The organism is Actinacidiphila cocklensis (assembly GCF_907177275.1).
In the GTDB taxonomy this organism is placed as follows: domain Bacteria; phylum Actinomycetota; class Actinomycetes; order Streptomycetales; family Streptomycetaceae; genus Actinacidiphila; species Actinacidiphila cocklensis.
In genome coordinates this window covers 170,785-228,455 of record NZ_CAJSLV010000081.1, presented here as the reverse complement: position 1 = coordinate 228,455, position 57,671 = coordinate 170,785, and the positions used below count along the sequence as shown (strand labels likewise).

Sequence of the window (57,671 nt, the reverse complement as noted above, 5' to 3'; positions counted from 1 at the left end):
GATTCGGCAACCGGCCCCCCGCGCCGTATGCAGGACCTCGCCTACGGCGCCGACGTATTTCGGCATCCGCCCGTCCACCTGAGGTCACATTGCCCCGAGAACACCCCCACTGTGACGTCATCGTGGTCGGCGCCGGCCCCGTCGGCGGCGAGTGCTGGACTCCGGTGTGCGGCATGAACAGGATTCCGCACTCTTCAAGGCTCCCCGGCGGACTGCGCGGCTCTAGCGACGAGCCGACGCAACGAGGGTGTACATGACGGAGTGCTGCTGCTTGTGCCGCTGCGCACTTCCCTTGGCGACAAGGGATTCCAGGGTGTTCCGCACGACCTGCGGCGTGGGGTTGCGGTCCGGGTTCTGCTTCAGAAGCTCGTCCCGCAGCTCCTTCGCCGAGCGCGGCTCGTCGTGGTTGCCGAGCAGGTCCTGCAGGAGGTCACCGAGCAGAGGCTGGTGCGACTTCCCCTTCGTGCCCGTCTTCGCCGGGGCGGTCCTGGCCGGAGCCTCGCGCCGTGAACCGGCCGCGGCAGGGGCCTGCTTCGCCCTCGCGACGACGACCTCGTCCTGCAACTGCTCCGGCAGCCGTGACCTGTCCGCGAAGCCCTTGTAGCGCTCGGCGAGGTTGAGGATCTCTCCCAGGAGGGCCTCCTCCTGCCTCAGCACTGCGAGCCTCTCCGCCAGCTCCTGCTGCCGCCGACGGTTCTCCTCCAGATCCGAAGCGGCTTGTTCCACGTACCGCGACCGGAGCGCGGCAGCTGATCGGCTGGACAGAACCGTTCACTCCCTCGATAGATGACGTCGGCATGATACCCACGTCGAGATGTCCCTCTGCGGACGCACCGAGCGGCACCCAGGCGTGGGTCCGTAACTGAACACGTTGCACGCGACTGCTTCACGCCAGCCACACGTGCCTTCCCTGGGACACTGGTCCGGGACCGGGGAGTGTGCGTGATCCGCAGCATGTCGCGGGCGAAGTCGACCAGCTGCCGGTGTCCGTGGTTCGCGCTGGAGTCCCCGCCGTCGGTTGTTCACCCGGGCTCTGCGGCCAACCGGAGTTCGACCTGCTCGGCGTCCCGGGTGCGCCCCACCTCCCGGTAGTGAGCCGCCGCCTCGGTCCAGGCCTGCCGGGCCTGCGAGGGGTCCCCGGAGTCGGCGTACACATGGCCGAGATTGCCCAGGATGGTAGCGGCTTGCGGCACGTTGCCGAGCACCTGGTAGAGGTTCAGGGCAGACCGGTAGTGCTCAACTGCTCGCTCGTGGCCACCGGTGAGGTGTTCGATGAAGCCGAGGCTGTCGAGGGTGTTCGCCTCCCCGTCCAAGTTGCCGTGCCGGCGGTGCAGGGTCAGCGCCTCCGAACAGTGCCCGCGCGCCGCGTCGGGATGGCCGAGGTGGGCCGCGTACCAGCCGACCTGGTTGAGCGCGTACGCCTCCCAGATCGGCTGGTTGAGTCTGCGGTACAGGCGCAGCGCACAGGCCGCGTGGTGCAGTGCCTGGCGGTCATCCCGGCGGCCGTCCCAGGTCCGGGCCAGCTGCCGGTGGGTGTGCGCCTGCTCCAGCGGATCGGGATGCTCGGCGATCCGCGCGAGTGCCTGGCTCAGGTAGTTCAGCGCCTGATCGTACTGGCCCAACTCGCCGTAGGCGTGGCCGATCATTCGGCGGGCCCGGATCCAAGTCACCGGGTCGGACAGTCGATCGGCGGCGGCCAGGGCGGCCAGCCAGGCGGCCACCAGGTTGGCGTACTCGGCCTCCGACCAGGCGGTGTTCAGGACGGCGGGGGGCAGGTGCGGCTGGGTGTGCGGAGCCGGTGCCGCCAGGCGGGTCAGGGAGCAGTGCGGCAGGCCCGGGTGCTCGGCCGCGCAGTGGCATGGCAGGCACGCGGCGACGCCCGGGACGGGGGCCGGCACGGTGCCGAGGCCGGCGACGCCCGGCGCGGGAGTGTCGGGCACGGCCGGCGCCGGCACGCTGCCTTCCCGCCCCGGTTGGACGGCCAGCATTCGGAACGCCCGGTTCACCTCGGGGGCGAAGGTCCGGACGGCCCATAGGGCCGCGTTGCGCTCGTCGGTCGCGCCGTGGTCCGGGAGCGGATCCGGATCCCCGGTGTCCCTGCCGTCTCCGTCGCCGTCCGGGCGGAGACGGCCCACCCGCCGGCGCGCGGCCCGCAGCTCCCCGACGAGCTCGGCCAGCGGCCGGTCCGGTTCCGCGATGGCCTTCGCCGCGGCGATGTTGAGCGCCAGCGGCAGGCCGGCGCACAGCTCGGTCAGCCCGGCGACGGCCGGTCCCTGGCGTTCCACCCGCTCGGTGCCCAGCCGATGGCCCAGCAAGTCGTGCGCCTCGGAATCAGCCAGTGGGTCGAGGGTGATCGGCACCGCGCCGTCCAGGGCCACCAGGTCGGTCAGCCGGGTACGACTGGTCATCAGCACGACGCTGCCGGGCGAGCCGGGCAGCAGCGGCCGGACCTGGTCGGCGTCCCGGGCGTCGTCCAGCAGCACCAGCATCCGGCGGGCGGCTAGGTGCGAGCGGTACAGCGCGAGCTGCTCGCCGACGTCCAGCGGGATCTGCCGGGCCGGCACGCCCAGCGCGACCAGGAACCCGTGCACCGCGGCCGCCGGCGTGACCGGCACGTCGAACGGGTCGGCACCGCGCAGGTCGACGTACAACTGCCCGTCGGGGAAACGGTCGCCGTGCCGGTGGCCCCAGTGCACGGCCAGCGCGGTCTTGCCGGTGCCGACCGTGCCGTCGATCGCTGCGATCACGGCCCCGCCGCCGACATCAGTCTGCTCGGTCAACAATTGGTTCAGCAGCAATAGTTCATATTCACGGCCAACGAAGTGCCGAATTGAAGACGGTAATTGACGGGGGGCTACCACCGCGTCCAACTCCCGGATCGCGCCGGGCCGACGCGGGGCCAGCAGCGAAGTGTCGCCGTCCAAGATCCGTTCTTGCAGCCGGCGCAGCTCCGGGCCCGGCTCGATGCCGAGTTGGTCGACCAGCGTCCGGCGGGCGCTGTGGTAGGCGTCAAGCGCCTCGGCCCGGCGGCCGGCACCGGCCAGCGAGCGCATCAACTGAACGTGCAGACGCTCGCGCAGCGGGAAACGCGTGGTCAAGTCCTGCAGTTCGGGGATCAGGTGCTGGTGCCGGCCGAGGTGCACCTGCGCCTCGATGTGGTCCTCGACGGCCTGTAATCGCAGTTGCTCAAGGCGCGGGACTTCCCTCGCCTGGAGAAGATCTGAGGTGATGTCACTCAGCGGAGTGCCGCGCCACAGCCCCAGGGCCTCGGCGAACAGTCGGGTGGCCAGCGGCCAGGCCTGCTCGGCCGCAGCCGCCCGGGCCTGCCCGCAGAGCTGCTCGAAGCGCGACAGGTCAAGCTCGTGGACGTCCAGTTCGCACTGGTAGCCGGGGGAACCGGTATGGATCCGGGCGCTGACAGCCGGGCCCAGCGCCCGGCGCAGCCGGGCCATGTAGCTGCGCACCGTGCGTTCGGCGTCCGCGGTCGGCTGGCTGTCCCAGACGATATCCACCAGCTCGTCCACCGGGACGGTCTGGTTCGCCCGGGTCAGTAACGCGGCCAGTAAGGTCCTGAGCCGGCCGTGCGGCAGGACGATCTCGGCATGAGAGTCATCGACGATCGCTAATGGCCCCAAAAGGCATAAGAGCATGGGAAAGGCCTCCCTTTCGGACTTGTGGTCCGGGAACTTCTTCCATCGTTGCTGTCGACGCAGTGTCGTCGAACTGTCGCCGATCGCGCTGATACTAACGGCCAGGCGAATTGAGGAACATAGGTGATCCTCAGTCAGGGGCGGACCAATGTGCGGAATCGTCGGCTGGGTCGACTTCGGCGAGGACCTCAGAACGCATCGGCCGATTCTGGACCGAATGGTCGAGACAATGCGGCTGCGCGGTCCTGACGACAGCGGACTTTGGGTATCCGCTCACGCCGCCCTCGGCCACCGCCGGCTCGCCGTCATCGACATCGAGGGCGGCCGGCAGCCGATGTTGGCCGACCGGGATCGGCCCAGCGGCCCGACCGTGCTGGTCTACAGCGGCGAGGTCTACAACTTTCCCGAATTGCGTTCGGAGTTGGCCGACCTGGGCCACGTTTTCCAGACCCGCTCGGACACCGAGGTGGTGCTGCACGCCTACCGGCAGTGGGGGGCGGCCTGCGCCGAGCACCTGAACGGGATGTTCGCCTTCGCGGTCTGGGACGCCGAGCACGAGGCGCTGGTGCTGATCCGGGATCGGATGGGCGTCAAGCCGCTCTACTACTACGAGATGACGAACGGAGTGCTGTTCGCCTCCGAGCCCAAGGGCATCATGGCGAACCCGCGCTTCACCCCGCTGTTGGACGAGCAGGACCTCCCGATCCTGCTCAACGCCCGCCTCGGGCTGCCCCATGAGACGCCGCTGCGCGGCCTGAAGGAGGTGCAACCCGGGCACATCGTCCGGATCGACCGCAGCGGCGCCCGGGAACACCGCTACTGGGCGCTGGAGAGCGCCCCGCACCCGCACGACCTGGACGCCACCGTCGGCCATGTCCGCGACCTGCTGGAGGACATCGTGCGGCGTCAGCTGGTAGCCGACGTCCCGGTGTCGTCGATGCTCTCCGGCGGCCTGGACTCCACCTATGTGAGCGCCCTGGCCGCCCGCGAGTACTCTCGCACCGGCCACGACCCGCTGACTACCTACTGCGTCCAGTTCGAGGGCGACGAGGAGCACTTCAGCCCGACCGTGCTGCGCCCGGAGATCGACGCCCCCTACGCCCGCCTGGCCGCAGAGCAGTTCGGCACCGACCACGTGCCGGTGACGCTGCAAACCCGGGACCTGGTCGAGGTGCTGCCTGGTGCCCGCGCCTCGCGCGACCTGCCGAGCCTGGGGCAGTTCGACACCTCGATGTACCTGCTCTTCGCCGAGATGCGCAAGCGCTCCACGGTGGGGCTGTCCGCCGAGGCCGCCGACGAGCTGTTCGGCGGATACCCCTGGTACCACGACCCGCGCACCACTTCCTGGGACGGCTTCCCATGGCTGGGCGACGCACCCCGGCTCACCGACTGCCTGGCACCCGACGTGGCTGCCAGGATCCGGCCGGACGAGGCCGAACAGGACCGCTACCGCACCCTGTTGGCCCGGGTGCCGCGACTGCCCGGAGAGGATCCGCACAGCGCACGGATGCGCGAGGTGCTCTTCCTGAGCATGCAACGGCCGCTGCTCTACCTGCTGGACCGCAAGGACCGGATGAGCATGGCGAACGGCCTGGAGGTCCGGGTGCCCTACTGCGACCATCGGCTGGTCGAGTACGCCTGGAACATCCCGTGGCAGATGAAGATCGCCGACGGCCGGGAGAAGTCGCCGCTGCGGCTGGCCGCGCGGGGCCTCGTCCCGGAGCAGACCCTGACCCGGCCCAAAAGCGCCTACCCCGGCACCCATGACCCGTCCTACGAGGTCGACGTCATCCGCGGCATCGACAAGCTGCTCGCCGACCGGTCCTCACCGCTGTTCGGCGCGCTGGACCGGCAGCGCGTCGAGGAGCTGCGGACCCGCGCCGAGAAGACCATGACCTGGCTCAACGCGGCACACCTGCTGCTGCCGCTGCTCGAGGCCGACATCTGGATGCGGACCTACAACGTCCGGCTGGCCTGACCACCTCGACCACCACAAGCACCCGTCCGACTGGGGGTCCCGTGTACCGCACCATGCTGAAATCCAAGATCCACCGTGCCACCGTGACTCAGGCCGACCTGCACTACGTGGGCTCCCTGACCATCGACACGGACCTGATGGAGCGCGCCGACCTGCTGCCCGGCGAGCAGGTCGACGTGGTGGACATCGACAACGGCAACCGGCTCACCACCTACGTCATCCCCGGGCCGGCCGGCAGCGGCGTGATCGGGATCAACGGCGCCGCCGCCCGGCTGATCTCGCCCGGTGATCTGGTGATCATCATCAGCTACGCCTCGGTCCGCGACGACCAAGCGCGCGAACTGGCGCCGAAGGTGGTCTTCGTGGACGGGGAGAACCGGGCGCTGCACGAGGGCGATGACCCGGCCGCCGTGCCCGTGACCGCGAAGGGCACCGGACCCGCCGCTCAGGCGCCCGAAGCCGGCCTGCTGCGCGGTGACCGCGTGGTCGCCGGCTGACCGCCCCGACCACCCGCGACCAGACCCCCGAACCGAGAGGAACTGCCATGACCGGCGCCGCGACCGTCGCCCCGGCGGAGACCGTCGTCATCGAGAACGCCCTGCTGCGCTACGCCGACGACGTCACCGGCGCGCTCGAAGCCCTCGGCGCGGACCGCGACCCGCAGGCCACCGCCTTCAACCCGGGGTTCGCCCTGCCACCGGTCGACGACCGGCTGCGGAGCTACCTGTCCGCCTGCGAGCTGGCGGTTGCCGACCTCGGTCAGTACCAGGGGCGGCGGCTGCGGCTGCTGGACCTGTCACGCAACCCGCGGGCACGGACCACCAAGACCGGCCCCTCGCTGATGATCGTGGCGCGTGCCGTGGAGTTCATCCAGCGCACCGGCGAGCCGGTCCTGCTGGTCTCGCCCTCCTCCGGCAACAAGGTCACCGCGTTGCGCGACGCCGTGTTGCGCGCCTACGAGACCGGGTTGGCCACGCCCGAGCAGCTGGGCATCGTGGTGGTGGTGCCGGGCTCGTCGGCGCACAAGCTCTGGGACTCGCCGCTGGCCACAGACCCGGTGCTGCGCACCCGCAACCCGGTGGTCACGTTCGACGGGGAGGACCGGGCCGACGTCAAGGCGCTGGCCCAAGCCCTGGTGGAGCAGCACGCCGACGAGATCCTGGCGGAGTTCGGCGTGCACCTCTGGTACACGCTGGAGATCGGCAACTACCTGGTGGCCGACGTGATCCGGGCCGCGGCCGAGGAGGAGTTCCTGCCCGCCGCCGTGGGCCGGCTGCACGTGCACTCCGTCTCCAGCGCCTACGGACTGCTCGGCCACGACTTGGGGGCCCGCCGCCGGGCCGCGGCGGCCGGCGGCAAGCCGACCGCGCACTACCTGCTGGTGCAGCACCTGGACACCGCCGACATGGTGCTCAACCTGTACCACGGCTCCGCCGACCCGGCCGGCCGGCCGACGTACACGCTGGACGAGGCCAGCATGCTGTACCGGCAGGACCAGGACCCGCGGTTTCCGGCCGCCACCTTCGACCCGGCCGAGATCCTCGACCCGACCTTCTACACCCGCCGCCCGGTGACCTCGACCGAGATGAACGCGATCATCCAGCGGCAGGGCGGCGGCGGGATCGTGGTCTCGCTCCACGAGGTGCTGCAGCGTTACCCGGTGCTGCGCGGGATGCTCGGGCGGGTCGGCGTCAAGATCCCGGTCGACCCCCGTGACCTGCGGGAATGGTCGCTGGTGATGGCGCTCACCGGCATCCTGAACGCGATCGACCGGGGCCTGGTGGAGGAGACCGACATCCTGGTGCACGGCTCGGGCACCTACAGCACCAGGGACTTCGTGGCGCTGCCGCCCGACCGGCGCACCGCGGTCACCGACGTCGCGGGCCTGCTGGAGGTGACCCGCCGGGCGGTCGCCGCCGGGGCCGAAGCCGCCATCGGCACGCCGTGAGCCGGATCCTGCGGCGGTCGGCCCGCGCGTCATCCCCCGGCCAGCCCGGCCGGTTGGCCGGGCTGGTGTCCGGCCCGCTGGCCGAGGTGCAGCTCGCCACCCTGGTGCTGACCCTCGGCACCGGGGCCTGGTTCACCTGCTGGGCGGTCTTCTTCACCCGCTCGGTCGGGCTGTCCGCGACCTCGTTCGGGGCTGGGGTCACCGCGGCCGGGGTTGTCTCGCTGGTGCTCGGCAGCCCGTTGGGCTACCTGGCCGACCGGCTGGGCACCCGGGAGGTGCTGGTCTGCCTGGGCATGGTGCAGGGCCTGGCGACCCTCGGCTACCTGCTGGTCTCGGAGTTCTGGGGCTTCATGGCGGTGTCGCTCGTCGCGGTGACCGCGCAGCGCATCGCCCCGGGCATCCGGGTCGCTCTGGTGGCCGGACTGACCACCGGCGGCGACCGGCTGCAGGCGATCTCCACCAACCGGGTGATCCAGCATGTCGGGCTGACGGTGGGATCGGCGCTCGGCGCGCTGGTGCTGGTTCTGGACCGGCGGGCGGCCTACCTGGCGTTGGTGGTGCTGTACGCCGTGTTGAACCTGGCAGCCGCCATGCTGACCCTGCGGGTGGAACGGGTGCCCCCGGTGCCCCGGACCCCCGGCGGGCCCGGGATGCGGGTGCTGCGCGATCGGCCGTTCCTGCTGATCACCTCGCTCAGCGGGGTGCTGGCGCTGAACTGGGGGGTGCTGGACACCGGCCTGCCGCTGTGGGTCACCACCCATACCGAGGCGCCGCTGTGGACCATCGGGGTACTGGTCACGGGCAACACGGTGGCGATCGTCGCGTTCCAGAACCGGGTCAGCCGGGCGGCCGACAAGGTCGCCGGGGCTGCCCGACTGGGCACCTTCAGCGGTGTGGCACTGGCCGTCGCCTGCCTGCTGTTCGCTCTGAGCTACCAGCGCGGCGGCATGGTGGTGGTCGCGGTGCTGCTGCTGGCGGCAGCCGTGCACACCTTCGGCGAGCTGCTGTTCTCGGCCAGCGGCTGGGGTCTGTCGGTCGGGCTGACCCCCGACGAGGCGCACGGGGAGTACCAGAGCACGTTCGCCGCCGGCTCGGCCACCGCGCTCAGCTTCGCCCCGATGGTGATGACCACGCTGCTGGTCGGCTGGGGCGTGGCGGGCTGGCTGACGCTGGCCGGGGTGTTCCTGGCCGGCGCGCTGCCGACGGTGCCGGCCAGCCGGTGGGCGCTGCGCACCCGCCGGCAGCTGGAGGCACCGGGATGACCGGAGTGAACGGCAGGAGCGGGGGACCGGGGTGAAGGGGCTGATCGATATGACTGGTGCGGGCGGTTCGGGTGCGTCGACGGCCTGGGGCGTGCCCCTGCGGGCACGGTACGCCTGGGAGCAGAGTGACCATCCGGCGCTGCTCGGCGTGCGCGGCGCGTTGCAGCGGCACCTGGTGCCGTTGGTCTCGACGGTGTCCTCGGCCGATCCGAACGGGCCCAGTCTGGGTTACGCCGGCGTTCCGGTCGGCATCGGACGGGTCCGGCAGACCCTGGAAGCATGCCGGGAGGCCGGCGGCGCGCCGACGACCGCCGTCCGGCGGGGCCGGGTGCGGCGTGCCGACCTGTTCGGCGGCGTGCTGCCGGACGCCGATCTGGTCGCGGTGGGCTGCCACGCCGAGCAGGCGGCGGAGCTGCCGACCGAGCACGCGTTGGTGCTGCCTTTCCGCCTGCACCTGGTGGTCGGCCTGTCAGGCGGCCGGGAGCAGTGGCAGCGCGCGGTGTCCAAGCGGGAGCGGCAGTGGTTCTCCGCGCGCCGCAAGGAGCGTGTCTGGGCGTTCGACGTGGCCACCGACGAGGAGTCCTTCCGGTTCTTCTACCGTCGGATGCACGTGCCCACCATGCGTTCCCGGCACGGCGCGCGGACCCGCAGCGAGCCGGAGGCCAGCGCGCTGGAAAACCTGTTCCGATCCGGGGTGCTGGCCTTTGTCACCGTCGACGGCGAACGGGTGGCCGGCGTGCTGTGCCGCCGCTCCGCGGACGGAGCGACCATCACCGTCCGGCTGCTCGGCGTCCTCGACGGCACCGAGGAGATGTACCAGCTGGGCGCTATGAAGGCCCTTTACCACCTGCTTCTCGAATGGGCCGACGAACACGGTTACAGGAACGTCGACTTGGGCGGCATGGAGGCGTGGCTGAGCCGCGGGCTGTTCCAGTGGAAACGCCGGTTCGCGCCGCGCTTGCAGCTGGCCCCCAACCACCTCGGCGGGCTGCGGGTCTGGTTCCACGCCCGCCGCGACACCCCGGCCGTGCGCGATTTCCTGGTCGCCAACCCGGTGCTGGAGCTGGTCGGCGACCAGGAGTTCGGCGCCGTCTACTTCCACGACGACCAGCGGCCGGCCCGACTCGACCTGGCCCACGCCTGCCCGAACAGCCCCGGCTACCGCACCGTCCACCTCGACGACTTCCTGCCAGCAAGGAGCAAGCCATGAGTACCGCCGCCCCCCGCACCGGCGTGAACGCGCCTGTCGCGGCGCCCTGGCTGTCGGCCCGGTCGGAGCCCCCCGAGATCGGGCTGCCGGTCGCGCGGATCGCCGAGATCATGCGCGAGGAATTCCGGGAACTGCCGTTCCCGCCGTACCCGATGGCGCTGCAGCCGTTCGTACTGCCCCAGCCGGCCTACCGCGAGCTGATCGACGCCGCCGCCGCCCTGCTGGCGCTGATCCGCCGCTCCGCCGAGCTGGCCGGGCCCGACACCGCCGGCCGGATCGCCGCGCTGCGGCTGGACCGGGCCGACTGTCCCTACTGGACCGACGACGAGGCCTGGGAGCTGCGGCACTGCGCCGACCTGGCCCGGCCGGACGTGGTGCTCGGCCCGGACGGGCCGAAGTTCGTCGAGTTCAACGTAAGCGGGGCTTTCGGCGGCCTGCTGCACTTCCAGCTCTACCAGCGCGGCTGGCAGCGGATCCGGGAGGAGGCCGGACTGCCGGCCTTCGTCTCGGTCGGCGCCTACCCGCGGCTGGCCCGGCTGATCGAGGACACCTGCCGGGAGCTGGGCGTGCCGCCGTCGGTGGTGCTGGTCGGCACGCCGCGCGAGTGGGGCCCGAACACCCCGCTGCGGCACTTCCGGCAGCAGGCCGACCTGTTGCGCCAACACGGCATCAACGCCGTACACCTGGACTTCGAGGACCTGGTCGACGGCATCGGCCCGGCCGACGGCGGCCCACTGCGCCACCCGCTGGGCCTGGCGCAGTTCGACGTGCACGACGCCGAGCAACTCGGCTACGACATCAGCCCGGTGCGGGCGGCCCAGGCCCGCGGCTTCCGGCTGCTCCCGTCAGCGAGCTCCTGGCTCCTGCACACCAAGCGACAGTTGGGCCTGCTGTCCGAGGGCCAGCCCTGGATGACTGACCGGGAACGGGAGTTGGCCGCCCGCTACCTGCCGTGGACCCGGATCCTCGGCGACCGCGAAACGGTGTGGCGCGGCGCCTCTTACGATCTGCCGAAGCTGCTGGTGGAGCGCCCGGAGCAGTTCGTCATCAAGGGCTTCACCGGTATGTCCGGCGCGCAGGTGCACTTCGGCGGCCGCACCGAGCCAGCCGAGTGGGCCGCGCTGGTGGAGCGGGCGGTGGCCGGCGACAGCCACATCGTGCAGGAGGTCGTGCCGTCCGTGCCGATGCCGGTCGACGTGCTGGAGGAGTCCGGCGAGATCGTCCGGGTCTCGGCCAACCCGGTGATGAGCCCGTTCGTCATCGACGGGGGAGGAGCGGGCTGCTTCGGGCGGTATGTGGCCGATCACCAGCCGGGGATCGTCAGCGCGCTGTCCCGGGCCGGCCTGAGCAGCCTGGTGGCCGAGCCGTGAGGGTCGGCGTGGTGGTGCTGCCCGAGTTCAGCGGCCCGCAGGGCATCCGGATGTGGCGCCGGGTCGAAGAGCTCGGGGTCGCCCATGCCTGGACACTGGACCACCTGTCATGGCGGGGCGCGCGGGGGCGGCCCTGGTTCGACTCCTTCACGCTACTGGCCGCAGCCGCGGCCGGGACCGAGCGGATGACCCTGGGCACGCTGGTGGCCAGCCCGAACTTCCGGCACCCGGTGACCACCGCGACCCAGGCGATGGGCGTCGACCACCTGTCCGGCGGCCGGTTCGTGCTCGGGCTCGGCGCGGGGGTGGCCGGCCCGGACGCGGACGCGCTGGGCGCCAAGGAGCTCTCGGCGGCCGAACGCGCGGACCGGTTCGAGGAGTTCGTGACGATGCTGGACACACTGCTGCGCCAGCCGGTCACCACCCGGCACGGCCGCTACTTCCAGGCGGTGGACGTGCCGATGGTCCCGGGCTGCGTGCAGACGCCCCGGGTGCCGTTCGCCGTCGCCGCCACCGGCCCGCGCGGGCTGCGGCTGACCGCGGCACACGCAGACACCTGGGTGACGATCGGCGACCCGCGCCGGCCTGGCGCCGAGACCGGGCAGCAGGCGCTCAGCACGCTGCGAACCCAACTGGACCGGCTGGAGCGGGCCTGCGCCCAGGTCGGCCGGGACCCGGGCAGCCTGCGCCGGCTGGTGCACCTGGGCCGGATCTCCGCCGACCCCTGGGAGAGTCCGGACCGGCTGGCCGATCTCACCGGAGCCTGCGCGGAGTTGGGGTTCACCGACGTTGTGGTGGACCACCCGCGGCCGCACGAGCAGCGGCCGGACGCGATGGACCGGTTCCAGCGCGCGGTCGGAGCCGTCTGCGCCCAAACGATTCACACCCAGGCGAGTTGAGAGGAGACCGCTGGTATGCGTGCACAGCCGTTCGTCCTGCGGATGGCCGGATTTCCCTTTGAGTGGCTGACCGAGCTGGCCGACGCCGAGACCGCCGTCGCGGCGGACGAGGTGCTGGCGGCCGAGCGCGGGTCGACCGCCGACCGGGCGGCCGCCGCTGCCGTGGTGGACCGGGCGACGGCGGAGTACCGGGTCCGCTATGACACCGCGCTCGCCGCTGAACGGCTGACCGTGTTCGAGCGCTTCGCCCGGAACGAGTCGCTGCGCGAGGCGGTGTTCGCCCTCAACCCCGGTGCCTGCGCCCTCATCGAGCACTGGCTGGACCGGACCGATCCGGCCGCCTGGAAGTCCAAGGACCGCAACCGGGTGGACCCGCTCACCCTCTACCTGCAGCGGGTCTGCGCCAAGAACGACTCGACGGGCCACGCCGGTCCGTTCACCGTCGGCACCTTCGATCCGGAGGGTGAATCGCAGTGGGCCGAAGTCCCTCTGCGGCACCTGGCGTTTCTGTCCCGCTGGGCCGCCGAGGCGATCACGGCCTGGTACGCGGCGGACGGCGGCGCCGGTATGGTTCCGCGCCGGGCTCCCGGAGTGGCGTTCGACGGGCCTGTCGTCGACCACCTGCGGTTCGACTTCGACCAGCGTGGCCGGGTCGCCGGCATCGTCGGCCCGCGCGATCCCGATGTCCAGCTGACGGCGGAGGACCGGGAGATCCTGGTGTACTGCGACGGCACCCGGACCGTCGCGCAGATCGGCGCGACTCTCGGTCGGGACGCCGGGCCGGGCCTGCGGAGGCTGGCGGACCGCGGCCTGGTCATCCCGGGCCCGGAACTGCCCTACGGGCTGGCCGACGTGATGCCGCTGCTGACCGACCTGGCCGCAACCCAGGACTCCCCGGAACTCCGGGAATTGGTGTCCTGCTGCGCCGAGGCGATTCGGCTGCACGCCGACGGCGACCGCACCGCGCGCGCAGCGGCGCTGGAACGGCTCGGCCGGCTGTTGGAGCGGACTGTCGGCGTCTCGGCCGAGCGCGGCCATGGCGGCTTCTACCAGGACCGCTCCCCGGTCTACCAGGAGAGTGTGGGCCGCTTGGATCCGGTGGTGCTCGGCCGGCCCGTCACCGAGCGGGTGGAGCGGGCACTGCCGCTGATCACCGACGCCTTCCTGTTCCTGCCACGGCTCAGCCAGCGGCTCGAACACGATGTGCTGGCCGACTGGTTCGCCAAGCGCTTCCCGTCCGGCACCGCCTCCGTCAACGACTACCTGCGCGGCTACGCCGACGACGAAGCCAGCCTGGCGCCGGCCTTCGCCCAGGTCACCGACACCCTGGCGTCCTGGCACGACCGGCTGGCCGAGGCGGCCGGCGCGTTCGGTTCCGCTGAAGGGGGGCCCGGTGACGGTGACGAACGGAAGGCCCGCCTGGAGAAGTTCCTTGCCACCCATGCCCCCCGGATACCCGCCGTCTGCAACATCGACCTCATGCTGGCTGCTGCCCCCACTGCCGCCGGACTGGCCGAACCGGGCCGGCTGGTGGTCGGTGAGGTGCACGCCGACGAGGAACTGCTGACCCACGGCATGTTCTCGCCCTACGTCGCTGCCAAGCACCCTGACATCGCCGAACAGGTGCTGGCGTCCTATCAGGACCTCATCGGCGAAGGCGAGACAATCTGGAACGCCACCGTCCGCCACTTGGACAAGACCTTCGTCCGGTACCCCCCGCAGTGCCCGGAGATCGAGGCCGCCGACCGCTCGCCGCTGCCCGCCGAGCTGCGCCGGCACTACGCCGACCTGCTGGTGCGGCTGGACCCGGACGGTCTGCGCCTGGTGGAGCGGGCCACCAGCCGGACGGTACGGCTGATCACCGTGCCGCTGCACTGGCTCCGGCTGCAATACAACCCGATGCAGGTCTTCGGCTTCCCCAAGCGCCGCACCGGCTCGCTGTTCGAGGTGCCCACCGGCGGTACATTGCGCCGGGTCGAGTACGGCGACCTGGTGCTGTCCCGACGGGCCTGGTCGGTTCCGGCCGCGCAGGTGGTTGCCAAGGACGGGCGGGACGCGTTCCTGGCGCTGCGCCGGCTGCGCGACCGGATCGGCCTGCCGCAGCACGTCTTCGCCCGCACCGACGCTGAGGGCAAGCCGGTCTACGTCGACCTCGACAGCCCGCTGCTGGTGCGCGAGCTGATCCGGTTCGCGCGGCGGGCCGGCGAGGTCCAGTTCTCCGAAATGCTGCCTGCCCCGCACGACTTGTGGCTACGGGTCGGTGGCTCGTCCTACACCAGCGAACTTCGATTCGCGGCCTTCGACGGTCACCGGTAACCAGGGGAAAGGAGATGGACAACGGCTCGTGACTACTCCAAACCGATCCTGAGCGGCGAGGGCGAGGACGACTACGCCCGCTACATGCGTACCGGCACGCTGCTCTCCCTGTAGCGGGCTCCTGAGGAGTGGGTGCACCACGACGAACTGCTGTTCCACGTGGTGCACCAGCCGACCGGGCTGTCGCTGAAGCCGGCCGGCGCCGAGCTGGACGCGGCCGTCACCCTGCTGCCCCGCGCGGCGCCGGCGGGTTGAAGCGCGAAAACTGCGGCGCGGACCAGATCAGTGAGCCGTCGGGCAGGTCGGTCTGGACCACCTGATTTACGTGGAAGTCCACTGCTCTCTCCGCCCCGGGGATATCGGCGGCGGTGCCCATACTCCAGTCGATCTCGGCCGTGCCTGTCAACTGCAGCGTCGTGCCGGACCGCCAATCGACGAACAACAGGCCCGCGGCCGGATTGACCGTGAGATTACCCAGAGTCATCAGCATCGTGTTGCCTTCATACTCGGGCCATTGCACCCGCTGCGGAGTGGGAGTGTTGGCGAACCCCTGGTTCCCCCCGCGGTGGGAGGCATCCGCATCACCCGTTGTGGAGGTAGAGGCAACGAAGAACGTGTCCGCCGTGTCGATCATATGCCGCTGCTCTGGACGCAGTTCGCTTCCCTGCGTCACATGGGGCACCGCGTGGGCGGGTGCGGCCTTCTGCGGCTCCCGGCTCTGAATGTACTTGGGGCAGTTGCCGTATGCCTGATCCACGGTAAGCCTGAACCCATCCTGCGCGGCCTCCATGCGACCGTTGATTCGCAGACGCCGCCGGTGAGGAAGATCGATGGCCAGGGTCCCCACCTGCGCGGCGTCGGCCAATGCCGCCGCCAACGGATCCGTGTCCAGCAGGCGCGCTGCGACAAGGACCTCACGAGGGCCGAGCACCCGAAGGAATCCCGGACGTCCGTACAGAATCGACGCCCAGACCTGACCATCGGGCGCGGCCGCACCCACAACAAGGAATCGCAGCTCAGCCAGAAAGCCCGCCGCACCGCGTGGAAGACGGTCATCGATGATCGCGCGCAGATGTTCAGCGCTCTCACGGAATCCAGCGCGCTCTTGGGCGGCCAACTCACCCTCATGATAGGAAGCCTGACGAGAATGGCGCATTGAGCTATTCCTCACTACTGTCAGTTAAATCGAGCACCGCCGCTATACGGTCGAATATACGGTCGAAGTGATGCCCATACCGCGCCGAAGCAGGCCACGGACATCGCGTTGTCGCGCGCTGGTTCTCAGAAACCTTCGCTCCCCAGCGTAGCCGCACAGCCGCCGCAGAACAGCGCCGTGAAGGTGATGACACTGCCTGAAACGATCAGAATCACTCCACGGGAGAGGCGTAGATCGGGGCGGCCTGCGACGGCCTGTCGTGACGCTATGGAATCTTCTCATTCCACAAGGTGTCGGCTTCTGTCATTTCGCGCACCGCTCGCGGGCCGGGAGATCCCTGATGTTGTTGTGTCGCGTTGTCCCTCCCGAAGGTCAGGGTTAGCGTGGGAGGTGGCAGTCGGCGTCATCTGCCGCGGGGCCATAACATCGCCTAGGGGGAGAATCGCCCCCGGGGCTCCGCGACGACCGCCCCTTCGCTGCATGCATCGAGTGAGCCGCAAGCGGGTGGATTTGACGCATTTCCGCGCCGGACGGCGCAGGAGGTTGATGTGCTCCCCACGCGACACAAGTCGGCAACCGTCAACGGCCAGAAGGTCTTCTACCGAGAAGCGGGTCCCAGCGACGCACCGGTCGTGCTGTTGCTCCACGGATTCCCGAGCAGCTCGCACATGTTCCGCCACCTCGTCCCCGCGCTGGCCGATGACTATCACGTGATCGCCACCGACCACATCGGATACGGCCACTCGGCCATGCCCAAGGTGGACGCGTTCGACTACACCTTCGACAATCTGGCAAGCATCACTGCGGGACTTCTCAACCAGTTGGGCATCAAACGCTTCGCCATCTACGTGCACGACTACGGAGCGCCGATCGGCTGGCGCCTGGCGCTCGACCCTTCCTTCGACGTCAGCGCGATCATCTCGCAGAGCGGCAACGCCTACATGGAGGGCTTCGCCAAGCCCTTCTGGGACGACCTGTTCGCCTACGCCACCGATCCCAGCCGTGAGACGGAGCCGGGCGCGCGGGCCAAGTTCAGCCCCAGCACGACACGTTGGCAGTACGAGAACGGCGCGTCCGACACCAGCCTCGTCAGCCCCGACACCTGGACCCTCGACCAGCTCCTGCTGGAACGGCCCGGCAACGACGAGATCCAGCTGGCGCTGTTCCGTGACTACCCCACGAACATCGACGGCTATCCGAAACTGCAGGAGTACTTCCGCACGAGCCAGGTGCCGCTGCTCGCGGTCTGGGGCGAGCGTGACGAGATATTCGGGCCGGACGGCGCGCGGGCTTTCTCCCGTGACCTGCCCGACGCCGAAGTCCACCTGCTGCCCGCCGGTCACTTCGCCCTCGAGACGCACTTGGACGCGATCAGCGGATACATCCACGGATTCCTCGGACGCGTCCTCACGTAGGCCGCAGCCAGACACATCCGCGCCGGCAGTCCGTCAGCGGACGCGGCGGTTGAGAAGGTGCGCCTCCCGGCCGCAGCGGCACGGTGAGCGCGTCCCAGGGAAGGCGGCGTGGTGGCCACACTGACAGCAGTCAATGTCGGGATGCCGAAAGACGTTCCCTGGCACGGTAAGACCGTGCACACCGGCGTCTACAAGCAGACCGTGGCCGGGCCGCGGATGGTGCGGCGGCTGAACATCGACGGCGACGGCCAGGGAGATCTCGGCGGGCACGGCGGTGAGCAGCGTGCGGTGCTGGTCTACCAGCTCGACTCCTATCGCTTCTGGGAGAAGAAGCTGGGGCGCGACGAGCTTGCCCCCGGCGCGTTCGGCGAGAACTTCACCGTCGACGGCCTGCCCGACGACGAAGTCTGCATCGGCGACCGTTACCGCATCGGCGGAGCCCTGTTCGAGGTCACCCAGCCGCGAGTCACCTGCTATCGGGTGGGTCTGCGCATGGGCGAGCCCCAGATGGCGGCACTGCTCGTCGCCCACCACCGCCCCGGCTTCTACCTGCGCGTCATCGAGGAAGGCGAGGTCGAGGCCGGGCAGGACATCGTCAAGGAGTCCACCGGCCCGGAGGCCATGAGCGTCGAAGAGCTCGACCGGGTGCTCTACCTGCCGGGCCACACCCGCGAACAGGTCGAGAGGGCACTGCGGATCCCCGCCCTCAGCCCCGGCTGGCAAGAATCCATGAAGACCCTCCTGGACCAGGACGACAGCCAGGAAGCCGGGGGTTCTTCCGGAAGCGCCGGGCTCAACGCCGCAGCCACCGCGCCACCGCCCGCCTGGCCCGGCTTCCGCCCGCTGACCGTCACCCACATCCAGCCCGAGAGCCGGAGCGTGTTCTCCCTGCGTCTGGCTGCCGCCGACGGCTCGGAGCTCCCGGCCGCCCTTCCGGGCCAGTTCATCACCGTCAAGGTCCAGCCCGAAGGCGGCGCTCCGCCCCTCATCCGCAGCTACTCGCTTTCCGGCGAGCCGGGCACCGGCACGTACCGGATCAGCGTGAAGGTCGAACCGCACGGCGCCGCCAGCAACGAGCTGCGCGCCCATATCCGCGTCGGCGACCGGCTGGAAGCCGCAGCGCCCCGCGGCACGTTCTGCCTGGCCGACGGTGACAACCCCGTGCTCCTGCTGTCCGCAGGTGTCGGCGCAACCCCGGTCCTGGCCATGCTGCACGCCCTCGCACGCGACCGCTCCACCCGCCCGGTGTGGTGGCTGCACGGAGCCCGCGACGGCACCGAGCACCCCTTCGCACAGGAAAGCCACGACCTGGTCTCGGCACTCCCCGACGCACGGTCGACCGTCTACTACAGCAAACCCAACAGCGCCGACCGGCAGGGTGTCGACTACGCCGCAACCGGCCGACTGGCGCCCGAGCCGGTCCGCCGGCTCGGCTTGCCGACCGACGCCGACGCGTACCTGTGCGGGCCGACCGCCTTCATGGACAGCCTCACCGCCGCGCTCGTGGACTACGGCCTTGACGCCTCCCGCGTCCACACCGAGATCTTCGGCTCAGGCGCTGCCATCACCCCCGGGATCAAAGGCGCCGCTGCGGCAGCCGCGCCCCACCAACCCGCGGGTCCGGCAGGCGCCGGCCCACAGGTGTCGTTCGCTCGCAGCGGCCTGAACGTCCCCTGGAACGACGCCCAGGAGTCGTTGCTCGAACTCGCCGAGGCCTGCGACGTACCGGTCCAGTGGTCGTGCCGCACCGGCGTCTGCCACACCTGTGAACTCGCCCTGATGTCCGGGTCCGTCGACTACTCTCCCGATCCCGTGGAGCCCCCGGGCGATGGCAACATCCTGATCTGTTGCTCCAAACCCGCCGGAGAGGTCGTTCTGGACCTGTGAGTGTGCGGTACGCCCGCCCGCTGCACCCGCTGCCGGCACCGATCATCGCTCCATTGCGTGGTCACGCTCAGTGACGCCAATTCGCATTCCTCGGCGCCCGCGCACTCCGGTGTGCCGGCATCGCGATTTGCACCTCACGTGCGCTCACAGCCGGGGCCCCACCGCAGTTCAACGAAGGATCACCATGACCACCAGCGACCAGCCGCGCTTCTCCTACAGCCTGCACAACGTCACGACGACCGTCAGCGACCTCGACGCTTCCATCAGCTGGTGGAACCGGGTGTTCGGCCTCACGCTGCTGGCGAGGTCCCGCTTCGACGCCATCGGCGCTGACGTGGCCTTCCTGCAGGGCCCCGGCTTCCGGCTCGAGCTGCTCCAGCCCGCCGACGGCTTCCGGATCCCTGAGCTGACCGCGGAGCCGCCCGCCCACATCCGGCCGATCGGCAACAAGGCCCTCGTCTTCCGCGTGGACGACCTGGGCAGCGTCACGCAGACCTTCCGCGAGCTGGGCGTCACGATCGTGTGGGAGCAGATGGACCTCGGCGACGGAAGCATCTCCACCGCGATAAGGGACAACGACGGAAATTTCATCAACGTCTTCCAGGAGGGCGTCAGCCCGGTCGGCTGAGCGGTCAGCCTGCACTCTCCATACCGGGGAAGTCGAACAGGCGCTGACCGGTCCTGGTCCGGCTCTTGTGTGAAGGATGCACAGCAGGAAGGCGCGCTGAACGAATAGGACGTGCCGCGCTGAGTCAGCTGCCCAGGCATGAGTCCGCTGCCCTGGCCCTGATTCGAGGTCTGCGACTGTCCGTACGACGCGGCCGTTGGGTGACTGGAAAAGCTGTCCCGGGAGTGTGAGCGCCTGTTCACGTCGCCCCGGATGCGCTTCATCATCGCGGGCGTCAGACTGGCCAAGGGGGATCCTGCGCTCCGGCAAGGTCGTCCGTCCTCTGAGCGCGGGCACGGAACTGCGGGCCCAGCAGCAAGGAGAGACGATGGGCAAGCCCGTTCTCGAGTCGGCAGCCCAAGGAATCGCTGGCGCGACACGTAGGCGACGTGCGGGTGCGCGTAGTCAAGCCGGTCGGTGCCGCCTCCGGGCTGCCCGATCATCCTGTACGTGCACGGCGGAGGCTGGATCCTCGGCAACGCGGGCACCCATGACAGGCTGGTGCGAGAACTGGCAGTCGGCGCCGATGCCGCGGCGGCTTTCGTCGAGTACGACCGCTCACCCGAGGCCCGCTACCCCGTGGTGATCGAACAGGCGTACGCCAGGCTGAACCTCCCGCGGACGCCACGCCAGGGACGGTGGGTCCTCGCCCCCATGAGGAACCGGCTGATCCCCTCTCGATTCATCAAGTAGGCGATCAACGTGACTGACGCCGTCCGCGAGGTCATCATCATCGGTTCCGGTCCCGCCGGCTATACCGCAGCCCTGTATGCAGCGCGCGCCGGCCTGAATCCCCTGGTGTTCGAAGGGGCCATCGCCGCCGGAGGCGCGCTCATGAACACCACCGAAGTGGAGAACTTCCCGGGTTTCCCTGACGGTGTGCTAGGGCCGGACCTCATGGAGAAGATGCGGGCGCAGGCCGAGCGGTTCGGCACGGACTTCGTGGTCGATGATGTTGTCGAGGCCGCGCTTGAGGACGAGGTCAAGAAGCTGGTCGACAGCACCGGGACGATCCATCGGGCAAGAACCGTGATCCTGGCGATGGGATCCCACTATCGCGAGTTGGGGCTGGAGAACGAGAAGCGGCTGACCGGGCGCGGCGTGAGCTGGTGTGCCACCTGCGACGGCTTCTTCTTCCGCGACCAGGACATCGCAGTCGTCGGCGGCGGGGACTCCGCTATGGAGGAGGCGACATTTCTCACGAAATTCGCACGCAAGGTCACCGTAGTGCACCGCCGCGACAGCCTGCGGGCCTCCAAGATCATGCGGCAGCGGGCACGCCGCAACGACAAGATCGTCTTCGAATGGAACAGCGAGGTCGTCGACATCCTGGGGCAGGACAAGGTCACCGGCGTGCGCCTGCGGGACGTTCGGAGCGGGGAGGAGACCGAACTGCCGGTCACTGGTCTTTTTGTCGCCATCGGACACGACCCCCAGGTCGGCCTCGTCAAGGGAAGCGTCGCTCTGGACCACGCCGGCTACATCGCGGTACACGGCCGCTCCACGCTGACCAACCTGGACGGCGTGTTCGCGTGCGGCGATGTCGTCGACCACGAGTACCGGCAGGCGATCCTCGCATCGGGAATCGGATGCGCCGCCGCCCTGGACGCTGAGCGGTATCTAGCGGCATTGGATGACTGCGCCAGCCCCGAGGAAGCGCGTCTCGAGGCAGTCGCCGTTGCTGAACTCGTGCACTGACCGTCGACCCGGGTCGGTTTTCACGACATGCGGTTCTGCACCAGCCCTGCCGCGCCGGTGTCCGGAGCGAGGAGCCGCTTGGAGGGTCCGAGTACCCGAATTGACCATCCGCACCGGGCCGCATTCCGGGACTCGACAACTGGCGCCCGGCAGAAATCAGTGGGGAGTGGCAGTGCAGTGATCGGGCGGCGCGAAATTATCGCGGAATTCCTGGGCACCGCCCTACTGCTCGCATGCGGCCTCAGCGCTGCTATTTTCAATTTCTCTTCCGGGTCACCCCTGCTCACGCTGGTTCCGAACGACTACATCAGGAGATTCTTGAGCGTTCTTCTTTTCTCTGCATCGGCAACTGTGATCATTTATTCGCCACTCGGCCGCATCAGCGGCGGTCACATAAATCCTGCCGTTACCCTGGCATTCTTCAGACTGGGCAAACTCACGACGAAAGCCGCCGTTGCGTACATCGTCGCGCAGTTCGCCGGGGCCGTCGCGGGCACGGCAGCGGTGAGGTTCGTCTGGGGCGCGCGAGCTTCCAACGTCCGCCTCGGAGCCACGCTTCCGGGGCACGCCGGCATATGGGTAGCCCTTGGAATCGAGACGCTGGCAACCTTCCTCTTCATGTCGCTCATCCTGACATTTATCATAAGACCCAGGATCGCGCACTTTACCGCTGCGGCAGGTGGCCTTTTCGGCATCTTCCTCGCGTTTTTCTCATTCCCCTACTCCGGAGCCAGCCTAAACCCGGCTCGCAGTTTTGGTCCTGCGCTACTCGAGGAATTGTGGGCAACTCTCTGGATCTACTTTGTCGGACCCTCCATAGGGGCGGTGGCTGCCGCGACACTCTTCCGAAATCGGATCATCCCCTGCGGTAAGCTTTTTCACGATTCGTCCTATACGTGCAACTTCGAGAACTGCCTTTATGTGGCAAATGTGGCAAGCAGAGAAGCCAGTCGACCCTCCGGGCGTGATGGCCGGCCGCGGCGGGGGGCGCAGTGAACGCTCGATCACCGATGGGAAGCCAGTCGTCTGCTGCGAAAGACGCGCGCCTGCCGCAGATCTTCGTAAGCGAGCGACGGGCGGGCTCATGCGGGGATATCCGCCACCCCGTTCGGCAGCATCGCGCGTGCGGCCCGCACAAGGTCCAAAGACTCGCGGAGGAGCGCTTGTTCACCTGGAAAGTGCTTCTTTCCTTGCGCATGACACGACCCTCGACAAGTCCCATCGTTGCAGGTCAGCAGCACTCTCATTCATTTGATCAAGTCTCGAACAGTCACCGCTCGTGAAGCCCCGAGGCTATCCCGGAAGCTACTGCACCAACTCGGCTTCCATCGACTCGCTGTCCGCCTCTTCAGACGAGGAGGGGATGTCCCGCATCCTGCGCAGCGGCGAGAAAAGGACCCAGAACCCGGAGAGCCAGATCCCGCTGACGCCGATCCAGATCGTCTGGCGGACGCCGAGTTGCGAACCCAGCACGCCTCCGAGCGCCGCGCCGATGGGAAGCGTTCCCCACACGATGAAGCGGAAGCTGGCGGTCATCCGGCCGAGCAGTTCCGGCGGGGTGATCGCCTGGCGGTAGGAGATCGCAGCGATGTTGTAGACGATGGCGTAGAAGCTGAAGAAGAAGTAGCTGACCGCATAGAGGATGACGCCCCAACCGGGCTGCGCCAGCGGCTGCAGCAGCACCGGCAGTCCCAGGAACAGCGGTGCGATCCAGATGAGCCGTGCGCTGCCGAAACGCTTGGACAACTTCCCGGCCGTCATCCCGCCGACCATGCCGCCGATGGCGGTCAGGGACCAGATCAGGCCCACGTAGCCGGGTTTCACCTGCAGGACGCGGACCAGGAAGACCATGGACATCGCCATGGAGATCGAGGAGGAGAAGTTCGAGGTCGCGGTGGCCGCGATGACCTTGCGGAGGATCGGGTGCCTGAGGACGAAACTCAGGCCCTCGGCTATCTCGTGCCGCAGCTTCCGTCCCTCGGCGCGCGGTTCCGGCGCGGGTTCCGGCCTGCGGATCAGGGACAGCGACAGGGCCGAAAGGCCGTACGAGAAGGCGTCGGTGGCAATGGCGCGGGCCGTACCCAGCAGGGCGATCAGGGCGCCGCCGATGGAAGGCCCGGCGAACTGCGCGAACGATCCCGTCGTCCCCAGCTTGCTGTTGCCGTCGATCAGCTCCTCCCGCTCCAGCAGGACGGGAAGGTAGCTGTGGTAAGAGACGTCGAAGAAAACCGTGAGGATGCCGTTGAGCAGTGCCACGACCAGCAGGTGGACGTACGTCAGATGCAGGCCGAGGCCGGGGATCGTGACGAGCGGGACAGAGCCGACCAGCAGCATGCGGCCGATGTCGCACCACATCATCAGCCTGTGCTTTGCCCTGCGGTCGACGATCGCGCCCGCAGGCAGCGAGACGAGCAGGAACGGGAGCGTCGCCATGGCGCTCAGAATGCCGATCTGCAGCGTGGTGGCCTTCAGCAGCACGACAGCGGCCAACGGGATCGCCAACTGCGTGACCGCCGAACCGACATCGCTGATCGTCTGACCACTCCACAGGAGCATGAAGTCCCGGTTGCGCCACAACGAGAACCTATGGCTCGTGGTGGCGGGCTCGGATTCCACGGCTTCGTTGGTCACAGACCGAAACTGTGCCGTAGGTGCGGCGGCAGCGTCCACCCGTCCCTGGAACCTGTCAGGATGGGCACTCCAAGCGGTCCCGCTGGCTCACGACGTTGCCGCGTGAGTGGCTTGCCGAGCGTGGGAGAGGGATGAAGACCTGCTCGAATTCCGCGCAGTGGGGAAGTTGCGCATGGTCCGCGGTCATGCACAACGCGCCTTTCCGACGACGTCCGCCACGACCGCCACCGTGTCGGAGACGGCCGTGGAACTGAGACCGCGATGCGTGGTGGCGGCCCGTATCCGGTGGTGGCCGAAGTCACCCACAGACAGCTCGCGCTCATGGGCGGCGTGCAGAACGCTGCTGCCGTCTAACCTCGACCTTTCATGACATTCCGTCGGTGCGGCGGCACCTTGCCCGGATCGTCCGCAGCACGCGGCTTGCTCCGCGGCATCAGCGCCGCCGATATCACCGCGTCCAACCCGGCCATGAACAGCGCCGGCCTGCAAGACTCCCCGCCCCGCTGACAGGGGCGCGGACAGGTGGATTCGGCCCGATGCGCTTGTTCACCTGGAAGGTGTTGCTCCTTGCAGCTGACCGGACCCTCGAAACGTCTCATCGTTGCAGGTCAGAAACACTCTCCGCTTGTCTGATCAAGACCCGCACAAGCCTGCTCGTGAAAGCCCGAGGTTAGCGTGCCGGGTACCACCTCTCCGTTCGAGATTCTGCGGGGCGCTGGGTAGTCTCCGGGACATGTGGATAGAAGCGGCTCTTGAGGTCTTTCATGAGGCGGGGTTCCGGAGTCCCGCGGAGGTGGCAGCCCTCGCTGACGCGGAGCATCGTCTCGGACGCGGGCTGCCGGACGATCTGAGGCAGCTGCTCCTGGAGTGCGACGGCATCATCGGGCACACCGCGGTGGACACCGTCTGGTCCGTCGAGCAGATCGTTGCCCAGAACCTTCTCTTCCGCACCGACAGCTCCTTCGCCCAGCTGTACATGTCTTTCGACGCTCTTCTCTTCTTCGGGGACAACGGAGGCGGGGATCAGTTCGCCTTCGTGCAGACACCCCAGCGCCCGGACATCTTCGTCTGGGAGCACGAGACCGACAGCCGCCGCTGGGTCGCAGGAGACCTGAGGGACTACCTGGGCCGTTCACTCGCCGAGGGCGGCGACGCCTGGTACCAGTAGCCGTCGATGTGGTCCCGCGACGCTCACCGCCTGACTCACATTCCGGACCTCGCGGAAGCAGAGCGGACAACCGCCTTGTAGCGCCGATCGTGGGCTTGAGCTCGTGACGTCGGTCAGCAGTCCATGATCAGGCCAGTGCCGGTGAGGCAACCATCAACGAGGTGCGGTCAGTAGTGGATCTTCTTGAGCCGGTGCTTCACAACTCGGGTGACCTGACCGAGGTCGGCGGCCGTGAGGTTGCCGATGTCGCGTTTGACCAGCGACCAGATGCCCTCGGTGGGGTTGAGGTCAGGTGCGTAGGCCGGTAGCTGGAACATGGTGAGCCATCCGGCGTTCGCGTGAATGAACTCCCTTTTGGCCGCGGTCAGGTGGATCCGGGCGTTGTCCCAGACCAGCACGATCGGGCCTCCGAGTTGGGCACGGGCGCGGACGACCAGGTCGCGGAAGTCCCGCCAGCCGAAACACTTCGGCTCGTCCTTGTGGCCCCGGTACTCCCGAATCGCGTAGATCAGTCGAGATCGCTCACCGAGTTTGAAGCAGGTCATTCCCGCCATCGACACCCGCCCGGAGCCTCGCCCGCGCACGACCGGAGTCTGACCGATGCGGCCCCAGGATCTGGCGCGCGGCGGAGTCATCGACTGCCCGGCCTCGTCCTCGAAGACGATCCAGGCCCCGTGCTCCACCGCACAGCTTTTACCCGCGGCCAGGTCTCCTTCTTCCATGCCTCGACCGCCTCGTCGTCCCGCTCGATGGACCGCCGGGCCGGCTGCTGCCAGGACCAGCCGGCCGATCAACGTCTTCACCCGTGCCAGCGTCCACCGCTGATCGGCCCATCCGTGGACCAGCGGACCACGCTCCAACTCCCGCTCCAGCCGGACGATCTGCACGTCACTGAGCCTGGGTCGGCCCGGCGAACCCTTGCACGCGACCCCCGTCTTGCCGCATTCGGGCCAGGCCTGGTGCCATCGCTCCACCGACCGCTCCGACACCCGCAGGACGGCGGCGATCTCCCGGCTCTTCTCCCCGCCCTCAAAGCGTTCCACGGCCTCCAGCCGGATCCGCTCCCGCCTGGCCCTCTCGACGTCAGTCAACGTGCGGCCTTGCGCGTATCTCACCGCACCGGCAACAACTCGCCTACTGCGGCTCAGATCTGGTTGAGGCCGCCGTCGACGAACAGTTCGGTGCCGGTGACGCCCGCTCAGCGACGGCTGCGCAGAGCCGGTCGAGGTCGCCAAGTCGGCGATGTCGCGATCTCGGCTACGGCTGCATCCAGAGCCGCCGGTTACAACCGCCGTCTTGCCGTCAGAGCGAGTGGGCACTGCCCGAGCCCGTAGTACCGCGGAGCCCCCACCAGCTAGTGCACGGAGGGGGGCGCGCATCCACGATGCTGCCGCTGTCGGGAACCGGCGCGTCCTCCACCAGCTGACCCCCGCCACAACAAGGCGATACCGTGGGACGACGCTCGTTGACGGTGCTGCCGACGCTCGCGCGACCAATTTTTGACCGTGCGGTCCATAAATCCACCGTGGATCACGCGGACAAGAAAAACCACCACCGTGCTACCCCCTGAAAAGACTGCTGGATGCGGAGTACTCACGGGCCCGACCCTGGTCGGTCAGCTGCTCGACCGCGCCGCCGGGGTCGTCGTGGGCCGTACAAGAGGCTGACTGTCGGCGTACAACCTGGGCTCCCCAGTTGTGTACGGATGAACGTCCCCGTCTACGGTTCAGGGGTAGCAGAGCGTTGGAGGACTGGGTTGGAGCTGTGGGACCAAAACGTCGCGCCGTACGGAGAGAAGCTGGAGGCGTTGGACAACAGCACGCGGGCCGACCTCGTTCTGGACGTGGTGGCATCGACGATGCCGCTTTTCGAGCCGCCGTTCGACGACTTCTTCCCAGAACCGCACCGCGAGCTGGTCAAGTCCGTACTGACCCTGCGCACACAAGCTCCAGCGAGCTGGTGGGACGACACGGCTTTCGCACGAGACTTCCTGACCCAATACGACCTTCTGCCGGATGTCCCCACCAGGCCAGCGGTCGGCCCCTTCCTGATGGCGCTGGTTCGACTCTTCGAAGCGCATGGCGGCTTCCTGCCGGCCGACGAAGCGTTGGAGTGCCTGTCCAGCTGCTACGAGGCAATCCTGGTATCCCAGTTGACTGGGCGAGTCACAGCTGAAGACGAGAAGCGGGACCCAATGTGCCAGCAGGCCCTTGCGCGGCAGACGGTCCTCGTCCTGCGAGCGCTCGATTGAATCCGTGCGATCACCAAGTGTCACCGATCGCGAGGTGTGGCATACCTTCCGAATCGGCAAGGAACATGTTCCTCGTCGGATATCCGGCCCGGATCAGGCCACGTCGGTGTCTCGCTCGATGGCCTTGAGTCGGTTCTTGAGCCGGTAGCTGGGGCCGTTGATGGAGATCACGTCGCAGTGGTGCAGGAGGCGGTCGAGGATGGCTGCGGCGAGGACTTCATCGCCGAACATCTGTCCCCATTCGCCGAAGGTCTTGTTTGAGGTCGGGATGATCGAGCCCTTTTCGTACCGCTTTGAGATGGACTTGGAGGTCCAGGTTCGCTTCTCCGCGTTCGAGGATCTCGTAGCCCACGTCGTCGACCACGAGGACGCCCGGCCGCAGGTAGGGAACGAGAGGGTGGCCAGGTCTTTGACCTTGCGCGGCTCGAGGTCGGGCTGGAAGGGGAAGTCATGCTTATCGAGCGTCTGGTGCGGCAGCCGGGAAAGTCGCAGGCCCTGGCGGAAGCGGCGGTCGTCGCGGACGGCCAGTTCCTCGGAGAGGACCAGGTCGAGGAGGTCGAGGTAACCCATCATGCCTCGTCCGCCCGGCGGGTGAACTCGTTGATGGTTTCCGCGAGGTGGGGCAGGCCGAGCTTGCCGGCCGTGGTGCGGATGCGGTTGCCGGTCAGCTCGTCATAGACCGACAGAGGCCGTCGGCCGACCTCGATCCGGGTGGCCGCGGCTCTGTTCAGCAGGGCCTGCAAGGGGCCGACCTCCTCGCCCTGCGGCCGCTCCGGACGAGGCTGGACCGGGACGTCGCCGGTGGTGGTTCGGCGTCCGCCGGTGGGCAGGCCGTCCCAGTGCGACTCGTCGATGACACGGGCACCGCGTCCAATGGCCCGGGGATGGGAGGCCAGTAACGTGCTGCCGTGGGCGTCGGCGAGGGTGGCATGCATCGTGACCTGGGATTTCGTCGCCCGGATCTCGACCACCTGGCGAGCACGGACTCGGCGGGCTGGCACGGAGTAGAGGTTTCCGTCGAAGGCGACCAGGCAGTCCTTGCCGACGTGCCGCAGCTGCCGTTCGGCCACCAGATACGGAGTCGCGGGAAGCGGCTTGAGGGCGGCGTGATCCCTCGCCGCCCGTTCTGCGATGACCTCCCGGTGGGTTTTGTGGATCTGGGCCCGCCTCTGCGGCACCCACGCGGTGAATGCGGCGTCCATCTCCTCGACGGAGGAGAACGACCGGCCGGGCAGGACGTGGTCGTGGACGATCAGGACCTGCCGCTCGACCCGGCCCTTGCCCTGCGGCCGGTAGGCGGCCAGGACGTCGATATCGAAGTCGTAGTGGCCGGCGAATCCGACCGCTTCCGGATGCAGCGGGACCGTCTCGCCAGGAGCGACGTGCCGGCGGACGACGGTCTTGGTCCGGTCGTAGACGATCGTCATTGGGGTCCCGCCGAAGTGCGCGAACGCCCGGCGGTGGCAGTCGAAGAAGGTCTGCAGGTCCTGGCTGGTGGCGAAGCAGCAGAACGGGTCGCGCGAGTACGACAGCGTCATGTGGAAGGAGTAGACCTTCGCGATGCCCATGTGGGCGAGGATCTTGCCCTCGTCCCCCCAGTCCACTTGGGCCTGGGCACCTGGGATCACCTCGAACCGGCGGTGCATCCCCGCCAGTTCTTTGGGGGTGATCCCGAGTTCCTCGGCGATCCTGGGCCGGGCCGTCTGAACGTAGAGCTTGACCCGCTGATAGTTGCCGGTGAAGCCGTACTCCTGGGCCAGCCGCTCGTGAATGACCGCGGCCTTCATCAGGACCTCGGCCCGGAGCATTGAGTCGATCAGCGGCCCAAACTCGTCGATCACCCTTGCGCGCGACCGCCCGCTCGGCGACCGTCGCGGAGGGGTCGCCGGCCCCGGCGCCGACAGGTACTTGCGGACCGTCTTCCGGTCCAGCCCGGTCTCCCTGGCGATCTCCGACAGGCTCATCGCACCGGACTCCAGCAAGCCACGAAAGCGCCGAAGCTCCAGCCAACGCTGCGGATCCAAGACCACTGCCAGCCCCCTCCGCCACCGGAATCGACCCAGCAGCAGAGTGCCGAGCAGCAGGTCTCACCGCATCAGCATCTGTCCCTATTCATCCGTACGAGACGGGGGACGTTCACGTGTACGCCGACACTGACCGAACCGGGAGCTAGAGCTCTGACCGCACAGGTTCACCGTGCTAAGTGCGTTCAGCCGGGCCGTGCCGCCTTCCATGTCCACGACGTCCGGCGGGGCAGACCGCCGAGGTCCCCGCGTCCGGTGCACCACAGCAGCACGCGGGCGGGCTCGCCGGGCGGGGCGTCGGGGAACAGCCGGTCGAGCACGGCTGCGCAGAGTGGTGCCGGCGGCAGCCAGTCCACGCCCAATCCGCGGGTGATGTCGTTGGTGTGCAGCAGGATCTCGCCGACGCCCATCGCCGCGAACCCCGTCGGGTCGCACGGGCCCCAGTGCCAGGCCCGTAGGGACGGGTCAGCGGTGGCCAGCGCGCTGCCGAGCAGTCCGCCGCAGGCGGCGGCCACCTGCAGCACCTCGGCAGGCGAGGCGGTGGAGCGCACGTGCAGATCGAAGGGGAGGTAGGCGTCGGCCGGGCGCGCGGCGAGCTGGCCCGCGTAGGCCAGCAGGTCGTGGCCGATGTGCGCGGCCGTCTGCCGGCAGCTCCACTCCAGCGGGCCGGCCGGCACCGTCCAGTCCTCGCCCGTGCGAGGCCCCAGTATCTCCAGCATCTCCGCCATGGCGGCCTGCACGTCTTGGTGGTCCATGCGGTTCTCCTCGCAAGGCACGTTGTGGTGCGGCTGTGCTGTTTGTTCAGGCCGCGGCGGTGATGGGTCTGCCGCCCCAGCGGATGCCTTCGTTGCGCCAGCGCAGATAGGCGTGCAGTGCCCGGGTCTGGGATCGCGCGGCCGTGCACTTTCCGCAGGTAGGCGGCGAGTTTGCGGATCGACCAGCGGGTGAAAGGCTGGCCGGGTTCGGTCGGGCGGGTGGTGGCCGTCTGGATGACGAAGTCCTCGTCGTCAGAGCTGAGCAGGCGGGGACGGCCTCCCGCCCGCCGAGGGTCCAGGCAGGCCGGACCGATCTCGTTGAACCGGTGGATGGCGTCGCGGACGGTGTCCTCGTCCGCCTGGACCAGCTTCGCGATCACCGGGACGCGGTTCCCGCCGGATGAGGCCAGCAGCATCATCGCGCGCCGGTAGCGCACCGAACTGGTGCTGCCGCGGCGCACGATCTGCTGCAGCTTCTGCCCCTCCTGATCGGTCAACTTGCGCACGCGGACAGGTTCAGCCACCACACCCCCCAGCCGTCGGATCGGACGTCACGCAACATCCAACCGCTGCGATTGCCGACCCGGCGAACCCATGTGGTCAGAGCACCTAGATGACGGGGAGTTCACCGCCGTCGACTGTCAGGGTTACTCCGGTGATCCACTGAGCCCGGTCCGATGTGAGGAAGGCGACGGCCTCGGCGATGTCGCGCGGGTCCCCGGGGCGACCCATAGGGATGCTCGCTGTGGTGGCTTCAAGGGGGACGTCCATCGCGTCGGCGAAGTTCTGGCGGATCGCGTCGGCGCCCGGGGTGAGCACGTTGCCGGGGATGATCGTGGTGACGCGGATTCCGGCGGGCGCGAGCTCGGAAGCGAGCGCCTTGCCGTAGGCGTTGAGGGCGGCCTTGGCGGCACCGTAGTGAGCCAGTGGTGGCGGCGGCGTGAGGGCCGCTCCCGATGAGATGTTGACGATCGCGCCGCCCGACCCGGCCTCGCGCAGCGCCGGCAGCAGCGCGTTGTTGACCCTCACGGCGGAGAGGTAGTTGAGGTCGAGTGCGTCGATCCATTCCTCATCGGGGATGGACGCGACGCCTCCGATGTGGGCGCGTGCCGCCGCCGCGTTGTTGACCACGATGTCGACGCCGCCGAGTTCGTCGAGCGCTGCCGCAGTGAATGCCTGCACGCCCGCGAGCGTGCCGATGTCGCCCCGGATGAAGGTGGCGGCCTTCGGCGTCTCGTCGGAGGCGTTACGCGCCGTGGTGACGACGGTGGCGCCGCCGTCGAGCAGTCGTTGCACGATGGCTGCGCCGATTCCGCGGCTGCCTCCCGTGACGATCGCGCGCTTTCCTGCGAACTCGGTGGGGTCGGGTGAAACGCTAGTTCTGAACATACGGTCCACTATAACAGGTTCTGAACCATCGGTCCAAAATAGCTTTTGGACCGATGGTTCAGAACGGCGTATCATGGAGGCATGGGGCGACCACGGAAATTCAGCGAGCAAGACGTCCTGGCCACTGCGCGCCAGCAGTTCAATGAAACCGGCTACCACGGCACCTCGGTCGACGATCTCTCCCGCGCGACAGGACTCAGCAAGGGAAGCCTCTACGGCGCGTTCGGCGACAAGGAGGCCCTGTTCCTGCGAATATTCGAGGAGTACTGCGCAAGCTCCGACGAGGGCGCCGCCGCCCGGCTTGAAGGCCCGGAGGACCAGGCCCTCGACCGTCTCCGCGCATGGCTCACGTCGCCGGACGGCCACACCGGTCAGCCTGGCTGTCTGCTGGCCAAGGCCACGGCCGAACTGGCGTCGGAGAACCACGCCGTCGCGACCAGGTCACTCGCGGCGTACGAAATACTGCTCGACAGCTGCCGCCAGCTTGTCGAGCAGGCGCAGCGTGCCGGGCACCTGGATCCGGCCGCCGACGCTGAGGCGCTCGGCGGACTGATCCTCACCACGCATCGCGGGCTCGAAGCGCTTGCCAAGGCAGGGGTCGACGCGAAGACCAGGAACCGAATCGCCGACGCCGCGATCGACAGCATCGCACTGCCGGTTTCCTGACCCTGGAGCCGGCGGTTGCCGTCTGCGGTGCGGCAGACCCTGGTGCTCAGTCCTGTGCGGGAGCGGCCGGTGGCATGGTCGTGGGGCTCGCCGGCCGGGGCCCTTTTCTACAGGCCGATGCCGCGTGCTGATGCGTGCGCACGATGGTGCAGCCCACCGGGACCGCCCCGAGTCCGACCACCACACCGGCGCCCCCGCCCCCGACCCCGGCAGCGGACGCCCCTACCCCCACCCCGTGTCCGTGCGCCCAGCTCCGGGTGCTCGTGGCTTCCGGTGGCGGGTGCCGCGGAACGCGGGGTGTGGTGGCGTCGCGATGCGCCGTCGGGATCCGACGGCCCCGCATGGATACTGGCTGGCATGTGAATCGACTTCGATCCTGCCCAGCTGGACCGCACCACCTTCTACCGGCTGCTCACCGCGACGGTCGTGCCGCGGCCGATCGCCTGGGTGTCCACGACGTCGGCGGCGGGCACGGACAATCTCGCGCCTGCGAGGTTCGGCGGAAAGCGGTGTCGGTAAGCGGGGAACGTCAGTCGTCGCGGCGGGTCGTCGCAACGGTCCCGCTGCTCTACCGGAGGCGCAGCTCCTGCGGAGTCGATCGCACGGGGACGACCGCACCCGCAGGGGCCGGAGACAAGCCACCTGGGTAGAACCCCGCTCACGCGGGGACGACCTTCCGGCAGCTCCCGACGGACACAGCGCAGCCCGGAGGACCCCCGCTCGCGCGGGGACGACGGCCAGCCCGCCCGCAACCGCTGCCCTGACTGCGGAGAACCCCTTGTCTGTAAGCACTTGTTTTGGCTCCAGTGCAGGAAGTTGTTTTGGCCCCGCTGGCGGGTCGCAGGGGCGTGTGGCGGTGTGATTCACGCCCCTGTAGCAAGGTGATTCGGCCCCACTTCGGACATCGAGGGCCTGAGGACGTTGGTGGATTGCTCGGGTTGCAGATCTTGATCGTCTTGGGCTTGCGGCCGGCTCGTCGACGCCGCCAGGATCGGCTGCATGATCAAGGGTGTGATGTTCGACTTCTCCGGGACCCTCTTCCGGATCGAATCGGCCGCGCAGTGGCTGCGCGCGGTGGCAACGAAGGCCGGTCTGGACGTGCCCGAGGGTGAACTCGACGCGTGCGTCAGCCGGCTGGAAGAGTTCGGAGCTCAGCCTGGAGGGGTTCCTCCGCGCACGGTGCCGCCCCATCTTGAGGCACTGTGGCGGGAGCGCGATCTGACCGCCGAACGACACCGGGCTGCCTTCACAGCCCTTACCCGGGAAGCGCAGCTGCCTGCGGCTGACCTGGCCGAGGCCCTGTATGAACGTTCCCAAGTATCCGGGGCATGGCTGCCTTATCCCGACACCGAGGAAACCCTCCGCGCCCTGCGCGGGCGAGGCATCCCGGTCGCTGTCGTCAGCAACATCGGCTGGGACATGCGCGGTGTCTTCCGCGACCACGGTGTCGATGATCTCGTGGACGCCTACTTCCTCTCCTTCGAGTGCGGAGTGAAGAAGCCCGATCCCCGGATCTTCCAGATGGCGTGCGACAAGCTCGGAGTGGCGCCCGGCGATGCACTCATGGTGGGAGACGAGCGTGTTGCGGACGTCGGCGCTGCCACGCTGGGGTGCCGGGTCCACCTAGTCGATCCCTTGCCCGTTGACCAGCGTCCCGGTGCGCTGGCCGAGGTGCTCCAGCTTCTCTGACGTGCCCGACCGGGGCGACTTTCGGCGCGATGTTGAGTGCCCGGCGACCGAACGGCCGACCAGTCCTCGGTCTCGATACCGCGCAAACGTACCCGCTTACCGGTCCGGAACGACGTCATCGCCTATCTGATTACGCCGCAAGATGCGATGCACAGGCCCTCTTGACCCGGGCCTGAACTGTGTTGTCATACCGGTGGAGCCAGATCAACTTGGTACGTCAGTGAGCCCCGAAACGCTGGTGCGCTGGTGCCCAAAGAGTGCCTACAAACCCCCCTCGCGCGGGGACGACGAGGCGGCCGTTGAAAGTCCGCAGGTCGTAGAATCCGTCGCTGTCCGGGATCAGGTCCCGGGCCGCGCACAGATCTCCAGCAGCCGGTGCCAGTCGGTGTTGTTCCTGGCCAGGCGGGACACTCGAGCCCGAGGACGATCCCGGCATCTCCCATGGAGACCTCGGCGACCAGGTGCTGGAAACCACCCCGGCCCGCCGTCGATGCCCCCGTGCGGCCCTGATCGGAGTCGATCACGATGATCTGGGAGTCGGTCCGGCCGCGAAGGGCGTACTGCCGCTGGGCCGACTCGCTGTTGTTGACGACCTGCCTGAGCGAGGACTGGCACACATACGGATACGCATCCCGCCGCAGATGCTCCGCCGTGACCTTCCCACTCTGCTCGATACTCACCGCGCCCTCCTCGCCGCGTCGCTGCGGTTATCCGCTGCGGCAGCCCCCGTCCGCCGTCCATGCCATGCGCGCCAGCACCTCCAGCAACTCGCCCGCCACCGCGACCGGCGCCGACGGTTCGCGCCGAACGGCTGGTACTGGAACGGGGATTTTGACGACTGCCTTGATCCAGGCGGCCATGCCGGAACAGGCCAGCACCGCCCAGCCATGCCGCGATCCCCATCGGGCACGCCGAGGACCGCGGCCCGCAGGTCCTCATACCGCCGGGCGACTTCGGCCCCGCCCGCCCGGGGCATCACCGATTCCGGCAACGGAGCCTGTGGCCATCCACCACGGCGGATGGCCACAGGACGGCCGGAGATTCCGGGCCCACCGTTAGGGAACGGAGTAGCCGCCGTCGACGGGCAGTGCGATGCCGGTAACAAAGCTCGACTTGTCGGAGCAGAGCCAGACGACAGCGTCGGCGATCTCGTCGGCACGGGCGATCCTGCCGAGGGGGTGAGCGTCGGCGAGTGACTTCCGGGCCTGGTCGTCCAGGGTTGCGATCATCGGAGTGTCCACGAGGCCGGGGCATACGGCGTTGATGCGGATGCCGTGCGGTGCGGCCTCGAGCGCAGAACTCTTGGTCATCGCGATCTCCGCGGCCTTGGTGGCCGTATAGCCGGAGAACCCCGGGACGCCCACCAGCCCTGCGCCTGAGGACATGTTCACGATCACGCCGGCCCCTTGGGCGACCATGTGCTGCAGCTCGTACTTCATCGACAGGAAGACGCCGCGCAGGTTGAGGGCGATCATGTGGTCGAGCATCTCGGTCGAGTATTCCGTGGTGAGCTGGTACTCGCCGTCGTAGCCCGCGTTGTTCACGGCGAGGTCCAGGCGGCCTATGCCGTCGGCCGCGGCCCGGACGGCCATTTCCACTTGGGACTCCTCGGTGATGTCCGCCACCACGTAGCAGGGCCCCGGGGAGAGTCGCGATCGCCCGGTTTGATCATGGAATTCCGTGGAGGGTGAGGGTGGCTGCGGGATGGGTGTGGGCTCGTCGGCCGCTGGCGATGTTGGCCCATCCGGCGCGGTGGAGGGTGGCGCGGGCGAGATCGCGCAGGGCACTCATGACCGCGGGGGTGTGGTGGCGGCGGATCTGGCTGTCGTCTTCGGCGAAGGTCACGTCTTTGGTCCAGTGGACGGTGTTCTCAATGATCGAGTGGCCGCGTACCCAGGCGGCGATCTCAGCAGGAGACGCCTGGTGGGCCGCGAGATCGGTGACGGCGTAGACCGTCTCGGTCTGCCACTTCGATGTGCCGGTTCGGCGGCGTTTTCGGTGGATGCGAACAACCTGGCGGGCATGAGGAAACTGCAGGCCGTCCACGCTCACCACCTTCACCTCGCGGACCTCGTCACGGCCGTGTCCGCGGTCGCGGGAGCGGTTGAGGACCGGTGCCTGCTTCCAGGGCAGATTCGTCAACTGGCGAGCCAGGGTGGGCTGGTTGTTCTTCACCGACAGCAAGTAGTGAGCCTGTCGGTCCTCGACGAGGTAACGGGCGTGGCTCGTCTGGGCGTGCAGTGCGTCGACGGTGACGACGGAGCCGGCCAGCTCCTGATCATCGAGGGTGTCCAGCAGCGGAGCGAACTCGGGTATCTCGTTCGACTTCGCGCCGATCTCGCGCAGAGCGGCAGTCAGCGCATCGTGGTGGCGCACGGCGGTCAAGACGAAGACGCGGCTGCCGTCCGCGCGGACCGCTCCGCGCAGGCATTTGCCGTCCACGGCGAAGGCCGCCCGACGCGGTCGCGGCCGATCCGTCTCGCGTCGGGCGGTGTGGTGGGCGCGGCGCTGCTCGCGCTCGACGGTCCCGTCCGGGCCGGTCGGGCTGACCGGGCAGGGCTGGGGTGCGGTGAGCCTGGTGAAACCGGCGGCGGTGAGTAGCCCGGGGTCGAGGCGGGCGAACACGTCGCGCAGCGTGCGCTCGCCCGGCGCCTTGAACCGTCCGGTGAAGGGATCGAAGGGGCAGCCCAGGCGGGCCAGGACATCCTGGTCGCAGTGGCGTACCCACTCGGCGATGGCGGTCAGGGAGTTGTGTCCGGCGCTGGTGAGCGCACACACCCCGACCGCGAGCAACGTTGCCAGCCGGAACCGCACCCCGCGCGGATTACGCGGATCGGGCACCCGGGCCAGCGCGTCGAGCAGCCCGGACGGCACCAACGCCTCAGCCCGTGAGACCCCGGACGCGGCCTGCGGCAGGAGCGGAGCGGACGGGAAGGATGACGGCGCAACGAGCACGGCGACCTTACCGGGCCCGAACTGATGCGCCGCTCGGTGCGGTGAGTTCTTTGGTCATGAAGACGCGGCTGGTACCCAGCGGATCACAGGGCACCTCGCCCAGACGCTTCCACCCGTGCTTCTGGTAAAAGCCGGGGGCCTGGAAGGTGATCGTGTAGAGCACGGCTGTGCGGCAGCCACGGGCGCGGGCCTCGTCCTCGGCCTGCCGGAGGATCCGTGTTCCCAGCCCGCCGCCACGCAGCCGGGGCGGCAGGTAAAAGAGGTCGAGGAAGAACAGCCCGAGCGAGGTCCGCCCGGTCAGCCCGCCGACCACCTGGCGCGTTGCGGGATCACGGACCAGGACGCCCAGAGATCTGCGGTCCTCGATTCCTGTGTGCTCGATGTTGAAGCGGTCCAGCGCGTCGGAGATCGCTGCGACGTCCTGTGGGGTGGGGGCGTCGGTGAGCACGAAGCCCGTGCGGGGTTCGGACTGGTGGGAGCCGGTGACGGCAGTGTCGGACGAAGTCATGATTGCTCCAATGTGTGGGCGGAGGCGGTTCGGCCCTGCGCGCGGGTGCGGTGAGGGCGAGCCCGGCGCACGTGCTGACGCTAGGACGGGGACGCTTCGACGGACGTCGAAGGGACGTCGGAGACAATGGACACCGTGGACATTCAGCGCGCAGGTCAGGACGTGGGGGTGAACCTGGCAGGGGTGGCCAAGCTGCTGGCCGACGGCACCCGGGCTGCCTTCTGCCTGGCGCTGCTCGACGGCCGGGCGTGGACGGCGAACGAGCTCGCGCGTTACGCCGGCATCGCAGCGTCCACCGCGACGTCACACCTGAACCTGCTCGTGAACGGCGGACTCCTCGTCGAGGAGCGACACGGACGCCACCGCTACGTACGGGTAGCCGACCGCAGAGTGGTCGAACTCATCGAGAGCCTCGCTGCGCTGGCTCCACAGCGCAACGCCCGGCCACTTTCCCTGTCGGCCTCCGGCCGACAGCAGGCACTGGCCCGCGCCCGGCTGTGCTACGACCACCTCGCCGGAACCGTCGCACTGGCCATCACCGACGCGATGGTCGAGCGCGGACTGCTGGAGTGGGGACCCGAGCCGGCCCTGACCGGCAACGGCGCCCTCTGGCTGTCCGAGACCGGCATCACGGTGCCCACCGGCTCACGCCGACCACCGGTACGCGCATGCCTCGACTGGACCGAGCGCCGTCCCCATCTGGCTGGCGCCGTGGGCGCCGCGCTGTGCACCCACGCACTCACCTCTGGATGGATGACGCGCATCGGCACCACCCGCGCTCTCCTCGTGACACCCGCAGGACGCGAGGCATGGCACGACCTCCTCGGCCTGCCGCCGACTGAACTCTGATCCTGAACCGGGCCGGACTACACGTGATCAAGCGGGGCGAACAGGACTCTCCCCGGGGCCCTGCACCACGTAGCGAGCCGAGCCACCGTGGGCCTCAATCTGGCGGACGGTCTCCTGCAGGGTCTCCGTCGTACGTCCCGCGACCGTCACCAGCGCCCCCTCGGCGGCCAGCGCCAGGGCTGAAGCCCGCCCGATGCCGCTCCCACCGCCGGTGATGAGCACCGACCTGCCAGTAAACTGCTTGGTCATGTCTGTCCTTCTTTGTCACATTGCGTCTGTGGAACTCTGGAGCGGGGTCAGTAGCAGGCGTCAGTAGCGGGCATCGTTGACCTGCAGCAGCGGCGACACGATCGACGAGGCTCCGTCCACTGTGGCTCCCGCGAACTGCAGCATGCGGGCCAGCATCCTGTTGTTGTCGGCCGGGAAGTTCAGCGCGGGGGCAGACACCTCGTCGAGGGTGGCGCTCTGAGTTTCGGTGAGGGCGACATCTAGGGCACGCAGATTGGCCTCGAACTGGTCCAGGCGACGCGCGCCGATCAGAGTGGAGGTGATTCCGGAGCGCGCCTGGATCCAGGCCAGAGCTGCTTGGGCGGGGCTCGCGCCCACCTCGCCGGCGACGGCGTTGAGGGCGTCGATGATGACGTATTCGGTCTCGCTGGGGGTGCCGACCAACTGTGCGCGAGCAGTGTCCACGGGGCCGGTGCTGGCGCTGGAGTACTTACCGGACAGGAACCCGCTCTTCAGCGGCCCCCAGGCCATGACACCCATGCCCAGGGCCTGGGCCATGGGGATCAGCTCCCCCTCCGAGGTCCGCTCGAGCAGGGAGTACTCCAGCTGCAATGCCGTGATGGGAGCCCAGCCCCGGAAGCGCGCGATGGTGGCTGCTTCGGCCGTCGCCCACGCGGGCACGTCGGAGAAGCCGACGTAGCGGACCTTGCCGTCGCTGACCAAGTCGTCCAGGGCGCGAAGGGTCTCCTCCACGGGCGTGGAGGGGTCGAAGTTGTGCAGCCAGTAGATGTCGACGTAGTCGGTCTGCAGGCGCCGCAGCGAGTTCTCGAGCTGCTGCACGATTGCCTTACGGCCGGCTCCGCCGCCGTTGGGGTCGTTTTCGTACAGGTTGCCGAAAAACTTCGTGCCCAGAACGACTCGGTCACGAAGACCGGGCCGATCGGCAAAGTAGTCGCCGACGATCTTCTCGGCGTGGCCGTTGGTGTAGATGTTGGCCGTGTCGATCGAGTTACCGCCCCTGTCCAGATAGGCGGCAATGATGTTCTTGGCCTCTTCCGGGCTGCAACCCCAACCGTGATCCTCACCGAACGTCATCGTGCCCAGCGTGAACGGGCTTATGCGCACTCCCGAGCGGCCCAGCGTGGCGAAGGAATCGAGGGTCATTGTGAAACTCCAAGCTGATGGGGATGTAGGTCATCACGGGAAACGGCAGGCTCCTCGGCCTCGGCGCATCCGTCATCCGACCGCGTCCGCGATCCGGTGGCCGGTGCGATGAGGCGGCGGGTTGGATGCCCGTTTCTCCGTGTTCCTCCATTGGAGCCGACGCAACGCGATCCGCCTAGAACAAGGCGCGCAAGTCTTTGCATGATCCGCTCAAATCTGCTCGAATCGTGTTGCCCGAGCGCAGACGGTCATGGTCTACTGGCGTGGTGGATCACCTTGATGAACTGCGTCACCGGATCGCACGACTTGCCGCAGGCAGCCCGCGGCCGTCGGCGATCGAGGGAATGACGGTGTTCTCGGCCCAGCACGTGACCGAACCGCTGGGCATGGTCGCCGAACCCACGTTCGCTCTGGTCGTGCAGGGAGCGAAACGTTCCATCCTCAACGACCGCATCCTCGACTACCACGCGAGCCAGTACCTCGTTGTGACCGTCGACCTCCCGCTGACCTCCCAGATCACACGCGCCACGTTCGACGAGCCGTTTCTCGCGTTCGGACTCCCGCTACGATCCACCACCATCGCCCAACTGCTGGTGGAAGCCGGCCCCACTGCGATTCGCCCTCACGACGGGGTCGGCATCGCGACCAGCAACGCCGACGACAAACTGCTGGATGCTGTCGTCCGGCTGCTGCGCCTGCTGGACGAGCCACGTGACATCCCGATTCTCGCGCCTGGCGTGCAACGCGAGATTCACTGGCGCCTGCTGAACGGACCCCAAGGAGGCCTGGTCAGACAGATCGGCCTGGCCGACAGCCGTGTGTCCCTCGTGGCCCGCGCCATCACATGGATCAAGACCCACTACGACGAAGTGATCCGGATCGACGACCTCGCCGACGAAGTCAGCACGAGCGTGTCCTCACTCAACCGACACTTCCGCGCGGTCACCGCCATGAGTCCGTTGCAGTACCAGAAGCAACTGCGACTGCAAAAGGCCCGCATGCACCTCATCGCAGCGCCACATGACGTCGCCGCGATTGGAGCCACCGTGGGGTACAACAGTCCATCGCAGTTCAGCCGGGAGTACCGGCGTATGTTCGGAGCCCCGCCAGTCCAGGACGCACAACGCCTCCAAACCGCTGCGATAGTGCAGGAGTAGGAAGCCAGTCACGCCGCTCACAGGGGACTGTCACACGAGTGGCCCTGTCTCATATTCGGTGGTGACGGAGAGTCGTGAGGGTCGTTGACGCTGGCGTGTGGGATGTCAACGAGCTTGTGCAGGTGGTGTTTTCGGGCCTTTCCCCGTTGGTCGTGGAGGATGCGGCCGACGAGGGTGAGCGGATCGTGACACGGGCGCGGACCCCGCGGGGCGTCGCGGTCTGTCCGGTGTGCGGGGTGCCTTCGGGCCGGGTGCACGGATTTCATCTACGAACGGTGGCTGACGTGCCGGTCGACGAACGGCGCGTGGCGGTCCGTGTGCGGGTGCGGCGTCTGGTGTGTTCCCACGCGCGGGTGCCGGCAGACCTTTCGTGAGCAGATACCTGGAGTGCTGGAGCGTTACCAGCGGCGCACGACCCGTCTGAGCAAGCAGGGGAGGGCTCACGGCCCGGCAGCGGCCGCAGCGGGCACAAGCGCATGTACTCGCGCTTCGTGGTCCGCTGGCTGCTGGCCGAATAGCCCGCCGACCAGGACGAGCCCGTGCAGTTCTGGCTCTCCAACCTGCCCGAGACCACCCCGTTGCCTGTCCTCGTGCGCACCGCGAAGGTCCGCTGGCGCATCGAGAACGACCACCGCGAGATGAAACAGGCCCTGGGCCTGGCCCACTTCGAAGGCCGTACCCGGCCAGGCCGGCACCACCACGTCACGCTCGTCTCGGCGCCATGTTCTGTTCCCTCTCATGCTGCGTTTGCAACCGGAACTAGTTCCGGTTATCGTTCAAGCGGAACCGATTCCGGATATGAGGGTACTGCGGCTCCCGGCTGCAGTGCGACCGGCTCGAACGTAGGCGAACGCGAGCCACGCACGACCCCTCACGGCCTTCGGAACCAAGCAAGCGGCGGCGCGAGCCCCAGCAGACCCGCTTGAAGATCTCCGGTGTGGCTGGTCGACATCGCTGACGACCAAACACTCGGTGTTCCCCTTTGGCCGGGTCTACACGCCGCCGTGCCGCTTGAACGGGATGATCAGGAAAGACAGGCGAGGGATCATGGACGAGTTTTTCGAAGGCACCACGGCGCTGGTCACCGGCGGTGGAACGGGTATCGGCCGGGCCTCGGCACTTGCCCTGGCCGCGGCCGGCTGCGCGGTGACGGTCGCCGGGCGCACGGTGTCCAGTCTGGAAGAGACCGTTGGGATGATCACCGAGGCTGGAGGTGCTGCCCGCCTCGTGCAGTGCGACGTCAGCGATGAGCAGTCGGTCGCGCACGCGGTCGATGTGGCAATCGGTAGCTCGCGGCGGTTGGACTTCGGCGTCAACAGCGCCGGCATCAGCGGTGGGGATGATCTTCGCAAAGTCGCCGACTACTCCGTCGAGGCCTTCGACCGCATGATCGCCACAGACCTACGGGGGACGTTTCTGTCGATGAAGTACCAGCTGCGCCAGATGCAGGCCCAGGGCTTCGGCTCCATCGTCAATGTCGGCTCCGGGGCGAGTGTCGTCGGTGTGCCGGGTTTCGCCGGGTACACCGCGGCCAAGCACGGGGTCGTCGGGCTGACTCGGACAGCCGCCCTGGATTACGGCCCGGAAGGGATCCGGGTCAATGCTCTCGTTGTCGGCCTGGTCAACACACCGTTGATCGCCGAGGGGCGCTCGCCGGAAGTGATGGCGGCCCGAGTGGCCGCGCACCCGATCGGCAGGATTGCCGAGCCCGAGGAGATTGCGGACGCCGTCCTGTGGCTGTGCTCCGACAAGTCCAGCTTCGTCACCGGCGCGACCGTCCCTGTCGACGGCGGGTACACGGCTCGCTGATCAGAGAATGGAGCATCAGCTATGTCCGTGGCTTCCTTCGATCACATCGGGCTGTCGGTCGCTGACCTCGAACGACAGTGCCGCTTCTACGCCGAGGCATTCGGATTCTGCGAGACGCACCGGACCGAGATCCCTGACGCCGGTGTCCGGATAGCGCTACTCAGCGGACCCAGCGGTGCCGCGGTCGAGTTCACCCAGCGCGTCGACTCGGCAGCGCAGCACTTCGCCAATCCCCTCGAGGGAGCGGGCATCCAGGGCTACTTCCACTGGGCACTGACTGTGCCTGACCTAGACGCGGCGCTTGCCGCTGCGGTCGCCCACGGCGCCCGCACTGTTTCGCAGCCGGCGCCAGCCCGGCGGCCGGGCATTCGCTTCGCCTATGTGGCTGATCCCGAAGGCAACCTTATCGAACTGCTGCAGCACACCCATTGAAACGGCAGCTCACCCCACAAACGCTCGCTCGCACGCCGGCCGCGAAGGACCTGGGACAACTCCAGCATCCGGCCACCGGGTAACGGGCGAGATCCGACAGTACTGGCGGCAAGTCATGTCCCGCGCCCCGCTGGTGGCGGGGACTCCCGCGAGGTCTGTCGATCGTGCGCCCGCTGTATCCCGCCGCCTACAGAGGCTGCGGGCACGAGATTGGAGAAACGACACATGGCTGGACGACTGCAGGACACAGTGGCGCTGGTGACCGGCGCGAGCAGCGGTATCGGTGAGGCGACGGCGCGTGCCCTTGCTGCTGAGGGGGCAGCGGTAGCTGTCCTCGGACGGCGCCGCGAGCGGCTGGAAAAGCTTGCGGACAAGGTGCGAGCCGAAGGCGGGACGGCGATCGTCGTCGCGGCCGACATCACCGACCAGCGTCAGGCCGCAGCCGCGGTGGAGAGCGTCGTGTCCGAACTGGGCCGCCTGGACACAGTGGTCAACAACGCCGGGACCATGGGCGTCGGACCAGTGGTCGACTCCCCGCTCGAGGAGTGGGAGCGGATGGTCGAAATCAACGTGCGGGGCCTGCTGTATGTGACCCATGCCGCGGTGCCGCACCTGCTGCGCGCCGCGGAGGACTCCCCGCGCAAGGTGGCCGACCTGGTCAACATCAGTTCTACCGCGGGCAGGGTGGCCCGGCCGGGCACCGCGGTTTACAACCTGACCAAGTTCGGCGTCAACGGCTTCACCGAGGCCCTGCGTCAGGAGGTCATGCAGAAGCGAGTGCGGGTCAGTCTTGTGGAGCCCGGCACGGTGGAAACCGAGCTCAGCTCGCATCTTCGTGACGGTGTGCGTGAGGCGGTGGAGCGTCAGGTGCAGGGTATGGAACTGCTGCAGCCGCAGGACATCGCCGACGCGGTGTCCTACATCGTCACCCGGGACCGCCGGGTCGCCGTCAACGAGATCCTGGTCCGCGCCAGCGAGCAGACCTGGTAACAGGTCGGCTCTACGCCTCTGGACGGGCCCTTTTCCCGTCGCTCCTTGTACGGCCCCGTGCCGGCGCCGGCGACTCCTACGCTGGCACGGGTATCCGTGCCATACCGACCGGCCCCACCACGCGTACCTGACGAGACATCAGAGATGTACGCGGTGGCATTCCACCGCCTGTGATACGCAGAGAGTGACATCAATGAAATATGTGAAGCTCGGCCACACCGGTCTCGACATCTCCTCCATCTGCCTGGGCTGTATGACCTTCGGAGAACCGGAGCATGGCTACCCGTCGTGGAGCATGCCCGACGAGGAGAGCCGGTCGATCCTCAAGCAAGCGATCGACGCAGGCATCAACTTCTTCGACACCGCGAACGTCTACTCGGCCGGCTCCAGCGAGGAGATACTCGGCCGCGCCATCAGGGACTTCGCTTCCCGTGACGAGGTCGTCATCGCCACCAAGGTCCGAGGCTCCATGCGCCCGGGGCCGAACGGTGGCGGACTGTCGCGTAAGGCGATCTTCACCGAGATCGACGCCAGCCTCAACCGCCTCGGCACCGACTACATCGACCTCTATCAGATCCACCGCCTGGACCCCGCGGTGCCGATGGAGGAAACCCTCGAGGCCCTGCACGATGTGGTGAAGTCGGGGAAGGTCCGCTACATCGGCGCCTCCTCCATGTACGCCTGGCAGTTCAGCAAGGCCCTCCACCTGCAGAAGGCGAACGGGTGGGTCAGCTTCGTGTCCATGCAGGACCACTACAACCTGCTGAACCGGGAAGAAGAGCGCGAAATGCTGCCCCTGTGCGCCGACCAGGGGATTGGGGTGATCCCCTGGAGCCCTCTGGCCCGCGGCCGTCTCACCCGGGACTGGGACACTGTCACTGATCGCTCCTCGGCCGACCCCATTGGCAACAGCCTTTACGACGCGACCGAGGCCGCCGACAAGGCTGTGGTGGAGAAGGTCGCCTCGATCGCTGCTGCACGAGGCATCGCCCGGGCGCAGGTCGCGCTGGCATGGCTGCTACGCAACCCGGTGATCTCGGCTCCGATCGTCGGGGCGGGTAAGCCCGGCCACCTTGAGGACGCCCTTGCGGCCCTGGACGTCAGCCTGACCGACGAAGAAGTGGCCGAACTCGAGGCACCCTACGTTCCCCACCCGGCCATGGGGATCTCCTGACCGCTGCCGCTGCGGCACCAGTTCACCCGCGCGACCGGCCCTCCGACTCCCTCGTCGGTCCGGGCACGGGGCCCGGCCAAACGGGGCCCCGCGAATACCGGACACCAAGCACTACACAACAATCTTCGCTTCAGGAAAAGGTGACAAGATGACCGAGCACGAGCTGCGCATCGGCTTCATCGGACTCGGCGCGATGGGTCGACCGATGGTCGAGAACCTGCTGAGAGCCAGCTTTCCTGTCACGGTATTCGACGTCCGGACCGAGGCCACCGAGCCACTGAGGGCCTCCGGCGCCGCCGTCGCGCCGTCACTCGCAGAACTCGCACGCACGGTGAACATCGTGGAGATCATCGTGCGCACCGAGGAACAGGTGAACGCCGTACTCTTCGGCGAACCGGACGGAGGCATCGCCGACTATCTCGAATCCGGAGCGGTGGTCCTCATCCACAGCACCATCTCTCCCGCGGCCGTCGCTACCGCGGCCCAGCGGCTGGCCGACTGGGGTATCGCGCTACTCGACGCACCCGTGACCGGCTCCATCAAGGGCGCGGTGGAAGGAACTCTCTCGTTCATCGTCGGTGGCACCGAAGCTGCTGTCACACGATGCGCTCCGGTGCTGCAGACCCTTGGATCGGGAACGATACGAGTAGGTGAGCCGGGGGCCGCCCAGCGCGCCAAACTCATCAACAACATGCTCGCCGGCGTGAACAGCGTCGCGATCGCCGAGGGGCTTGCACTGGCACGCGCAGCGGGCCTGAGCTATGAGGCCGTGCTTGAGGTCGTCAACGCGGGCACTGGCGCCAGCTTCATGAGCACCAACCGTGAAGCGCTCCTTGAGATGGGCCGTCAGTCCGACCTGGCAGGGCTCGGCTACAAGGACCTCCTTCTCGCCCTGCAGGAGGCCCACAGCTGGGAGATCAGCCTTCCGGTCACTGCCATCGCCACACAATTCCTTGCCGACTACCACAAAAACCAGCCCACCCAGTAGTGAGGGGCTCGGGGCGGAAGAGTCCAGACCAGATGTGAGCCAGCGCTGCCCTTTGACAGCCTGCGATTCAGGTCTCCTGGCCTCCGTCCCCACCCCCCGTCGCTCAAAGCACCGACCATGGGCGGAAGCCCGCATCGTGTATTCGCATCGTCATCGCTAGGAGTGATCACGTCATGGTGTTGGAGATCGCGGCCATGGAAATCCGTGCCGGGGCCGAGGATGAATTCACGGCGGCATACGCAGAGGTGCGCCGGTCCGTACTCACGCATCCCGGAGTGCACGAGATACGCCTGGTCCGCGGAGTCGAGTCGACCAGCCGATTCATGCTGCTCGTCGAATGGGAGGACGTGTCGACCCACGAAAAGTTTCGTCAGTCAGAGCAATTCCAGACCTGGCGATGGACACTCGCCCCGTATCTTGCCGCTCCGTCGCAGGGCGAGCACTATCGCGATGTCTGACCCTGGATCCCCGAGGGCGACGGATGCCGTTCCAGTGCACCTCCCGCACCGGGTCGGCGGGCCACGGCGCTGGTGAGCCTCGACCTGCCCGACAAGGGCCGCAAGCGATGGACCATGTGCTGGAAGGCGCCCCTGAACGCCTTCCAGATCACCTTAGAAGGCCGCCTCACCCAAAAAAGGCCCTTTGCAAGAACTGGATCCGTCCTCTACGGGACACACCCGACGTGATGAACCTTATATCGCTATCACTCCAAGAGCCCGCAGGCCGGCCTGCGTCTACCTGGTTGGTCAGTTCTTCACGATGCCGTGCAGGAACAGGTCAATGAGCCGGGTGGCCAAATCGTGCCGGCGCTCGCTGCCAGCCATGAGGCTGATTCCTCCGAGAGCCATAAGCACGTCCTGGGCACTGACTTCCGCCCGCATCGCCGACGGGCCCTGTGTCGGCGTGAGTAGGTGGTCGATAGCATCGGTGAGCATGGCCCGGGTCTCAAGTCTCTCGCTATCGTTGGTCAGCACCACGCGCAGCGCGTCGGCCATCCCCTGCTTGGCAGCCATGAAGTCGATGAAGCGTTCCATCCAAGTCCGCAGCGCATCCACGGGTGGCTGTGTAGCGGCGAGTTGCGGCGCGGCATCGCACAGGCGCTGCACCTCGAGTCGGTAGATCGCCGCGACGAGCAGTTCCTTGGACGGGAACCGACGATAGAGCGTGCCCACGCCGACACCAGCGGCGCGGGCGATGTCCTTGACCGAGGCGCCCATGCCTTCGCGGGCGAAAGCGACTGCCGCCGCCTCCAGTAGTCGGTCCTCGTTACGCTGCGCGTCGGCCCGCAGCGGTCGGCGGGAGCGTGCTGTAGCCTCCTCATTGCCGGTCAACCCGACTCCCTTCGCATCACGACCTTCAAGCGGAACTAGTTCCGGATATTAGGGTAGACGGCCTCCTGTCTTCGCGCCACTCGCTGGCTGGGATCTGGCCGCCGAACTCCGCCGCATTCTGTGCTGCAACTTCTTCACACTGCCCGGTCAGAATCGGGTACCACCGCTCATCCCGTCGGCGCCCGATAAGGCGACATGCAACCGCGTCGACATGCTCTTCCCGGTTTGGCCGACCTGCGGGTACCAGCCTGCGTCGACGGCGGCCCATGAGGCTCCGACGGCCGTGCCGAGGGAGTCGGCCAGGGCCTTGATGAGTGAGAACTTCTCTGTACCGTTGACACCACGGCCGCCGGAAATCGGGGCTTTCGTCGGGTGGCGGGAGTGTAGCGGGACTCTGAACGTGCAGAAGCGGTCGCACGGAGACCGTCCCTCGAACGTGCGGCACCGCCGCAGGTAGTGACGGTGGCGGGGCAGCCTCCCAGGGTGATCACCGAGTATGCCGCCGCACACTGGGACTCGAACCGGACGATCTCCTCTTGCTCGTCGGCCACCGCTTCGGCCGTGTAGAGCTTCGCCGCCGCATGCGTGACTACGTACGCGTGCTGCATGTTCCCGTGGCCCGGCAGCCGGCCGAGCAGGCCGGCCACTCCACCCCTGACGGCCTGCAGCACCTGCTGGCCGGTGCGAAGTGGGAGCGGGACGGCATCCGTGACGATCTCCAGCAATATGTCACCGACGAGCTCGGCGAGAGCGACGGCGTCCCGATCATCGACGACACCGGCTTCTGAGCTTGTTCCGCTTTGACGGACACCTCTGGTGTGGTGGTCAGGCTGCGAGTGCCGTCTTGTATTCGGCGGGGCTGCGATAGCCGAGGCTGCTGTGCAGACGGTGCAAGTTGTACCAGCTTTCGATGAAATCAAAGATCGCGGTGCGGGCGGCGGCCCGGCTGGGCCAGGTGTTGGTGTGAAGCAACTCGCGCTTGATCGTGGCGAAGAACGACTCGGCGAGGGCGTTGTCCCAGCACTGTCCAGTGCGGCCGACCGACATCGGTCACCCCGCCGGCACAGCTCGACGCTCTCGGTCTTGAACTCCAACGTGAACGAGCGGCGAGGGCGTGGCTTCTTCTTCCCCATGCTCTCCATGATGGACATCCTGCCCGGGCAGAACCCCTGATCTCGGATGTCCGTCAAAGCGGATCAAGCTCAGTCCACGACGTCGGCGGCGGGGACGGACAATCTCGTGCCTGCGACGTTCGGTGGAAAGCGGCACAGGCAGCCAGACGTTAGTCGAGCCTTGTCCCCCTGGCAACGAGGTGATGCCACAGCCCGGGGTCCCATGTCGGTGTGAGGACTCGGGAGAGAATTGACCGATAATCGCCAGGACATCGGGTGCAAAGAGGCGCACTCCCGGCGCCGGCGCGATCAGGTCGGCCGTCATGGCCGCCCGGCCGTACTCCCTGGCGCTCATGGTCTCTGCCACCTCGCCGCATGCCGTAGGGGTAGACCGGGCCGGCCGCCGCGGCTCGTGCGCGGCGGTCCGCCAGGACGACCCGTGTTCGAAGTGCGCCACGCCGAGGGACGCGCCGGTGAACCTCACCGAACCGCGCTCAGGGGGAGGTTGTCCGAGACGGGCGCGGGGCGGGTACCAGGCGCCGCAATGAATGCCGCGGGACGCGCGTAGATCCGGCCGGACCGGGCAGGGCGGCGGACGGTTGACACGCCTGCGGAGCTGTCGCTAAGAAGCCGTATGAACCTTCCCGTCACGGGGGCCCCGGGCCGGCGCAGTGCTGCCCGGGCTGATGATCGACGTCGCAGGCATGCGATGAACCGACAGGCCGTCAGCCGCTGATCGAGTGGCGCGGTCTGTCCCGCGGTCGGCGCACCGGGCACCGGCCGGGGCGGCGCGAACGTAACGTCCTCGGCTACGCGTGCGCCAGGGCGAGAAGGAGGTTATCGACCCACCGACCGAAGGCTTTGCCCGGTTCTTGAGTGCATGCGTCCGGCCAGTCCGGGCAGTTGCGCTCACAAGCGCCAAGAAGGGGCCACGTGTCTTTATTACCGAGCGGCGATGACTCTTGGGATTCCCTCTCCGAGAGTCCCTCACGCCGCCGTACACAGGTAGTTCCCATCAGTTCCCTGCTGCCCGCCGACTCCCCGCGCCTGGCGGGGGAGACGGCGGAGCACGCCCGCGCCCTGGCGGAGTCGCAGGCGCCGCTGCCGCCCATCGTCGTCCACCGCGCCACGATGCGGGTGGTGGACGGCACGCACCGGCTGCTGGCTGCGGTCCTGCGCGGTGACGAGTACATCGAGGCCAGGCTGGTGGACGGCACGGACGAGGACATCTTCGTCCTCGCCGTCAGCCTCAACGCCGAGCACGGTCTGCCGCTTTCCCGCCAGGACCGTACGGCGGCGGCGATCCGCATCGCTGAGAGCCATCCGCACTGGTCCGACCGCCGGATCGCCTCGGTGACGGGTCTGTCGCCGGGCGCGGTGGGAAGTCTGCGCAACCGGGCCGCCGTGCCCATGCCCCAGCTCGGGCTGCGGACGGGCCTGGACGGCCGCAACCGCCCGGTGAACGGGGCCGCCGGCCGGATCGCGGCCAGCAAGGCGATCGCCGAGAGCCCGGACGCCCCGCTGCGGGAGATCGCCAGACGAGCCGGGGTCGCCCTCGCCACGGCCCGGGACGTCCGCAACCGCATGCGGCTGGGGCAGGACCCCGTGCCGCCCAAACTCCGGCCGGCCGCCGGGCATCTTACGCAGGACGCCGCGCTGGAGCCTGCCCCGCCCGCACCGCTCGAGCCCGCCCGACCGGAGCCCGCACCGGCCGGTGTGCTGTCCGAGAGGGTGCTCGCCCGCATGCGCCGGGACCCGAGCCTGCGCATGTCGCAGGCGGGCCGGGAACTGCTGCACCTGCTCGCCTCCCACCTGCTCACCGACGAGCAGCGGCAGGGCCTGGCAGCTGGTGTCCCCGCGCACCGGGCCGCCGACGTCGCCAACGCGGCGCGGTTGTGCGCCGACCGCTGGCTGCAGTTCGCCAGCGACCTCGAAGTGCGGCGGGCAGAGGGCGGAGAGCGGTCGCCGGCGCGAGGCCAGGGTGACCTCGCTGTCGCCGGGGGTATGAAGTCACGCGTGTGACAGGGTAGTTGCGGCGGGCCGGCCGCCGTACCGCTGCGGCGGGGGTGGCCGGCCCATGCGCTATCGCGCCGCCAGTACGGGCTTGCCGGTACGGAAGCGGTTGATGGCCGGCTCGTGGTCGGCCCGCAGTTCCGGGTCGGTGACGCCCAGTCCCTCCCGCGGTGCCAGGCACAGCACGCCGACCTTGCCCTGGTGGCGGCCCTGGTGGACGGCTTCCATCGCGTCCGCGGTGCGCTCGAGCGGCACCACCGCCGACAACGTGGGGTGCACCTTCCCCTGGGCGACCAGCCGGTTGGCCGCCCACGCCTCGCGGTAGTTCGCGAAGTGCGTTCCGATGATCCGCTTGAGGTGCATCCACAGGTAGCGGTTGTCGAAGGTGTGCTCGTAGCCCGACGTGGATGCGCAGCTGACGATCGTGCCGCCGCGGCGGGCCACGTACACGCTGGCGCCGAAGGTCTCCCGCCCCGGGTGCTCGAACACGATGTCCGGGTCCTCGCCGCCGGTCAACTCCCGTACCCGCGCCCCGAACCGCTTCCACTCCCGCTGGTCCTGGGTGTGCTCGTCCTTCCAGAACCGGTAGCCATCCGCGGCCCGGTCGATGACCAGCTTCGCGCCCATCCGCCGGCACAGCTCCGCCTTCTGCGGGCTGGACACCACGCAGACCGGGGTCGCCCCGCCGTTCAGCGCCAGCTGGGTGGCATACGAGCCGAGACCGCCGGTGGCGCCCCAGATCAGTACGGTGTCGCCCTGCTTCATGCGGGCGCCGTTGTCCGAGACCAACTGCCGGTAGGCGGTGGAGTTCACCAGCCCGGAGGCGGCGGCCTCCTCCCAGGAGAGGTGTTCCGGTTTCGGCATGAGCTGATTGGCCTTCACCAGCGCGAGTTCGGCGAGCCCGCCGAAGTTGGTCTCGAATCCCCAGATCCGCTGCTCCGGGTCGAGCATCGTGTCCGCGTGGCCGTCGGGATGGTGCAGCTCCACCGACAGGCAGTGCGCCACGACCGCCTCGCCCGGCTGCCAGCCGGCCACGCCGTCGCCGCAGCGCAGCACCACCCCGGACAGGTCCGAGCCCAGCACGTGGTAGGGCAGGTCGTGCCGGGCGGCCTGGGGTGAGGTCTTCCCGTACCGGGACAGGAAGCCGAAGGTGGGCAGCGGCTCGAAGATCGAGGACCACACCGTGTTGTAGTTGATGCCGCTGGCCATCACCGCGACCAGCACCTCGCCCGCAGCAGGCTCCGGTGTCGGGACCTCTTCCAGGTGCAGCGACCGGCGCGGGTCCTTGTCCTGGCCGGCCAGCCCGTCGAACATCGCCACCTCGTCGGCGTGCAGCGTCACCCCCCGGTAGAACTCCGGCACCGGAAGCCGCCCCAGGTCGCCGGGTGCGCCCGCGAGGATCGCCTCAAGAATCTCCTGCATATGTCCGGCTCTCTTTCCGGCTCGGTCCGCGAACAAACGCGACACGGGTAACGAGTGATGTCGTTTACCAGATGTAGAAGCTGAAATCAGCCGCTCGGGGATGTCCGTTTCGCTGTCATCCTGCCGAATTGTGGGGGCGCGAGTGTGACTCATGCTGGCACCCGGCGACCGGGGCGTCCAGCCGTCACGGCCCCCCGCCGCCTGTGTCAAAGGAAGTTCAACTGTCCGGTCCGGTCAGTTGAACACGCCGCCCGGATCCGGCCGGCACGACCGCGGGCGGCAGTGTCTTGACGGAGCGCAGGGCGTCCTGGAAGCTGACTCGCGAATAACGGGAAACACCAGAGGAATCGGTAAACCTCAGGTAACACCGGATCGGTGTTCCCCGCACCGCCCCGTGAATGGTCGGCGGTGCGATCTCATCGGCTGCGACAGTCGATTCCAGCGGCGAAGTTCGAGAACGATTTGCGGTAATCCACGTCAGGTATCGGGTGTTGCCGCGGTGAATGCGGTGGAAGAGCCGGGAGATGTGCCGGTTCCGCCGGGCACGCGCGCACAAGTGTCGAGCACTGAGAGGACGGTCGGATGCTGGGCCGCGATTCAGAATCGCTTGTCGACCATTTCCGTACGGTCTTCGGTAGGCATCCGGAGCAACAGATCTTTCGGTTCCTGGTGGACGGCGAGGGCGAGCCGCACGCCTTGACCAACGCCGAGTTCGACCTGCGTGCCCGCACGATCGCCGCGGTGCTGCGGGAGCGCTTCCCGGCCGGGGAGCGGGCGCTGATCATGTGCCCGGCCGGCCTGGACTACGTGGTCTCCTTCTTCGCCTGCCTCTACGCCGACCTCGTCGCGGTGCCCGTCTACCCGCCCGACCCGGCCTTCCTGATGCGCACCCTGCCGCGGCTGACCGGCGTCATCGAGGACGCGCAGCCCGCGGTCGTACTCGCGCCGGCCGGGACCACCGCGCTGGCCGACCGTATCGCCGAACTCGCCCCGGCGCTGCGGGACATCGCCTGGGTCGCCGTGGACGAACTCGACACCGCGGCCGCCGACGCCTGGCGCCACCCCGGCACGCGCCGCGACGACCTGGCCTTCCTCCAGTACACCTCCGGCTCCACCAGCCGCCCCAAGGGGGTGATGGTCAGCCACGCCAACCTGCTGCACAACATCGGCGCCATCTTCCAGAGGGTGCTGCTGGGCGAGCGCGACCAGCACGTGGTGAGCTGGCTGCCGCCCTTCCACGACATGGGCCTGATCTTCGGGCTGCTCACCCCGCCCTACGCCGGCTTCCCGGTCACCTTCATGTCGCCCTTCTCCTTCCTCAAGCGGCCGCTGCGCTGGCTGCGGGCGATCTCCGACGTCGGCGGCACGGCCAGCGCCGCCCCCAACTTCGCCTACGACCTCGCCGCCGCGAAGATCACCGAGACCGAGCGGCAGACCCTCGACCTGAGTACCTGGCGGCTGGCGGCCAACGGTGCGGAGCCGGTCCGGCCGCAGACCCTGGAGCACTTCACCCGCACGTTCGCCCCCAGCGGCTTCCGGCCCGCCATGCACGCCCCCTCGTACGGGCTGGCCGAGGGCACGCTGATGGTCTCCAGCGGCGACGTGCTGTCCCCGCCGCTCAGCAGGAGGCTGCGGACGGCCGGGCTGCTGGCCGGCACCGCCGAGGATGCCGGGCCGGACGAGCCCGCGCGGACCCTGCTCAGCTGCGGCATGTCGATGAACGACCAGCGGGTCGTCGCGGTGGACCCGCAGACCCACGTCCTGCTGCCCGACGGCCGGGTCGGCGAGCTGTGGGTCGCCGGGCCCAGCGTCGCGCAGGGCTACTGGAGGCGCGAGCAGGAGAGCGAGGAGACCTTCCGTGCCCATCTGGCAGGCAGCGGCGACGGCCCGTTCCTCCGTACCGGCGACCTCGGCTTCACCGACAGCGACCAGATCTACGTCACCGGACGCATGAAGGACGTCATCATCGTCGCGGGCCGCAACCACTACCCGCAGGACATCGAGCGCACCGTGGAGGGCGTCGGCAGCGGCCTGCGGCCCGGCTGCGGCGTGGCGGGCGTCCGGGAGATCGATGGCGAGGAACGCCTGATCGTCGTCCAGGAGTACCGCGGGGGCCGCTCGTCGGACGCACCGGCCCGGGTCGCCACCGGGATCCGCGCCGCGATCGCCCGCGAGCACGGCCTGCAGGCGTTCATGGTGGTGCTCGCCCGCAGCGGCACCGTCCCCAAGACCTCCAGCGGCAAGCTCCAGCGCCGGGCCTGCCTCGACGCGGTCCTGGCCGGCACGCTGAACCCGCTGTACGAGTGGCGGGCGGACGGGGTGCCGGCGGACGGCGGGGCTCCTTCCTCCCCCGACGGGGCCGCGGACGGCGGCGCGCGGGAGTCCGGTACGGCGCGCAGCGCTTCCGCCGCACCTGCCCTGGACGCCGCCGAGGTCGAACTGTGGCTGCGCGGGGCGCTGGCCGCAGCAACCGGCGTGCGGGCCGAAACCGTCGATCCCGGGCTGCCCTTCGCCGCGTACGGGCTGCGGTCGGTGGAGATGGTCACGATGGTCGGGGACCTCGAACGGCGCTTCGGCGCAACGCTCGCGTCCACCGTCGTCTGGGAGCACCCCACTCCCGCCGACCTCGCCGAGTACCTGGCCGGCCGCGCCCCGGAGCAGGCACCCGCCGCCACGGTCACCCCGGCTGCCTCCGCCGCCGCGCCGGTCACCCCGCCCGCCGCCCTCCGCGGCGTCCCCGGCACCCCCGCCCCCGCGGAACCGGTCGCCATCATCGGCATCGGCTGCCGCTTCCCCGGCGGTGTCGACGGACCCGAGAGCTTCTGGCGGTTGCTGAGCGAGGGCAGGGACGCGGTGACCGAGGTGCCCGCCGAGCGGTGGGACGTCGACGAGTTCACCTCCGAGGACCCGTCCGCCCCTGGGCGGACCAACAGCCGCTGGGGCGGATTCCTCGACGGCATCGACCAGTTCGACGCGGCCTTCTTCGGTATCCCGCAGCAGGAAGCCGCCCGCATGGACCCCCAGCAGCGGCTGCTGGCCGAGGTCGCCTTCGAGGCGCTGGAGAACGCCGGGGTGCCCACCGACGGGCTGGCCGGCTCGGCCACCGGCGTCTTCGTCGGCATCTCCACCTTCGAGTACGCCACCGAGCAGTTCCGCGACCTCGACGCCATCGACCGCTACAGCGGCACCGGTGGCGCCCCGAGTATCGCCGCCAACCGCCTGTCGTACCTGCTGGACCTGCGCGGCCCCAGCATGGCGCTGGACACCGCCTGCTCCTCGTCGCTGGTCGCGGTGCTCCAGGCGTGCGCGAGCCTGGAGCGCGGCGACTGCGACCTGGCCCTGGCCGGCGGCGTCAACCTGGTGCTCACCCCGGCCCTCGCCATCAACTTCAGCAAGGCCGGCGTGATGTCCGCCGACGGCCGCTGCAAGCCGTTCGACTCCCGCGCCGACGGATATGTGCGCTCCGAGGGCGCCGGGGTCGTCGTCCTCAAGCCGCTCAAGCGCGCGCAGGCAGACGGCGACCCGGTGTACGCGGTGATCCGCGGCGGCGCGGTCAACCAGGACGGCGCAAGCAACGGCCTGATGGCGCCCAACCCGCGGGCCCAGGAGGCGGTGCTGCGCGCAGCCCACCGCAGGGCCGACGTGCGGTCCGCGGACATCGGCTACGTCGAGGCGCACGGCACCGGCACGATCCTCGGCGACCCGATCGAGGCCAAGGCGCTCGGCGCCGTCCTCGGCGACGGCCGCGACCCCGCCGCGCCGTGCCTCATCGGCTCGGTGAAGTCCAACCTGGGCCACATGGAGGCCGCCGCCGGCATCGGCGGGCTGATCAAGACCGCGCTGGCGGTCGGCCACCGTACCGTGCCGGCCACCCTGCACTACCGCGAGCCCAACCCGCACATCCCCTTCGACGACCTCGCGCTGCGGGTCGCGGACACCCTGCAGCCGTGGCCGGGCACGGACGGCGCACCCGCGCTGGCCGGCGTCAGCTCCTTCGGCTTCGGCGGCACCAACGCCCACCTGGTGCTGGAGCAGCCGCCCGCCCCCGCCACCCCGCCGCAGAGCGCGGCCGGCGCCGTACTGCTGACCGTTTCCGCACGCGACGACAGGGCGCTGGGCGACCTCGCCGCGGCCTACGCCGGCAAGCTCGCCGCCCCCGGTCTGGACCTCGCCGCCTTCGCCTGCGCCGCCGCGGTCCGCCGCACCCACCACGAGCACCGGCTGGCCGTCGCCGGCTCCTCGGCCGGGGAACTACGCGCCGCGCTGGCCGCGTTCGGCCGCGGTGAGGAGGCGGGAGGCCTGTCCAGCGGGGTCCGGCGGGTGGGCTGGCGGCCCAGGACGGTGTTCGTTTTCTCCGGGCAGGGCCCGCGCTGGTGGCCCCTGGCCGGCGACCTGCTCGACGAGGAGCCGGTCTTCCGGGCGGTCCTCGAACGCTGCGACGCGCTGCTGCGCCGCCGCACCGACTGGTCCCTGCTGGAGCAGCTCACCGCCGGCCCGGCTGCTTCCCGGCTGCTGGACACCGCCGTCGGGCAGCCCGCACTGACCGCAGTGCAGATCGCGCTCGCCACCCTGTGGCGCTCCTGGGGCGTCGAGCCGGCTGCCGTCGTCGGCCACAGCGTCGGCGAGATCGCCGCTGCCCACGTGGCCGGGGCGCTCGCCCTGGAGGACGCCCTCGTCGTCGCGCTGCACCGCGGCGTCGCCCTGCAAGCGGTCACGGGCAAGGGCCGTATGGCCGTCGCGGGAGTCACCCTGGACCGGGCACAGGAGATCCTCGCCGAGCGCCCCCGGGGCGCGGTGTGGGTGGCGGCGGGCAACAGCCCGAACTCCACCGTCTTCTCCGGCGCGGGCGCCGACCTGGAGGCGCTGGCCAAGTCCCTGGAGGCCGACGGCGTCTACTGCCGGGTCCTGGAGTCGGTCGAATTCGCCTCGCACTGCCCGCTGATGGAGCCGGTCGCCCAGGAGCTGTGGCGGCTGCTGCCCGACCTGCGGCCGCGTACCGCCGCCCTGCCCATGATCTCCACGGTCACCGGGCGGTCCGTGGACGGCGACCTGCTCGGCGCCGAGTACTGGGCGTCGAACCTCACCCAGCCGGTGCTGTTCGACACCGCCGTGACCGCGCTCGCCGAGTCCGGCCACGACGTGTTCGTCGAGCTGTCGCCGCACCCGATGCTCACCGACGCCGTCACCGAGCGCCTGTCCTCGTACGGGCACACGGCCGCCGTCTCCTCGCTGCACCGCGACCAGCCCGGCCGCGCCGCCGTCCGCACCGAACTCGGCCGCCTCTACACCGCGGGCTACCAGGTCGACTGGACCCGGGTGTACGGGCCCGCCGGCCCGATGGCCGACCTGCCCACGTACCCCTGGCAGCGCTCCCGGCACTGGTTCGAGGAGGGCACCCGGCACCGGCCGGTCGGCCGGCATCGCGGCCACCCCGTGCTGCGCTCCCACGTGCGCTCGGCCCTCGCGCCGCACGCCGCCCACTGGACCGCGCCCGTGGACCTGGCCGGATT

The 57,671-nt window shown here is 68.8% G+C and carries 41 protein-coding genes and 11 pseudogenes (1 of these 52 running past the window's edge); 33 read left to right on the top strand and 19 right to left on the bottom strand.

All coding sequences use genetic code 11. The features are described 5' to 3' along the window. Positions 1-222: 222 nt before the first annotated feature. A complete protein-coding gene (locus NFU81_RS30030; protein WP_251496841.1) occupies positions 223-765 on the bottom strand; it encodes a hypothetical protein in 543 nt (180 codons plus the stop codon). Positions 766-1,022: 257 nt separating this feature from the next. Next, the gene (locus tag NFU81_RS30025; protein ID WP_251496691.1) at positions 1,023-3,650 is read right to left on the bottom strand and encodes an AfsR/SARP family transcriptional regulator; all 2,628 of its coding nucleotides are present in this window, start codon (positions 3,648-3,650) and stop codon (positions 1,023-1,025) included. A gap of 148 nt (positions 3,651-3,798) precedes the next feature. Between NFU81_RS30025 and asnB the strand changes: the two genes are divergently transcribed. The 9 genes from asnB (at position 3,799) to NFU81_RS40875 (ending at position 14,888) form a co-directional block, all read left to right on the top strand. After that, positions 3,799-5,628, top strand: coding sequence for an asparagine synthase (glutamine-hydrolyzing) (gene asnB, locus NFU81_RS30020; protein ID WP_251496688.1), 1,830 nt, complete (start codon positions 3,799-3,801; stop codon positions 5,626-5,628). 41 nt (positions 5,629-5,669) lie between these two features. Beyond that, positions 5,670-6,125 carry an aspartate 1-decarboxylase gene (panD, locus tag NFU81_RS30015; protein ID WP_251496685.1) on the top strand — a complete coding sequence of 152 codons (456 nt, stop codon included), beginning with the start codon at positions 5,670-5,672 and terminating at the stop codon, positions 6,123-6,125. A 47-nt stretch (positions 6,126-6,172) separates the two neighbouring features. Next, positions 6,173-7,576, top strand: a complete 1,404-nt coding sequence (locus NFU81_RS30010; protein ID WP_251496682.1) for a DUF6002 family protein — start codon at positions 6,173-6,175, stop codon at positions 7,574-7,576. Continuing rightward, positions 7,573-8,838 carry an MFS transporter gene (locus NFU81_RS30005; RefSeq protein ID WP_251496675.1) on the top strand — a complete coding sequence of 422 codons (1,266 nt, stop codon included), beginning with the start codon at positions 7,573-7,575 and terminating at the stop codon, positions 8,836-8,838. The genes NFU81_RS30010 and NFU81_RS30005 overlap by 4 nt, the downstream gene beginning before the upstream one ends. 49 nt (positions 8,839-8,887) lie before the next feature. Beyond that, positions 8,888-10,048, top strand: a complete 1,161-nt coding sequence (locus tag NFU81_RS30000; RefSeq protein ID WP_251496672.1) for a GNAT family N-acetyltransferase — start codon at positions 8,888-8,890, stop codon at positions 10,046-10,048. Beyond that, the gene (locus NFU81_RS29995) at positions 10,045-11,418 is read left to right on the top strand and encodes a hypothetical protein (protein WP_251496669.1); all 1,374 of its coding nucleotides are present in this window, start codon (positions 10,045-10,047) and stop codon (positions 11,416-11,418) included. Before NFU81_RS30000 ends, NFU81_RS29995 begins: the two co-directional genes overlap by 4 nt. Further along, entirely contained in the window at positions 11,415-12,317 is a 903-nt protein-coding gene (locus NFU81_RS29990) for an LLM class flavin-dependent oxidoreductase (protein WP_251496666.1), read from the top strand. The genes NFU81_RS29995 and NFU81_RS29990 overlap by 4 nt, the downstream gene beginning before the upstream one ends. Before the next feature lie 15 nt (positions 12,318-12,332). Then, positions 12,333-14,633, top strand: coding sequence for a lantibiotic dehydratase family protein (locus NFU81_RS29985; RefSeq protein WP_251496663.1), 2,301 nt, complete (start codon positions 12,333-12,335; stop codon positions 14,631-14,633). Between the two features lie 132 nt (positions 14,634-14,765). Next, positions 14,766-14,888 carry a hypothetical protein gene (locus NFU81_RS40875; protein ID WP_274037745.1) on the top strand — a complete coding sequence of 41 codons (123 nt, stop codon included), beginning with the start codon at positions 14,766-14,768 and terminating at the stop codon, positions 14,886-14,888. Here NFU81_RS40875 and NFU81_RS29980 read toward each other — a convergent pair. Continuing rightward, positions 14,854-15,789, bottom strand: coding sequence for a pyridoxamine 5'-phosphate oxidase family protein (locus tag NFU81_RS29980; RefSeq protein WP_251496661.1), 936 nt, complete (start codon positions 15,787-15,789; stop codon positions 14,854-14,856). The two genes, NFU81_RS40875 and NFU81_RS29980, sit on opposite strands and share 35 nt — an antisense overlap. Before the next feature lie 548 nt (positions 15,790-16,337). On the opposite strand from NFU81_RS29980, the gene NFU81_RS29975 reads away from it, so the two are divergent. From NFU81_RS29975 to NFU81_RS29950, 6 genes and pseudogenes are all read left to right on the top strand, one after another. After that, positions 16,338-17,204, top strand: coding sequence for an alpha/beta fold hydrolase (locus NFU81_RS29975; protein ID WP_251496659.1), 867 nt, complete (start codon positions 16,338-16,340; stop codon positions 17,202-17,204). A gap of 141 nt (positions 17,205-17,345) precedes the next feature. Further along, positions 17,346-19,091 (top strand): MOSC and FAD-binding oxidoreductase domain-containing protein, encoded by a 1,746-nt coding sequence (locus tag NFU81_RS29970; protein ID WP_251496656.1) that lies wholly within the window; start codon positions 17,346-17,348, stop codon positions 19,089-19,091. Positions 19,092-19,275: 184 nt separating this feature from the next. Further along, positions 19,276-19,719, top strand: a complete 444-nt coding sequence (locus tag NFU81_RS29965; protein WP_251496653.1) for a VOC family protein — start codon at positions 19,276-19,278, stop codon at positions 19,717-19,719. 422 nt (positions 19,720-20,141) lie between these two features. Next, positions 20,142-20,361: pseudogene (locus NFU81_RS29960) on the top strand (alpha/beta hydrolase); the annotation flags it as partial. A 99-nt stretch (positions 20,362-20,460) separates the two neighbouring features. After that, positions 20,461-21,456: a thioredoxin-disulfide reductase gene (gene trxB / locus NFU81_RS29955; RefSeq protein ID WP_251496651.1), complete on the top strand. Its 996-nt coding sequence runs from the start codon at positions 20,461-20,463 to the stop codon at positions 21,454-21,456. A gap of 177 nt (positions 21,457-21,633) precedes the next feature. After that, the gene (locus NFU81_RS29950; RefSeq protein WP_251496648.1) at positions 21,634-22,452 is read left to right on the top strand and encodes an MIP/aquaporin family protein; all 819 of its coding nucleotides are present in this window, start codon (positions 21,634-21,636) and stop codon (positions 22,450-22,452) included. A gap of 309 nt (positions 22,453-22,761) precedes the next feature. Here the strand turns inward: NFU81_RS29950 and NFU81_RS29945 are convergent, their stop codons facing one another. Further along, positions 22,762-24,087, bottom strand: a complete 1,326-nt coding sequence (locus NFU81_RS29945; RefSeq protein WP_251496646.1) for an MFS transporter — start codon at positions 24,085-24,087, stop codon at positions 22,762-22,764. A gap of 793 nt (positions 24,088-24,880) precedes the next feature. On the opposite strand from NFU81_RS29945, the gene NFU81_RS29940 reads away from it, so the two are divergent. Next, positions 24,881-25,255, top strand: coding sequence for an SMI1/KNR4 family protein (locus NFU81_RS29940; protein WP_251496643.1), 375 nt, complete (start codon positions 24,881-24,883; stop codon positions 25,253-25,255). Positions 25,256-25,422: 167 nt separating this feature from the next. Here NFU81_RS29940 and NFU81_RS41395 read toward each other — a convergent pair whose 3' ends face one another. Further along, positions 25,423-26,370, bottom strand: coding sequence for a transposase (locus NFU81_RS41395; protein WP_422665326.1), 948 nt, complete (start codon positions 26,368-26,370; stop codon positions 25,423-25,425). 641 nt (positions 26,371-27,011) lie between these two features. On the opposite strand from NFU81_RS41395, the gene NFU81_RS29925 reads away from it, so the two are divergent. Continuing rightward, complete coding sequence (locus NFU81_RS29925) at positions 27,012-27,506, top strand: hypothetical protein (RefSeq protein WP_251496640.1); 495 nt, start codon at positions 27,012-27,014, stop codon at positions 27,504-27,506. Between the two features lie 93 nt (positions 27,507-27,599). Here the strand turns inward: NFU81_RS29925 and NFU81_RS29920 are convergent. The 5 genes and pseudogenes from NFU81_RS29920 to NFU81_RS29900 all read right to left on the bottom strand — a co-directional run bounded on the left by NFU81_RS29920 (position 27,600) and on the right by NFU81_RS29900 (position 31,674). Continuing rightward, a pseudogene (locus tag NFU81_RS29920) lies at positions 27,600-28,192 on the bottom strand (ATP-binding protein). Between the two features lie 174 nt (positions 28,193-28,366). Then, positions 28,367-29,470: pseudogene (gene istA, locus NFU81_RS29915) on the bottom strand (IS21 family transposase); the annotation flags it as partial. A gap of 245 nt (positions 29,471-29,715) precedes the next feature. Further along, positions 29,716-30,285, bottom strand: a complete 570-nt coding sequence (locus NFU81_RS29910) for a maleylpyruvate isomerase N-terminal domain-containing protein (protein WP_251496633.1) — start codon at positions 30,283-30,285, stop codon at positions 29,716-29,718. Positions 30,286-30,374: 89 nt separating this feature from the next. Beyond that, positions 30,375-30,809, bottom strand: a pseudogene (locus tag NFU81_RS29905) (helix-turn-helix domain-containing protein); the annotation flags it as partial. Positions 30,810-30,894: 85 nt separating this feature from the next. Continuing rightward, positions 30,895-31,674 (bottom strand): SDR family oxidoreductase, encoded by a 780-nt coding sequence (locus NFU81_RS29900; RefSeq protein WP_251496836.1) that lies wholly within the window; start codon positions 31,672-31,674, stop codon positions 30,895-30,897. 81 nt (positions 31,675-31,755) lie between these two features. On the opposite strand from NFU81_RS29900, the gene NFU81_RS29895 reads away from it, so the two are divergent. From NFU81_RS29895 to NFU81_RS29885, 3 genes and pseudogenes are all read left to right on the top strand, one after another. Further along, on the top strand, positions 31,756-32,340 hold the full coding sequence (locus tag NFU81_RS29895; RefSeq protein WP_251496632.1) for a TetR/AcrR family transcriptional regulator: 585 nt from the start codon (positions 31,756-31,758) through the stop codon (positions 32,338-32,340). Between the two features lie 363 nt (positions 32,341-32,703). Next, a pseudogene (locus NFU81_RS29890) lies at positions 32,704-32,838 on the top strand (flavin reductase family protein); the annotation flags it as partial. Between the two features lie 501 nt (positions 32,839-33,339). Then, positions 33,340-34,029, top strand: a complete 690-nt coding sequence (locus NFU81_RS29885; RefSeq protein ID WP_251496630.1) for an HAD family hydrolase — start codon at positions 33,340-33,342, stop codon at positions 34,027-34,029. A gap of 1,055 nt (positions 34,030-35,084) precedes the next feature. On the opposite strand, the gene NFU81_RS29880 is transcribed toward NFU81_RS29885, so the two are convergent. From NFU81_RS29880 to NFU81_RS29870, 3 genes are read right to left on the bottom strand one after another with little or no spacing between them, the layout of a single operon-like run. After that, the gene (locus NFU81_RS29880) at positions 35,085-35,654 is read right to left on the bottom strand and encodes an SDR family NAD(P)-dependent oxidoreductase (RefSeq protein WP_274037743.1); all 570 of its coding nucleotides are present in this window, start codon (positions 35,652-35,654) and stop codon (positions 35,085-35,087) included. A gap of 43 nt (positions 35,655-35,697) precedes the next feature. Next, positions 35,698-36,984 (bottom strand): ISAs1 family transposase, encoded by a 1,287-nt coding sequence (locus NFU81_RS29875; protein ID WP_422665322.1) that lies wholly within the window; start codon positions 36,982-36,984, stop codon positions 35,698-35,700. A gap of 7 nt (positions 36,985-36,991) precedes the next feature. After that, positions 36,992-37,492 (bottom strand): GNAT family N-acetyltransferase, encoded by a 501-nt coding sequence (locus tag NFU81_RS29870; RefSeq protein ID WP_251496629.1) that lies wholly within the window; start codon positions 37,490-37,492, stop codon positions 36,992-36,994. A 126-nt stretch (positions 37,493-37,618) separates the two neighbouring features. On the opposite strand from NFU81_RS29870, the gene NFU81_RS29865 reads away from it, so the two are divergent. Further along, on the top strand, positions 37,619-38,341 hold the full coding sequence (locus NFU81_RS29865) for an ArsR/SmtB family transcription factor (protein ID WP_251496627.1): 723 nt from the start codon (positions 37,619-37,621) through the stop codon (positions 38,339-38,341). A gap of 75 nt (positions 38,342-38,416) precedes the next feature. Here NFU81_RS29865 and NFU81_RS29860 read toward each other — a convergent pair. Then, positions 38,417-38,590, bottom strand: a pseudogene (locus NFU81_RS29860) (SDR family NAD(P)-dependent oxidoreductase); the annotation flags it as partial. A gap of 60 nt (positions 38,591-38,650) precedes the next feature. Continuing rightward, positions 38,651-39,733 (bottom strand): aldo/keto reductase, encoded by a 1,083-nt coding sequence (locus NFU81_RS29855; RefSeq protein WP_251496625.1) that lies wholly within the window; start codon positions 39,731-39,733, stop codon positions 38,651-38,653. 344 nt (positions 39,734-40,077) lie between these two features. Between NFU81_RS29855 and NFU81_RS29850 the strand changes: the two genes are divergently transcribed. The 9 genes and pseudogenes from NFU81_RS29850 to NFU81_RS29810 all read left to right on the top strand — a co-directional run bounded on the left by NFU81_RS29850 (position 40,078) and on the right by NFU81_RS29810 (position 46,741). Beyond that, entirely contained in the window at positions 40,078-40,890 is an 813-nt protein-coding gene (locus NFU81_RS29850; RefSeq protein WP_251496830.1) for an AraC family transcriptional regulator, read from the top strand. Between the two features lie 95 nt (positions 40,891-40,985). Beyond that, positions 40,986-41,331 (top strand): annotated as a pseudogene (locus tag NFU81_RS29845) (transposase family protein); the annotation flags it as partial. Between the two features lie 101 nt (positions 41,332-41,432). Beyond that, positions 41,433-41,609: pseudogene (locus tag NFU81_RS29840) on the top strand (transposase); the annotation flags it as partial. Between the two features lie 328 nt (positions 41,610-41,937). After that, positions 41,938-42,699: an SDR family NAD(P)-dependent oxidoreductase gene (locus NFU81_RS29835; protein ID WP_251496623.1), complete on the top strand. Its 762-nt coding sequence runs from the start codon at positions 41,938-41,940 to the stop codon at positions 42,697-42,699. 21 nt (positions 42,700-42,720) lie between these two features. Beyond that, entirely contained in the window at positions 42,721-43,131 is a 411-nt protein-coding gene (locus NFU81_RS29830) for a VOC family protein (RefSeq protein WP_251496621.1), read from the top strand. Between the two features lie 225 nt (positions 43,132-43,356). Then, positions 43,357-44,121, top strand: a complete 765-nt coding sequence (locus tag NFU81_RS29825; RefSeq protein ID WP_251496618.1) for an SDR family NAD(P)-dependent oxidoreductase — start codon at positions 43,357-43,359, stop codon at positions 44,119-44,121. Positions 44,122-44,314: 193 nt separating this feature from the next. Beyond that, positions 44,315-45,295, top strand: a complete 981-nt coding sequence (locus tag NFU81_RS29820) for an aldo/keto reductase (protein WP_251496615.1) — start codon at positions 44,315-44,317, stop codon at positions 45,293-45,295. Positions 45,296-45,443: 148 nt separating this feature from the next. After that, a complete protein-coding gene (locus tag NFU81_RS29815) occupies positions 45,444-46,283 on the top strand; it encodes an NAD(P)-dependent oxidoreductase (protein ID WP_251496613.1) in 840 nt (279 codons plus the stop codon). Between the two features lie 173 nt (positions 46,284-46,456). Next, complete coding sequence (locus tag NFU81_RS29810; RefSeq protein ID WP_251496611.1) at positions 46,457-46,741, top strand: antibiotic biosynthesis monooxygenase family protein; 285 nt, start codon at positions 46,457-46,459, stop codon at positions 46,739-46,741. Positions 46,742-47,029: 288 nt separating this feature from the next. Here the strand turns inward: NFU81_RS29810 and NFU81_RS29805 are convergent, their stop codons facing one another. Next, the gene (locus NFU81_RS29805; RefSeq protein WP_251496608.1) at positions 47,030-47,614 is read right to left on the bottom strand and encodes a TetR/AcrR family transcriptional regulator; all 585 of its coding nucleotides are present in this window, start codon (positions 47,612-47,614) and stop codon (positions 47,030-47,032) included. A gap of 177 nt (positions 47,615-47,791) precedes the next feature. Next, a pseudogene (locus tag NFU81_RS29800) lies at positions 47,792-47,971 on the bottom strand (FAD-binding protein); the annotation flags it as partial. A 152-nt stretch (positions 47,972-48,123) separates the two neighbouring features. On the opposite strand from NFU81_RS29800, the pseudogene NFU81_RS29795 reads away from it, so the two are divergent. Beyond that, positions 48,124-48,399 (top strand): annotated as a pseudogene (locus tag NFU81_RS29795) (IS701 family transposase); the annotation flags it as partial. Between the two features lie 40 nt (positions 48,400-48,439). Here NFU81_RS29795 and NFU81_RS29790 read toward each other — a convergent pair. After that, positions 48,440-48,643: pseudogene (locus tag NFU81_RS29790) on the bottom strand (integrase core domain-containing protein); the annotation flags it as partial. A 1,016-nt stretch (positions 48,644-49,659) separates the two neighbouring features. Here NFU81_RS29790 and NFU81_RS29785 point away from each other — a divergent pair. Then, positions 49,660-50,748 (top strand): ParB/RepB/Spo0J family partition protein, encoded by a 1,089-nt coding sequence (locus tag NFU81_RS29785; RefSeq protein WP_251496603.1) that lies wholly within the window; start codon positions 49,660-49,662, stop codon positions 50,746-50,748. A 60-nt stretch (positions 50,749-50,808) separates the two neighbouring features. On the opposite strand, the gene ccrA is transcribed toward NFU81_RS29785, so the two are convergent. After that, positions 50,809-52,161 (bottom strand): crotonyl-CoA carboxylase/reductase, encoded by a 1,353-nt coding sequence (gene ccrA, locus NFU81_RS29780; RefSeq protein ID WP_251496600.1) that lies wholly within the window; start codon positions 52,159-52,161, stop codon positions 50,809-50,811. A 582-nt stretch (positions 52,162-52,743) separates the two neighbouring features. Here ccrA and NFU81_RS29775 point away from each other — a divergent pair. Continuing rightward, positions 52,744-57,671, top strand: the 5' portion of a protein-coding gene (locus tag NFU81_RS29775) for a type I polyketide synthase (RefSeq protein WP_274037741.1). 3,772 nt of this gene lie beyond the right edge of the window; only the first 4,928 of its 8,700 coding nucleotides appear in the window; the start codon lies at positions 52,744-52,746; the stop codon falls past the right edge of the window.

What these genes read in the sequence shown, in the direction of transcription:
- NFU81_RS30025 (WP_251496691.1), bottom strand. Translation starts at nt 3,650, where the DNA reads ATGCTCTTATGCCTTTTGGGGCCATTAGCGATCGTCGATGACTCTCAT.
- asnB (WP_251496688.1), top strand. Translation starts at nt 3,799, where the DNA reads ATGTGCGGAATCGTCGGCTGGGTCGACTTCGGCGAGGACCTCAGAACG.
- NFU81_RS30010 (WP_251496682.1), top strand. Translation starts at nt 6,173, where the DNA reads ATGACCGGCGCCGCGACCGTCGCCCCGGCGGAGACCGTCGTCATCGAG.
- NFU81_RS30000 (WP_251496672.1), top strand. Translation starts at nt 8,888, where the DNA reads ATGACTGGTGCGGGCGGTTCGGGTGCGTCGACGGCCTGGGGCGTGCCC.
- NFU81_RS29995 (WP_251496669.1), top strand. Translation starts at nt 10,045, where the DNA reads ATGAGTACCGCCGCCCCCCGCACCGGCGTGAACGCGCCTGTCGCGGCG.
- NFU81_RS29985 (WP_251496663.1), top strand. Translation starts at nt 12,333, where the DNA reads ATGCGTGCACAGCCGTTCGTCCTGCGGATGGCCGGATTTCCCTTTGAG.
- NFU81_RS29980 (WP_251496661.1), bottom strand. Translation starts at nt 15,789, where the DNA reads ATGCGCCATTCTCGTCAGGCTTCCTATCATGAGGGTGAGTTGGCCGCC.
- NFU81_RS29970 (WP_251496656.1), top strand. Translation starts at nt 17,346, where the DNA reads ATGCCGAAAGACGTTCCCTGGCACGGTAAGACCGTGCACACCGGCGTC.
- NFU81_RS29965 (WP_251496653.1), top strand. Translation starts at nt 19,276, where the DNA reads ATGACCACCAGCGACCAGCCGCGCTTCTCCTACAGCCTGCACAACGTC.
- NFU81_RS29910 (WP_251496633.1), bottom strand. Translation starts at nt 30,285, where the DNA reads ATGGACCACCAAGACGTGCAGGCCGCCATGGCGGAGATGCTGGAGATA.
- NFU81_RS29900 (WP_251496836.1), bottom strand. Translation starts at nt 31,674, where the DNA reads ATGTTCAGAACTAGCGTTTCACCCGACCCCACCGAGTTCGCAGGAAAG.
- NFU81_RS29895 (WP_251496632.1), top strand. Translation starts at nt 31,756, where the DNA reads ATGGGGCGACCACGGAAATTCAGCGAGCAAGACGTCCTGGCCACTGCG.
- NFU81_RS29885 (WP_251496630.1), top strand. Translation starts at nt 33,340, where the DNA reads ATGATCAAGGGTGTGATGTTCGACTTCTCCGGGACCCTCTTCCGGATC.
- NFU81_RS29870 (WP_251496629.1), bottom strand. Translation starts at nt 37,492, where the DNA reads ATGACTTCGTCCGACACTGCCGTCACCGGCTCCCACCAGTCCGAACCC.
- NFU81_RS29865 (WP_251496627.1), top strand. Translation starts at nt 37,619, where the DNA reads ATGGACACCGTGGACATTCAGCGCGCAGGTCAGGACGTGGGGGTGAAC.
- NFU81_RS29855 (WP_251496625.1), bottom strand. Translation starts at nt 39,733, where the DNA reads ATGACCCTCGATTCCTTCGCCACGCTGGGCCGCTCGGGAGTGCGCATA.
- NFU81_RS29850 (WP_251496830.1), top strand. Translation starts at nt 40,078, where the DNA reads ATGACGGTGTTCTCGGCCCAGCACGTGACCGAACCGCTGGGCATGGTC.
- NFU81_RS29835 (WP_251496623.1), top strand. Translation starts at nt 41,938, where the DNA reads ATGGACGAGTTTTTCGAAGGCACCACGGCGCTGGTCACCGGCGGTGGA.
- NFU81_RS29830 (WP_251496621.1), top strand. Translation starts at nt 42,721, where the DNA reads ATGTCCGTGGCTTCCTTCGATCACATCGGGCTGTCGGTCGCTGACCTC.
- NFU81_RS29825 (WP_251496618.1), top strand. Translation starts at nt 43,357, where the DNA reads ATGGCTGGACGACTGCAGGACACAGTGGCGCTGGTGACCGGCGCGAGC.
- NFU81_RS29820 (WP_251496615.1), top strand. Translation starts at nt 44,315, where the DNA reads ATGAAATATGTGAAGCTCGGCCACACCGGTCTCGACATCTCCTCCATC.
- NFU81_RS29815 (WP_251496613.1), top strand. Translation starts at nt 45,444, where the DNA reads ATGACCGAGCACGAGCTGCGCATCGGCTTCATCGGACTCGGCGCGATG.
- NFU81_RS29810 (WP_251496611.1), top strand. Translation starts at nt 46,457, where the DNA reads ATGGTGTTGGAGATCGCGGCCATGGAAATCCGTGCCGGGGCCGAGGAT.
- ccrA (WP_251496600.1), bottom strand. Translation starts at nt 52,161, where the DNA reads ATGCAGGAGATTCTTGAGGCGATCCTCGCGGGCGCACCCGGCGACCTG.